The sequence below is a fragment of the Litoreibacter roseus genome (assembly GCF_009811795.1).
GTDB lineage: Bacteria > Pseudomonadota > Alphaproteobacteria > Rhodobacterales > Rhodobacteraceae > Litoreibacter > Litoreibacter roseus.
Genome location: NZ_BLJE01000003.1, coordinates 280,387 through 336,560, shown reverse-complemented (window position 1 = coordinate 336,560; position 56,174 = coordinate 280,387). Strand labels below are relative to the sequence as shown.

Here is a 56,174-nt window from a genome sequence, read left to right as displayed (position 1 = left end):
GTGCATCGCGTCGAAACACATGCGGAAACCACCCGAAAACAGCGCGCTGATGGCATCGAAGTCAAAAAGCTCCTGCATCAGTGTTTCATAATCTTCCACCGGGTCAATCACGTCGATCCGCGTATCTCCCATGGTGAAACGACCTATCTGGTTGATACCCGTAGGTGTCTCATCCGCAATCCTGTACTCGATGATGTCAAGGGTCTTCGCGTAGATCGCGTCAGTAAGCTTCTCCGGGGCCGGGCCGCCATTCGCTGCGTTGAACTTGACGCCGAAATCACCGGTCTCTCCCCCCGGGTTATGGCTGGCCGACAAGATAATGCCGCCATCGGTCTTGAACTTGCGGATCAGGTTGGACACGGCGGGCGTCGACAGGATACCGTCCTGGCCCACGATCAACCGGGCGACCCCATTTGCAGCGGCCATGCGAATGATGATCCCGATGGCCTCGGCGTTAAAGAACCTGCCATCCCCGCCAACCACGTATGTTTTCCCCTGGGCGCCCCCGGTCCCGTCGAACACGCATTGAACAAAGTTCTCAAGATAGCCGGGCTGACGAAAGACCGCTGTTTTCTTTCGCAAACCGGACGTGCCGGGTTTTTGCCCCTCAATGGGTTTGGTTTGAACAGTCTTGAAGCTCATGTTCCATCTCCCTTTTCTTGGGGTTCGACCGGTTCTCCGCCAGCATATCTGCCCCGAGCCGCGCAAAGGCTTTCGATGTCGAGATTTCGCTGAGTGAGAGCGGCGCCTTCAAACGCCAGTTCGGGTATTCATCTATCGTGCCGGGCAAATTTTGCTGTGATGTCCGCTCCGCAATGTCGTCAAGCTGTATAGCCACCATACTGGACCGCGCGCGCGCCAACTGCCGGTGAATTTCCAGAACAGGTTTTGATGTACCGAGGCTGCGTTGTGCAAGCGCGCGGTCTGCGCGGGTCTGATCCAGCGTTTGCTCGTTGATACTCCCGAGCCTATGTCTGACCTCAGCGTCTTCGGCGGCAAAAAATCCAGCGACAGTGGGCGTATCGTGGGTCGCAAATCCGCAAACCGCCAGTTCGCGGGTATCTGCCGTGTCGACAAACCCACCGGCTGGGGTGCGCATGTATTGCAGCACATCGAGGCCGTAGATCCCTGACAGGGCAAGCTGATCGCGCAGCCCCTCAGGAACAAGGCCCAGATCCTCGCCAACAACAATGGTCCCGTTTCGCGCGCTTTCGATGGCAACCACGGCCAGCAACGCGTCAAAAGGGTAGCTGACATAGGTGCCTTCATCGCTGCCTTCGGGTATCCAAAAGCTGCGCATCAGACCCAGAACGTGATCAATGCGGATCATGCCCGCGTGGCGCATAACGGCCCTCAAGAGGCGGGCAAACCCGGCATATCCCTGCGTGCGGCACTTCAGCGGTGATTGCGGCGCCAACCCCCAACTTTGACCGGATGGCCCCAACGGATCTGGCGGCGCACCGAGTGTGGCGCCGGTGATCAGCGATGTGCCCTTGACCCAAGTTTCTGCCCCACCGAGGCGCGGACCAACTGCGAGATCCAGGTAAATCCCGATGCGCATGCCCGCATCCGTCGCACGGGACTGCGCCCGAGACAGCTGGCGATCCGCCTCCCATTGCGCCCATTTGCGCTGGGTTATAACCCGCGCGTTGTAATGTTCGAACTTCGACAGAGCCTCGGCATCATGGTCGCGATAAAGCGCAGGCCACGCCCGCCAGTCAGGCCCAAACCGGGCGGACAGCGCCTCAAACACCGCGAATTCGTGGAGGGTTGCCCGTGCCGAGGCGACGTACGCCTCGTACGCTTGCCTGTCAGGCGCATCAGCAGGAAGCTGGGAAAACTCAACAAACTGAGAGGCCAGAGCTTGTTCGGTGTGATGCAACGCTGATGGGTAATCTATGAGGTCAGAGCCGAAATGCTTGGTCTGGCCTGCACCGGCGCAATGCCAAGTGTTCAGGAACGCGCGATGACTGGGCGAGTACGGGCTAATTACATCATCAGGCAGAGATTGCCCCATCGCGTGGATGGGATTGATCCCCAGAAAATCAGCGCCGTGTCCCGCGATGGTTTCCGCGTAGTGCCCTAGTAAAGCATACGTTCCAATTGGTGCGGATGGGCCGTCTGTCAGACCGTACAAAGCAGCCAGGACGCCCCAGATGTGAGGTTCAGCTATCCGGTCCTCCAGTCGAACAGCGTGATCCGGGCGAGCCAAGATCCACGTGGTGGTGTCGCCGGACTTTGCACTCAAGTGCAGCGAATGTATCCCGATAGGCAACGAAGGCAGCGAAATGTGGTCAACCGTGCTGCCCGTGGCCAAAACCTCACCCGTGCCCTCAGCTTCAAGCCTCCACTCGACGGCCTGCGTCAGTGAAATTTCCGAGGCCTGACCCGCTTGGACAATCACCTCGTGCGGCGCAGGACGACCGGCATCTTTCGATTGCATCTCCTGCAGCATTTCACGTGCATCCTCGTTGGAGGAAATGTTCAATTCCAACGCGCGCAGGACAGCGATGCGAGTGTCGCGCGCGACACGAACCGTTTGCCCTTCATATCCACGGTACTGGGACTGGACGCCCAAATGGCTGCAAAGCTCGGCCACCCAATCCGTCATATGTCGGCTCTTTTCCCGACGAACATTACAACCGAATGCGCTGAGATCGGCTGGGATTTGCGGCTTGTGATGCGGTGCGCCGGGTCATCCGGCGCCGCAGTGTCGAGCACCCGTTCCCAACAAAGATCCGGGCCCGGCTCGGACAAGACCAAACGCTTGTCATCGTCCCCGCCATTCACGACGATCAAGACCGTGCCGTCCTCGGATATGGTCTTTTCGGCGACGCCACGAATTTGCAGGCAGAAGCCATCGAGAGAAGAGTCGCGCCAATTAAGCGCGCCTCCCTCAAGGCTTGACCATGTGACGTCGGGCAGCCCATCCGCCCGAACCTGTCCGTGCAAGTATCGGTCCTGCCGCAACACCGCGTTGTCGCGGCGCAGGGCAATCAGCCGTCGCGCGAAGTCCAGCAAGTCAGTGTCAGCTTGCGCCCAATTGATCCAACTGGTCTCATTGTCCTGACAATATGTATTGTTATTGCCGCGCTGCGTCCGCCCCAACTCGTCACCGGCCAAAAGCATTGGTGTACCTTGCGACAGGAAAACGGTGGCCAGCAGATTGCGGACCCTCAGTGCCCGGCGTGCGAGAATGGCCTCGTTCTTGGTATCCCCTTCCGCACCGCAATTGTCCGACAGATTGTGCCCGTGGCCGTCCGCGTTGCTTTCACCGTTCGCCTCGTTGTGTCTTTCGCGGTAGCGGGTGACATCTGCCAGCGTGAAACCGTCATGGGCCGCTACAAAATTGATCGAGCTGAAAGGCTTACGGCCGGAGTGATCAAAGACCGAAGCCGTTCCCAAGAAATTACCCGCCAACTCCTGAGCCGCATGTGCGTCGCCACGCCAGAATTTTCGGGTCGAGTCGCGGAATTTGTCGTTCCATTCGCCCCAGTCCGCCGGAAACCCACCAAGTTGATAGCCCCCCGGGCCGATGTCCCATGGCTCAGCGATCAATTTGCACTGCCGTAAAACCGGATCCTGACGGATGGCGTCGAAGAATCCGCCATGCAGATCAAATCCGTGAGCCTCGCGCCCAAGTGTCGTTGCCAGATCGAACCGAAATCCGTCGATCCCCATGACCGTGACCCAATAGCGCAGAGAATCCAGAACCATCCGCAAGACGAACGGATGCCTGATGGCCACTGTGTTTCCGCAGCCCGTGTCATTGACGTAGTATCGTGCGTGGCTGGCCTGAAGGTTGTAATATGCCGCGTTGTCCAGCCCGCGAAACGACAGGGTCGGTCCGCGGTGGTCGCCCTCGGCGGTGTGATTGTAGACCACATCAAGTATGACCTCGATGCCCGCGGCGTGAAGCCTGTCAACCGCCTGCCGAAACCCCTCCGCGCCATTTGGCCCGAAGTAGCGCGGCTCCACAGCGAAGAAACCAAGGCTGTTGTAGCCCCAGTAGTTCGTCAACCCGCGCTCGACCAGAAAGCCGTCGTCAAGAAATGCGTGCACTGGAAGCAGCTCCAGTGCGGTCACGCCAAGGTCCTTCAGGTGCGCAATGATAGGTTCACTTCCAAGCGCTTCGTATGTCCCACGAAGCTCTTCTGGAACATCGGGATGCAGTTGCGTCAAACCCCTGACGTGCGCCTCGTAGATCACCGTTTCAGACCACGATCGACGCGGTGCAGGGGTCTTGTCCCAAGGCACCTCGATCTCTGGTACAATCGATTTCGGAACGAAGGGCGCGCTGTCTATCTGGCTGGGTTTCGCGTCGTGCTCTGGCGCGTCCGGGTCATATCCCAGCGTCTCCTTCGCAGACGTCCAGTCCCCGTGAAACGCGCGGGAATACGGATCGGCCAGCAGCTTCATTGGGTTGAACCTGTGGCCCCGGTCCGGCTCATAAGGTCCATAAGCGCGATACCCGTAGAGTGCACCGGGCTTCAGACCCGGAACGTATCCGTGCCAGACCGCACCGGTGCGATCCGGCAGTTCCAGCCGCACCGTTTCGCGTTGCCCGTCATGGCTGAACAGACACAACTCTATCTTCGTCGCGTTCTCTGAGAACACAGCGAAATTGACCCCCTGCCCGTCATAAGCGGCCCCGAGGGTGCTGTGGTCGCCCGCGACAATGCTCATAATAGGCGCGCTTGCTTGCATTTTGTTTTATCGCCTTTGTACGGCCTTGTAGATGTCGACTAAGCGCTTCGCCGAATGGTCCCAACCGACCGGGTGCTTCATCGCGTTGCGCTGCATTCTTTGCCACGCTTTTTTGTCACCGAAGACCTCCATTGCGCGGTCCAATGCCTCGCCTAGCCCATCAACGCTTGTGGGTGCAAACTGAAATCCGGTGGCACACTCTGCCGCAAGGGCCGCGGCGTTTGCGTCGATGACCGTGTCCGCCAGACCGCCGGTTCTGGACACAATCGGCAATGTTCCATACCGCATCGCGCACAGCTGCGTCAGGCCACATGGCTCAAATCGCGAAGGCACCAGGGTCGCATCTGCCCCCGCTTGAAATTGGTGGGCAAGCTTTTCGTCAAACCCGATCTCGACACCGACATGATCGGGATAGCGATGGGCAAGGTCTCTGAAGCCACCTTCAAGCTCCGGCGCGCCGGAGCCAAGCAACACAAACCGCGCTCCCTGGTCGAGGATCGCCGGAAGTGCCAGCAGCGCGAGGTCCAGACCTTTTTGTTCTGAAAGACGGCTGATCACCGAAAAGAGCGGCGCGGAAGGATCGGGCGCAAGACCGAAGCGATCCAGTAAAGCCCCTTTGTTGACCGCCTTTTTTGCAAGTGTGCGACTGGAGTAGGTTTGCGCCAATACCGGATCGGTCGCGGGATCCCAGACGGTGGTGTCGATACCGTTGAGAATACCAGAAAAATCTGTATGGCGCGCAGCGAGCACGCCCTCAAGCCCCATTCCAAAATCCGGTGTCAGCAACTCACGGGCATAGGTCGGACTGACGGTTGTGATCTGATCGGCCTGCACTAGCCCTCCTTTGAGAAAGCTGATCTGCCCGAAATACTCGAACCCGTCCTGTGTGAAGCCCTTCGGATCAAGACCAAGATCGCCCATGGTGGTTGCAGGAAAATTGCCCTGAAATGCGATGTTGTGAATTGTCAGAATAGAGGGCGGCGCGGCGTCTTCGTTTTGACGTGCATAAACAGGCGTCAGCCCGGCCTGCCAGTCATGGGCATGGATGACGTCCGGGCGCCATCCGTCGACTCCCAAACGACCGATCTCGGCCCCAAGCCAGCTTAAAAGGCCGAACCGCAAGTGATTGTCGGTCCAGTCTGCCCCGGCTTCGTTCAGATAAATCTGACCGGGACGGTCATAGAGATGCGGCGCGTCGATGAGCAGTAGATCAATCCCGCTTGCCTGTGTGGACAGAATGCGAACTGGCCCGCCGAACTTGGAACCGACGTCTCGAACCTCTTTCGCACCAGCTGATAGATGCGAGATTTGGCGGTAAAGCGGCAAGAGAACCCGACTTTCCACGTCGTGCTCTTTCAGAACATGCGCGAGTGCACCCACCACATCAGCGAGCCCGCCCGTCTTGACGAAAGGCGCGCATTCAGACGTGACGGAGAGTTGCCTGATGATCATGCCTCAAGTTTATCAATCATGTCTTGTGTGATGAGACACACCCCATTTTCCGACCGTCGGAAGCGCGCAGCGTCCTGCTTTGGATCCTCACCGACCACAAGACCTTCTGGAATGCGGACGGACCGATCAACAACCACGTTCTTCAGTCTCGCCCGGCGTCCGATCTGGACGTCTGGCAAGGCAACCACGCCCGTGAGTTCCGAGTAAGAATTCGCCCGCACACCCGTATGCATGAGGCACTGGCTCAATTGCGAACCTGAAATAATGCATCCACCTGCAATCATGGACGAGACCGCGATGCCCCTTCGATCTTCTTCGTCGTGGATGAACTTTGCCGGAGGCGTAAGCTCGGAATACGTCCAGATTGGCCATGTCTGATCATAGAGATCCAACTCGGGCTGGAAATCAGTCAGGTCGATATTGGCTTGCCAGAACGCATCGATTGTTCCCACGTCGCGCCAGTAGGGCTTCTGCTCTTCCGAACTGGTGACGCAGGAGCGGCTGAAAGGGTGCGCAAACGCATTGCCCGCTTTTACCAAGGCGGGAATGATATCCTTGCCGAAGTCATGCTCCGACGTCTCCGAATTGGCATCTTCTCGCAACAGCTTGATGAGCAGTTCGGTTTCGAAGACATAGATCCCCATGCTGGCCAAAGCTCGCGTTTCATCGCCCGGCATATGCGGGGGATTTTCCGGTTTCTCCACAAACTCCAGAATGCGGTCGCTGTCATCGACGGCCATTACACCGAAGGCACTGGCCTCTTGGCGGGGCACCTCGATACAACCGACCGTCACGTCTGCCCCGGACGCCACATGATGCTCTAGCAAGACGGAGTAGTCCTGCTTGTAAATATGGTCGCCCGCCAGAATGAGGATGTATTTCGGGGCGTATCCCTCAATGATATCAATGTTCTGTGTGACCGCATCGGCCGTGCCGAGATACCAATTGCGCTCGTTCACCCGCTGGGATGCGGGTAGAATATCAAGGGACTCATTCCGCTCAGCCCGAAAAAAGCTCCACCCTCGCTGCAAATGGCGGATCAGACTATGCGCCTTGTATTGAGTGGCAACCCCGATGCGCCGAATGCCTGAATTTACCGCGTTCGAAAGAGCAAAATCGATAATTCGCGTCTTCCCACCAAAATACACGGCGGGTTTCGCGCGAATATCCGTCAATTCTTTGAGCCGACTGCCCCGTCCCCCTGCGAGCACAAATGCCATCGTTTCGCGTGCAAGCCTGTGCGTTGAGACAGTCATTTCAATTTCCCCCCAATGTGGTGTCACCCTCGCGACGAATCGTTATTTCAATTGCATTGTTCTCTCAGCATCGTCATGCCCACTGTCTTGGCAATGGTCGATAATAAGACCAAGCAGATCTCCGCGCTCCTAAGATGCAATCACGACATTGATTTAATTCAGAAAAATGCGATCTCTCGTTCAGCACTTGATTGAATGGCTACACCGAGAATTCTGACACACCGCCCCAACGGCGGCACCCATGCGGCAGATAATCGCGTCAGAAAATCCGCTAAAAATGAACCTAAGCGGCCCGAAGCTTTCGCCTGTTGCCTAAGATTTTCGCGTCTGGTCGGCAGAGTGCAGCGGTCCCTGCCGCAATCAACGTATTTACTTGACGTCAAACTGATATCACTCATATCTTTTCCAAAATTATCGCGCGTTGCGTTAAGAGGCACCAAGTGTAAAAATGGGTCAACTAAAAATTCGCAATATGGAAGAATTCGCTGCGGTCAGCGGCATTTCTCGCCCCACTGTGTCGAAATATTTCAACGATCCGGAGAGCGTGCGCGCTTCAACCCGGAAGAAGATTGAAAGCGCACTCGAAAAGCACGACTACCATCCAAACGTATTCGCCATGAATCAAAATCGGCGAAAAACCAAGAATATCGGCGTCGTCGTTCCAAACTTGGCTGACCCGTTTTTCTCAGAGATTGGCAGGCGCGTCGAACTTGCTTGTATAGAGGCGGGTTATAGCCCGATCTTGCTCAGCTCGCACGGCAGCCCCACGATGGAACGTGACAATCTCAATTCCCTGAGATCCTTGAAGCCCGCAGGCGTCTTGCTGGCCCCGTTCGGTCGCATGTCAGACAAAGATGCCGTTCAGGCTTTCGGCGCTGATTTCCCCTTGGTCCTTTTTGACGCCAACATGAGCGACACCGGACAGGCATTTGTCGGAACAAATAACGCTCAAAGCGTTGATCTTATGGTGGAATATCTATGCAGGAGCGGCGAGCCCCCTTGCTTCTTCGAGATGAAGTCGCCCTCAAACCCCAACGCGAACAAACGCAGGCAGGCCTATCTGGAAAGCATGGAACGGCACAAACAGACGCCAAACATCTTTCAGGCGGACGGCGAAGGCTGGAACTTTGAGGAAATTGGCAGCGTAGAAGGCGGTCGCCTTCTGTTGGAAAAAGCCTTCAGCACCAACACCGTCTTGTGTAGCAACGACCGCCTTGCGATCGGCATGTTGTCTGCCGCCTACGGGCTTGATCTTCGGGTGGGTCATGGAGCGGATTGCCATCTTCGGATTGCTGGTCACGACGACCACCCGTTTTCAAGGTTCACGTGCCCGCCCCTGACGACAATCGCCCAAGACTACAACGCCATCGCGAATCGCGCAGTCAGCACGTTGTTCGGCTTACTTGAGACGGAAGAGCGTCCTTCCGATCGCGAAGAAACCCTCTTCGAGGGGCGCCTGATCATGAGGGACTCAGCTTAAACCATTGATAATACGCCTGCGTGATCTTATTTTTACGCGCGTTAATTTTTAATTGACTGTGCGTCACCGTGTTGGTTAGTGTCGAAGGCATCATCCAACGAGGAGGACCATGAGGATGTCATTCAGAAAATCACTATACGCAGCGACTGCCGTGACGCTTGTCACAGCAAGCGGCGCGTTTGCCGAAAACCTCACCATCGCCACCGTTAACAATGGCGACATGATCCGCATGCAGGGCCTGACCCAAGACTTCACCGACAAGACGGGGCACACCGTCGAGTGGGTCACATTGGAGGAGAACGTCCTGCGCCAGCGTGTCACGACGGATATCGCGGCCAAAGGCGGTTCTTTCGATATCATGACAATCGGCATGTACGAGACACCGATCTGGGCCGCAAATGGCTGGCTTGTCCCGCTTGATGATCTGTCAGAAGAGTATGATGCAGATGACATTCTGCCTGCAATGGCGGGTGGTCTGAGCTACGAGGGCACGCTTTATGCAGCACCCTTCTACGGCGAAAGCTCCATGATCATGTATCGCACGGACCTGATGGAGAAGGCCGGGCTCGAGATGCCAAAAGCACCCACATGGGAGTTTATTCGCGAAGCTGCTGCCGCAATGACCGACCGCGCCAATGATATCAACGGCATCTGCCTGCGTGGCAAAGCGGGCTGGGGTGAAGGCGGCGCATTCATCACCGCCATGTCGAACTCCTTCGGCGCCCGCTGGTTTGATGAAGACTGGAACGCCCAGTTCGACACGCAGCCTTGGGCTGACACGCTGAACTTCTACGTGGACATGATGTCGGAATCGGGTCCTGCAGGCTACGCGACAAACGGGTTCAATGAGAACCTGTCCCTGTTCCAGCAAGGCAAATGCGGGATGTGGATCGACGCAACGGTTGCGGCCTCCTTCGTAACCAACCCGAACGACTCGACTGTCGCCGACAGCGTTGGGTTTGCACTCGCACCTGACACCGGTCTTGGCAAACGCTCCAACTGGCTCTGGGCGTGGGCTCTGGCGATCCCAGCCGGAACGCAAAAAGAAGCCGCGGCGAAAGAGTTCCTCGAATGGGCGACATCGAAAAGCTACATTGAGTTGGTTGCCGAAAACGAAGGCTGGGCCAACGTACCCCCCGGCGCGCGGACGTCTCTGTACGAGAACCCAAACTATCAGTCGGTGCCTTTCGCACAGATGACGCTGGACTCAATCCTGTCAGCTGATCCGAAGAACCCGACCGTTGATCCGGTGCCTTACGTTGGCATCCAGTTCGCGGCGATCCCTGAGTTTGCGGGTATCGCGACCGAAGTCAGTCAGGAATTCTCGGCAGTTTATGCGGGTCAACAGACTGTAGAAGAGGCTTTGGCCAAAGCACAAGCCCTGACCAATGATGCAATGGAAGCCGCCGGCTACCGCTGAGTGCATCTCTAACCCGGGGCATGCTTCCCAGTTTTCCCCGGGTTTCTCTCTTTTTTCTAAATTGCGGCCCCGTTTCAGATAGCCTGTTGGCGATCAACAGAGGAGGTATGCCCAATGGCAACCCAACATTCCCGATCAGCGGCGCGCCTGATGATGGCACCAGCGGTCATCTTGCTTCTTGGCTGGATGCTCGTCCCCCTGATCATGACGCTGATGTTCTCCTTTAAGAAGTATCTGCCCCTCCGCGGTGGCGACCTCGGGTGGGTTGGTTTTGAAAACTACGTCCGGTTTGTAAGTTCCAGCTCATTTTGGCCTTCGGTTATGGCCACACTGATCATCGTGGGCGGTGTACTTCTGATAACGGTTGTCTTTGGCGTCCTTCTGGCTTTGCTCCTGAACCAGCCGATGTGGGGCCAGGGAATTGTTCGCATTCTGGTGATCGCCCCTTTCTTCGTCATGCCAACCGTTTCGGCGCTGGTCTGGAAGAACATGTTCATGGATCCGGTAAACGGTCTGTTTGCCCATCTTTGGAGGTTCTTTGGCGCGACACCCATTGAGTGGCTCAGTCAGGCATCCCTGCAATCCATTGTCATGATCGTATCCTGGCAGTGGTTGCCGTTCGCGACGCTGATCCTGCTGACGGCCATCCAGTCGCTCGACAGTGAACAGCTGGAGGCGGCTGAAATGGACGGCGCCCCACCCCTCAAGCGGTTCGGCTATATCATCTTGCCGCACCTTGGGCGGGCCATCACAGTTGTGGTTTTGATCCAAACCATCTTCCTGCTCGCCGTTTTCGCAGAGATCTTCGTGACGACGGGCGGTGCATTCGGAACCAGAACGCTCACCTATCTGATCTATCAGCGCGTACTCGAGAGCCAGAATGTCGGTCTCGGATCTGCCGGTGGTGTCTATGCAATCATTCTCGCCAACATCGTCGCCATCTTCCTGATGCGCGCGGTCGGCAAGAACCTGGACGAGTGAGGAGGAAACCATGGCCCGCGCAGTTACTCAAAAACGCAAGATCATCAACACGGTCGCCGCTTGGGGCATCGGTCTGCTGATCTTTTTTCCGATCCTCTGGACAATCCTGACCAGCTTCAAAACAGAGGCCCAAGCGATCTCAGACCCGCCGATCTTCCTGGCCTTTGACTGGACACTGGAAAACTATGGCGTTGTGCTGGAGCGCTCCAACTATATGCGCTTCCTGTGGAACTCGGTGATCATCGCCGGCGGCTCCACTATCCTCGGTATCATCATCGCCGTTCCCGCAGCGTGGTCGATGGCATTCGTGCCATCCAGACGCACCAAGGATATCCTGCTGTGGATGCTCTCGACTAAGATGCTTCCAGCGGTCGGTGTGCTCTATCCGATCTACCTGATCTTCATCAAGCTCGGCATCTTGGACTCCCGGATCGGTCTTGTGATTGTTCTGATGCTCATGAACCTGCCGATCATTGTCTGGATGCTCTACACTTACTTCCGAGAAATCCCGGGAGAAATCCTTGAGGCCGCACGTATGGACGGCGCATCGCTAAAGAACGAAATCCTGTACGTTCTCACGCCGATGGCAATTCCCGGCATCGCGTCAACCTTGCTGCTGAACTTCATTCTGGCCTGGAACGAGGCGTTCTGGACGTTGAACCTGACGGCCGCAAAGGCAGCGCCGCTCACGGCCTTCATCGCCAGCTATTCCAGCCCGGAAGGTTTGTTCTTCGCAAAACTCAGCGCGGCCTCGACCATGGCAATCGCGCCGATCCTCATCCTTGGCTGGTTCAGTCAGAAACAACTTGTCAGCGGCCTAACTTTTGGCGCCGTCAAATAGGAAAGATTAGACCAATGGGACAAATCAAACTCAACCAGGTGACCAAAAGCTTCGGTGATGTCGAAGTCATTCCGCCCCTTGATCTCACAATAGAAGATGGCGAATTCACGGTATTCGTCGGGCCTTCGGGCTGTGGTAAATCAACCTTGCTGCGGCTCATCGCAGGCCTCGAAGACATCTCGTCGGGGCATATCGACATCAATGGCTCGGATGCAACCAACGTGCCGCCCGCGAAGCGCGGTCTGGCCATGGTCTTTCAGTCCTATGCGCTCTATCCGCATATGTCTGTGCGCAAGAACATCGCATTTCCCATGAGAATGGCGGGAATTGACGAGGCAGAGCAAAACCGCCGGATCGAAGCCGCCGCAAAGGCCTTGAACCTCACGGATTATCTCGAGCGCCGTCCGGGTCAACTGTCTGGCGGCCAGCGGCAACGGGTCGCCATCGGACGCGCTATCGTCCGTGAACCGGCGGCGTTCCTGTTTGACGAGCCGTTGTCCAACCTTGATGCCGCCCTGCGCGTCGGGATGCGGCTTGAGATCAGCGAGCTTCACAAACGGCTTGAGACGACGATGATCTATGTGACGCACGATCAGGTTGAGGCCATGACCATGGCCGATAAGATCGTCGTTCTGCGGGCTGGCGTGATCGAACAGGTGGGCTCCCCTCTTGATCTTTACCACGCGCCACGCAACGAGTTCGTCGCGGGCTTCATCGGCTCGCCCAAGATGAACCTGATCAAGGGTGCTGAAGCGGAGAAACATGGCGCATCCACGATCGGTATTCGGCCAGAACACACCGATGTCAGCATGACGGACGGGATGTGGAAAGGACGCGTGGGCGTCGCAGAACATCTGGGCTCTGATACGTTCATCCACGTCCACGATACCGGGCTTGGCGACATGATCACAGTGCGGATCACCGGCGACATTCAGGCCAAGCACGGCGACACAATCTATCTCACGCCGCAATTGGACAAGCTGCACAAGTTCGACGCGAACGGTTTGAGAGCAGGTTGATGCAATTGTCTGGAAAGACAGCCCTTATCACAGGCGCCGCCCGAGGGATCGGGCGGGCCTTTGCGGAGGCCTATATCCGGGAAGGCGCCAAGGTCGCTATCGCCGACATCGACTTTGACAGGGCCAATCGCACGGTTGCTGATCTGGGCGATGCTGCACTGGCTGTAAGGCTAGACGTGACTGATCAGAACAGCATCGACAAAGTTGTGAACGAAACAGTCACGCGATTGGGCCAAATTGACATTTTGATCAACAACGCAGCGCTGTTTACAGCGGCCCCGATCGTAGAGATCGCACACAAGGACTTCGACCAGGTTTTTGCGATCAACGTCAAGGGGACGCTGTTTATGCTGCAGGCCGTGGCACGCCATATGATCGACCGCGGGCAAGGCGGAAAGATTATCAACATGGCCAGTCAAGCTGGGCGACGGGGGGAGCCCCTTGTTGCCGTCTATTGCGCCACGAAAGCTGCAGTCATCAGTTTAACCCAATCGGCTGGCCTCGATTTGATAAAGCACGGCATAAACGTGAATGCTATTTCCCCCGGTGTCGTCGATGGAGAACACTGGGATGGCGTCGACGCATTTTTCGCAAAGTACGAGAACAAAGCACCGGGGCAGAAAAAACAGGAAGTCGGGTCCGCCGTGCCATACGGACGTATGGGAACTGCGGATGATCTGACGGGTATGGCCGTCTTTCTGGCCAGCGATGCGGCGGATTACATCGTCGCACAAACCTACAACGTGGATGGTGGACAATGGATGAGCTGATCTCCCTTTCAGATGCGACACTTGATCAATTGACCGTCGAGCGTCCCCGCTATGATCGGAAATCGTTGACGCCAGGCATTGTTCATATCGGCGTCGGTAATTTCCATCGGGCCCATCAGGCATGGTTCCTGCACCGTCTGATGCAAGAAGGAAAGGCCCATGACTGGGCGATCCTTGGCGCGGGCGTCCGCCCCTATGACGCCGCCATGCGTGAAAAGCTCTTGGCGCAAGATTGCCTGACAACGCTCATCCAACTCGATCCCGGCAATGTCTCAGCCGAGGTCGTGGGATCAATGATCGACTATTTGCCGATCGAAGATGGCAACGCGCCGTTGATCCGTGCGATGGCGGATCCCGCGATCCGCATCGTCGCCATGACCGTGACGGAAAGCGGATACTATGTTGATCCGGTCAGTAAGGGATTCGATGGCAACCATCCTGATCTTGTTCACGACGCCGCCCACCCTGACACCCCCAGTACCGCATTTGGCGCGATCGTGGCAGCCCTTCGACTGCGCCGGGCTGCGGGCCACGGCCCGTTCACGGCGCTGAGTTGCGATAACCTGCAGGGCAACGGGGATATCCTGCGTCAGACCGTGGTCTCGCTGGCGCACATGTCCGATCCTGATTTAGCCGATTGGATCGATGCGAACGCAACATTCCCAAACTCCATGGTCGATTGCATCGCACCGGCCACCGGCCCGACCGAGCTGGCTCTGGCCACGGATTTCGGCATTCGGGACGCGGCTGTCGTCACCCACGAAGCGTTTCGCCAATGGGTGATCGAGGACGCTTTCTGCGCCGGGCGTCCTAACTGGAACGAGGTTGGCGCAACGTTCTCGGACGACGTCCATGCGTTTGAAACCATGAAAATTCGTATTCTCAATGCGGGTCATCAGGTTCTGGCGAATGCCGGTGAGATTTTGGGGGTCGAAAGTATCGCGCAATGTATGGCACATCCCGCAATTCGTGCGTTCTTCAGCAAGGTGCAGCGCACGGAAATCGCGCCCACCGTTGCGCCCGTTCCGGGTAAGACACCCGCAGAGTACATCGCGCTGATCGAAGACCGATTTGCCAACCCCCGCATTGTCGACACCACGCGCCGGGTCGCTTTCGACGGATCCGCGCGTCATACCGGGTTCGTGTTACCAATCCTGCGAGATCAGCTTGCCGCCGGACGCGCTGTCGAGGGGCTTGCCCTTGTCGAGGCTCTGTGGGCCCGAATGTGTGCAGGTATTCGCGAAGATGGCAGTGTGATCGAACCAAACGATCCGATTTGGATCGAACTGGCTAACGTTGCCCACGCCGCCAAAGCAGACCCGGCAAAATGGTTGGCCCAAAGCAGGATCTACGGTGACCTACAAGACGCCAAGCCATTCGCTGATGCGTTCTGCCGATGGCTCGCACTGGCCTGGGACCAAGGCTGTGAAGCCGCGCTCGTCGAGTATACCCAAGGAAGCGACCGCGCCGTTGGCTCTGTTTCCGGTTAAGAAAACACAATGAGACGTCTTCCGCCAACCATGTGAACCGGCAATTTCTCTGCCGCTGACACAGCCGATAACTTGAGGCTCCGCAGAGGCCTTCCCGAATACCTGCAAGCGACCAAAGCCTGGGCTACGCTCAAACCCGGACCGCGCGCGCTCTACATCGAACGGAAACGCCGCTACACCGGCAGCAACAACGGCCGCATCGTTTTGAGCCATTGCACCGCCGCTGAGGCCATCAACGTGAGCCGTAACACCGTAGGCGCCTATTTCGATGACCTCGCAGAACGCGGCCTAACAGCGATGACCCGCGCGCCGACTCTCTGACCCTCTGGCTTTGGACAGGCAAGTCTCTGGACGTTACAGGAGCTTCCCACGGCAGACGACAAGTCAGCTTTGCAACGCTTTTTAAAGTGGAGGAAAAAAGAAAAGCCCCACGCAAAAACCGTGCGTGCCCGGCACAATGATTGGGCCTCCGATACAGGACGGTACGACAACAAGGGCGCGACTGTCACAAAAATTTGCACGCTAGGGTGATTTTCTCTTTGTCGCCGATGCCCAAAAACCGTGACACATATATATCTAGCCATGGGCAGGAAGCTCCAAAGCAAGACTAAGAGCTGAGAAAGGAGGTTCAGTGTTGAGATTTACTGTTTGCGAGCGCCCAAGACTGTCCCGGTTGTTTGGGCGAGTCGAGTCGCCTACCGTGGGCATTCTCCTGAATAAAGGTTGATTTCAACATGCAAAAATCCGGTTTTCTTACAATTGGAGCGGTTGCCATTTTCGCGCTCTCTGCCTGCATGAACGAAAGCATCTACACAAATTATTATGGCGAGCCGGAAATCGTTGGACGAACCAAACAGACGGTCCAAGTACGGGCGGGTTTTAACGTGAATCCTGCACCAGCAGCCGAGGCTGCGTGTAACGGCCCGGTTGCCCTCGAAAAATCAGAGGCAACCGATCTGCAAGGATACTATTCCATCTATTACTTCCAATGCACATAGCGTGCACTCCGCTTTTGATTTCGACAAAATCTGGAGGTTTACATGGGCGGCATCGGCAGCGGTCGGCACTGGCATTGGAGTGCGAAAAACACGGTTGCGGATTATCGCAGCATCGACGTGCGTCGCTGGGCGCGCCGACACAATCAGGCGAAAGATAGGCTGGGAAGAAGGTTGGGACGATTGGGGAAGCAAGCCGAAGGGAATGCACTGGCGAACCTATCATCACCTTGTCGCGGAAATTGAGGCTTGGGAGCACCGCAGCAACGTAGGCTTGACTGCTTTTGCCTTGGAAAAGTTCGGCAGCTTGGACAAGCTATGACGCGCGCAAAGGTGGATATTTGGGTGGATAAGTGGGCAGTTAAAGCCAGTTTATCCACGAAAATCAACGGCTTATCTGCATAAACTGGTGCCCCCACACGGACTCGAACCGCGGACCTACTGATTACAAATCAGTTGCTCTACCAGCTGAGCTATAGGGGCACACGGGCGCTGTCCTAATGCAAGCGCGTTGCGCTGGCAAGATGGAATAGATCATTTACGTTACGCCAAACCCGTTTGCCTGTGCGGGCCTGCGACGGTAAGGAAAACCAGCTCACTATCAGGCGATCGTTGGTCTTATGAAAATCGTGCTCCATCTGGGCGTCCACGCGACGGACGAAGACAAACTGCTGTCCTGCCTTCTGCAAAACCGCGACGGTCTTTTGCAGAAAGGGGTGATCGTCCCGCCCCCCCTTCTCTATCGTCAAATGTTGCGGGAAACCGTGCAGCTGATGAAGGAAGAAGACGCCGATCACGACATTCTAGACGCCACCCTTGAGGTCCTTCTGGAAGACCAGACAGGCCGGCGTATCGTTCTGAGTCACGCGGGGTTCCTTGGCCCGCCGGGGCGCGCTGTTGAGGCTCAGATGTTCTACCCGTATGCAGCTGAGCGCGTATCGGACTTGCGCGCTCTGTTTCCGGATCATGAGTTGGAGCTTTTCATTGGCTTGCGTGATCCTGCGACCTTCCTGCCCACACTTTTCGAGAAAAGTCCGGAAAGCGACTTCGACGAATTCTCAGATGGCTGCGATCCGGAAAACCTGACGTGGTCTGACATGATCATCCGACTGAAAGAGGCGCTGCCCGACGTTCCGATAACGCTCTGGTGCAACGAGGACACGCCGATTATCTGGCCGGAAATCCTGAATGCGTTGTGCGGCCTACCAACTGAGACCGAACTGGATGGCACAACTGATTTTCTGGCCAGCCTGATGAGCCCGCAGGGCTTTGCCCGGATGAAAGGCTACATTGCGAGCAAACCGATTACTTCGGTTTCCCAGCGGCGCCGGGTCACGGCGGCGTTTCTCGAGAAATTCGCGCTGGACGAAGCCCTTATGCAGGAAATCGACCTTCCGAACTGGTCGGATGAGTTTATTGACGGCCTGTCCACGGCTTATGATGCAGATGTTGCCAAGATCAGCCAAATGGATGGCGTCACCTTGCTGCATCAATAGGCGCTACATTCCAAGCGCTTCCTTATAGAGATCGAGCACAGCCTCTTCTTCGGAGATGTCTTGCGGGTCGCGCTTGCGCAATGCCACAACCTTACGCATGACTTTCGTGTCGTAGCCACGCGCCTTGGCCTCGGACATCACCTCTTTCTGCTGATCAGCGAGGTCTTTCTTCTCCATTTCCAGGCGCTCAAACCGCTCGATGAATTGCCGCAACTCGTCTGCGGTGACGCGGTATGTGGTGTCTGTGGCGGACGTATCGGACATGGGCGAAAGGCTCCTTTGGCGCGGTCAGACGTTCGAGATACAAAGCTCGTGGACCGGGTGCAAGGGGCAGACGCTTGTCACCGATACTCAATCAAGATAGGTCGCCAGACAACAGCGCGGAGAACACCATGGATCTGTTGATAACGATTGGCGCACTTGTCACGCTAGCGGGTCTCGGCGGCCTGATTTGGTGCATCATCAAAGTGACGCGCGCAAAGAAATCTGGGCTGGATGACGCCGCCCTTCGAGACGTGATGCAGTCGACAGTTGCTTTAAATCTGGCGGCCCTGTTCATGTCTGCGATCGGGCTTGCGATGGTCGTGACGGGCATCGTGCTCAGCTAAACGACAGACATCACATCGCCTTCTACACGCCAGCCCGTAGCCTCAAACAAGGGGACAAATTCTGCAGGCACAAACAGGCGATCTTCTAGATTTTCGACTTCGAAATAGCGCTGCGGGGATAACAGAACGCGGTCATTGCCAGACAGGTCAATCACCCATCTGGACGGCACCGTGCGGCGGGCCAGAGACCGCAGCTCGAACGCTTGGAACAGGATCGGGCGATCTGGATCGTGAATGCCCAGCCCCGCTTCCCGCGCAGTGGCGACGGCATCCCGCGCCGCCCGCAAACTGGGCGCCGCCTCAAGGATCGTCTTTGGATCGTCCGCCATGGCAGCCGCAGACACCGGCGAGCCGCGCGCGCGGAACGGGTCCACATTTGGGAAAATGAAATAAGGCGCCGCGAGGCCTGTCCCGAGCATGCGCATGTTGTAACTCTCGCGGCGATCAGCCGGTGCACTATCTGGCTGATCGGGATGAACGTAAGCCAGAAGCCGGCCAAAGAAATCCAGAGCATCGTAGGCAAAGGCCAGGAAAAAACTATCGGTGCCGATCTCATCCCGGTCCTGCAAGATCAACATCTCAAGCGCGTCCTCGGCATCCTTTGCGTATGCGTGATGACGGGTCGCCGCATCAGGATCAGCCAGCCCGAGAAGTCTGTTTCGTAGATCAGACGTCAAATCGGTGATGGGCGGAAACTCTGCAGCGAAAGGGTTCGCAAGGAGCCGCTGGAACACGTCGTTGTCGGTCGATGTGAAAGTTGTGCCGCCGGGTGGAAAAAGACGGCTCTCCGGCATATCGATCCCCAGAAATCGAATTGGAAAATTGTTCTCGCTCGAGACATTTATCGTATCGCCATCCGCAACAATCTGGCGGGTGCTTCCGGTTTGCCCGACCTCGCGCGTTGTCCCGTCCGAAAGCTCTAGTGTTTTCCTGCCAAAAAATCCGAATTGAAACGTGCCGGCGAGAAACCCGTTTCCCCGGTTGGTTCTGAAAATCGTGCGCGCCATCACTGTTCCTCACATCATAACACGAATAAATCTCGCTTGGTTCACACCCCAACCATACCACGTTAACCGGACAAATCGTGGCATGTTACTGGGCGATGACTGGAACGATGTCTCGGCGGGATCCGGCAGGTCAAAGAAGGTCTGGCAAACGTTTTTTCGCGCGTGCTGTGCCCCGGATAATCAAGCCTGAGGTAAAAAAAAGCCACTCGATCATGCGCACGGGGGAGGACCGGCTTGATCGAGCGGCTTTTATCACTCATTCCCACATCAAGGGAGACCAGGCTGGACTGCATCCGCTCAGCCTTACGTAAAGACAACCGGAAATCGCGCCCTCGTGCCAGACAAAAATCGACAATTTTGGGCGAAAGTACGTAATCTCATACCTAATTCAACGGCACATGCTCATAATTTAAGCGCCGCCTGCTGCCCCAGCCGGTTTGACATGTTGTTAACCAGCGTCGACTGATTTCCATGTGCCCGGTGCGATGTCGTCAACTGACCACGGCCCGATATTCGTGCGCACCAGCCTTAGTGTGGGATGCCCCACCGCAGCAGTCATCCGCCTCACCTGCCTGTTCCGCCCCTCTCTTAGGGTAAGCCTGAGCCAGCAATCGGGAACAGTTTTACGAAATCTGACGGGTGGTGTTCGCGGCCAAAGCCAGTCAGGGGTGTCGACAGATTGAACGTCCGCAGGCTTGGTGAGGCCATCATTAAGCGCAACACCTGTCGCCAGTTGGTCCAGCCCATCTTTTTCTGGAATGCCCTCGACTTGAACCAGATAAGTCTTTGCCATCTTGTGCCTAGGATGAGTAATCTGCGCCTGCAATCGCCCATCATCCGTCAATAGAAGCAGCCCTTCGCTGTCCTTGTCGAGCCGACCAGCCGGATACACCCCCTTCACATCGATATAATCGGATAACGTCGGGCGCGGACTGTCACCCATGCTGCGATCGGTAAATTGCGGAAGAACCCCGTAAGGCTTGTTGAACAAAATGAGTGTGGACATGACAAAAACTGTTGCCCGATCCCTGCTTGGATCACAACGGAAGAAATGGCAGTTGGTCGCACGTGACTTTGTCGCTGCGATTGCCTAACTGTTGTTACACAATTGTGACCCGGATTCGGAGCTGCCCCTTATGTCGCAAGCGGATACCCAATTGGCACCAAGCCAATGGCGCGCCGACCCTTTCGATGACGACAAGCTTAAGGAAGAATGTGGGATATTCGGCGTGGTTGGCACGTCTGAAGCTGCAAATTTTGTTGCGCTTGGTCTGCACGCCCTGCAGCACCGCGGCCAAGAGGCCGGCGGGATCGTGGCCTATGAGCCGGATCTGGGCTTCAACTCGGCCCGGCGCTTCGGATATGTGCGCGACAACTTCACATCGCAGAAATTGATGGAGACATTGCCCGGCTCACTTGCCATAGGCCATGTGCGCTACTCAACGGCTGGCTCCAAGGGTCAGACGGCGATCCGGGACGTGCAACCCTTTTTCGGTGAGTTTTCCATGGGCGGGGCTGCGATTGCCCACAATGGGAACATCACGAATGCGGACGCGCTGCGCCGCGAGCTGATCGAGCGCGGCTCTATCTTCCAAAGCTCTTCCGACAGCGAATGTATCATCCATCTCATGGCCCGGTCGATGGGGCGCAGCATCCCGGACCGGATGGAAGAGGCACTGCGCAAGGTCGAGGGTGCGTTTTCCGTCGTGGCCATGACTCGCACCAAACTGATTGGCGTCCGCGATCCGCTGGGTGTGCGCCCACTGGTTTTGGGCAAGATCGGCAGTGGCTGGGCGCTGAGCTCTGAAACCTGTGCGCTCGACATCATCGGGGCAGAGTTCGTGAGGGAGATCGAGCCAGGCGAAATGGTGGTCATTACACCCGCCGGTGTCGAAAGCCACTTCCCTTTCCGTCCTGCAAAATCACGGTTCTGCATTTTCGAGCATGTCTATTTTTCTCGTCCTGACAGCATTCTTGGCGGGCGCAGCGTCTACGAAACACGCGAGGCGATTGGGCGCGAACTGGCAAAAGAGGCCCCGGTCGAGGCGGATCTCGTTTGTCCGGTACCGGACAGCGGAACCCCTGCGGCCATCGGGTACTCGCTGGAAAGCGGCATTCCTTATGCGATGGGCATCATCCGCAACCAGTACATGGGCCGTACTTTCATTGAGCCAACCGAACAGATCCGCAATATGGGCGTCCGGCTGAAGCTGAACGTCAACCGCGCGCTCATCAAAGGCAAACGGGTCATTCTGGTCGATGACAGTGTTGTGCGCGGCACGACATCGCGGAAGATCAAGGAGATGATCCTCGATGCTGGCGCCGCGGAGGTTCATTTCCGCATCGCCTCTCCGCCGACCGCGTGGCCCTGCTTTTACGGCGTCGACACCCCGCAACGGGAAAAACTCTTGGCCGCAACCATGAGCGAGGACGAAATGCGCGATCATCTGGGCGTCGACAGCCTGCGCTTCATCTCACTCGACGGGCTCTATCGGGCGGTGGGCGAGGCGCACGGGCGTGACAGTGACAGCCCGCAATATTGCGATGCCTGCTTCTCCGGGGAGTACCCGGTGGCACCCTCCGATCAGTTGGAAAAGGGGTTCGCCCTGAAGGCGGCAGAGTAGCCTAAGCGCGCTTGCGTTTGGGCTGGGACACGATGCCACCGCCGACGGATGCCGCAACCCCGGTTGTGGACGGTGCAGATGTGGGCAGGCCACGGGCGACGCGCACAGCCAGATACCCGAATGCTTGCGCCTCCAACATGTCGCCGTCCAGCCTGCGTTCGTCGATGGACACGGTTCGAGCCGCCACACGCGCCTGTATCGCCTCCATCAGAACCGGGTTCTTGCGCCCACCCCCCGTCACAAGAACCTCAGCGGGGCGCTTGGGTAACATCTCGACCGCCCGGGCCACGCCAGCAGCACTGCAGGCCAGCAGCGTCGCCAATGCGTCAGCGTCCGAAAGACCCAAAACCAGATCAGCCAAGTAAGGAAAATCGTTTCGATCCAGAGACTTGGGTGGAACCTTTGAGAAATAAGGGTCGCGCATGAACTGATCGACCCTGGCTTGATCTGGCGCCCCTTGTGCTGCAATGGCACCATCCGCGTCGTAGGATTTGCCTTGGCGGGACTGTATCAGGTCGTTGGATGGTGCGTTGGCGGGGCCAGTGTCAAAGGCAAGCAAAGCGCCTCGATCCTCTGGCGCGGCAAAGCCAGGATCCACGTAGGTGATATTTCCCACCCCACCCATGTTCAGAAACGCGACCGGATGCTTCGCCCCAAGGTACTTGGCACATGCAAAATGGTAGAACGGTGCCAAAGGTGCACCCTGCCCGCCCAGCCCGACATCGGCGGTGCGAAAATCCCATGCGACCGGTGCTCCGATCTGTTCGGCGAGAAATATTCCGTCACCCGCCTGATGGGTGCCGCGCCCGCCGGGCTCATGGGCCAGGGTCTGGCCGTGGAAACCGACGATTTCAAATCCGCTGAACCCAAAAATGACCTCGGCGTGGGCTGTCTCAATGATCTCGGCCGCGTCCGGAACAATCAGGGCGTCATGCCATTTGCCAAGGGCGGACCGCAAAACTGCACGCTCGGCATCGGAATAGGGCCTGTAGGCTGTCGGACCAAATTCGAAGATGGACACGCCGTCCGTTAGGATCATCGCAGCATCTACACCGTCCAAAGAGGTGCCGGACATCGTTCCCAATGCCCAGATTGGCCCATCACCCTTCATACTCTTCCCCTTCTCCCGCGTCGTCAGTATAGAAGCCAAAACAGCGAGTAAAAGAGCCATGACCTACCACCCCAAATCAGAGTTCCTCAGCGTGATGATCGACCGCGGCTTTCTGGCCGACTGCACCGATTATCAGGGCTTGGATGAGGCTTTGGCGAAAGGCGTGGTGCCGGGCTACATCGGGTTCGATGCGACTGCGTCATCGCTTCACGTTGGCTCCCTTATTCAGATCATGATGCTGCGTTGGCTGCAGAAGACTGGACACAAACCCATCGTCCTGATGGGCGGCGGTACAACCAAAGTTGGTGACCCCAGCTTTCGCGCAGATGAGCGCCCCCTGCTGAGCCCTGAAAAGATCGACGAGAATATAGCCGGAATCCGTCAGGTATTTTCCCACTATGTCGAGTTTGGCGAGGCCGCCTCGGACGCGATCATTCTCAACAATGCCGAGTGGCTGGATGGTCTGAATTACCTCGATTTCCTGCGCGACGTGGGACGGCATTTCAGCGTGAACCGGATGCTGGCATTTGAAAGCGTGAAATCGCGGCTGGACCGGGAACAGTCCCTGTCCTTCCTCGAATTCAACTACATGATCCTGCAGGCCTATGACTTTCTGGAATTGCACCGCCGCTACGGCTGTCTGCTTCAGATGGGCGGCAGCGACCAATGGGGCAACATCGTCAACGGGATTGACCTGACCCGCCGCATTTTGGACGGGCAGATCTTTGGCTTAACCTCCCCACTGCTGACCACCTCGGACGGCAAGAAGATGGGCAAAAGCCAGGACGGTGCGGTCTGGTTGAACAAGGATCTGCTGAGCGCTTACGAATTCTGGCAGTTCTGGCGTAACACAACTGACGCGGATGTGGGGCGGTTCCTCAAGCTTTACACAGAGTTGGCCATCGAAGACTGCGACCGTCTCGGCGCGCTGGAAGGGTCTGAGATCAACGAAGCCAAGATCACGTTAGCCAATGAGGTCACCACTCTGCTGCACGGCGCAGACGCCGCGAAAGCTGCTGAGACGACGGCGCGCGAGGTGTTCGAAAAAGGCGGCACCGGGGAAGACCTACCGACCCTGTCGCTGAGCGCATCGGAACTGGGTGACGGCATTTCAGTGGTGCAATTGATCGTACGCAGCGGTCTTGCCGGATCGGGCAAAGAGGCAAAGCGGCTGATCGCAGAAGGGGGCGCAAAGGTCGATGACGCGCAGCTCACCGATGCGGGGATGCTCGTGACGGCAGACCAACTGGCAGAGCCCCTGAAATTGAGTGCGGGCAAAAAACGACACGCGTTGGTCCGGCTAGAGGGCTAACCCCGCCTAGCGTGACAGTTGCCACACCCCGTCCGGGAAAAACGCGTGAAACGCGAAAGCGAACATGACGTCGTGGGGCATGTCACGTCCAGATGCGTCTCGAACTCGAACCGAGTTGACCGCCCGCCCCTGTCCTATCCGCGCGGTATCCAGCGCCGAAGCTTGGGTGCCTTCCCATGTCAGGATCACACCGGCCTCAACAATGCGCTTTTCGCGGTCAAGTCGACTGAGTGGCCAAGCCAAACTGCCAACCCGAACGACCCGTGCCATCGGATCAATCCCGCCGGGCGGCAATGTGCCGTCATACAGAAACGGACGATCCGAACTGTCATATTTGACATACGGGTTTCTGCCATAAGATACACCCGCGAGCGGCGCATCCATCACCAGGCCATCGGGATTACGAGCGGCGAAATCCGCCCAACTTTCCATCCATGACGGCACCTGTTTCAACCGTTTGCCGGAATACTGACCGACAATCCCTCTGCCCACCGCCTGCTGCCACCAGCTTTCCGTCTGCCGGTCATACATCACCATATCCGAGTGGCGGAGCTTGCCCGTCACGCCGAAATCAAGCGTTTGACCGTTTACCCTTCGGTCGAACACCATACCGGAATTACAAAGCGGACAGAACGTGACGGCAACAGGCACACTGCCAACGGTATCGTTTACGATCTCGTGCACCATGAAATAACGGATCGGGTAGGCTCGAGGGATCTGGCCAGATATCTCCAGAGTCAGGACCGGCTCGTTTGGCGCTAACCGTTTCTCCTGACGAGCGTTCATGAAACGCGGATCATCGACAGCAGGAATGCCATCTTTGGCAGGTCCCCCGGATCGGATCTCATCAAGATCAACCGACGCTTTTGAAAAGTCAGTGCGGGGCCATTCGGACTGCCAGTTGGCCGGACCACCAAAAGTCTGACCAAGAGACGGCAGAGTGAGCGCCCACATCACGCAACCGGCAATCATAAGAATTCTGTACATCGGCCCCTCCGTAACGCTGATACCAGCATCGCGTAGAGGCCCTGCGGAAAACTACCCCCGCTCACACACAGGTGATTGCGCGTCAGTTGGTGACGCGCACATCCGTCATTACGTCCGGCTCACCGATAACGGCGCCGTTTGGCCCGTCGCCGCGTTTGATCTGGTCAATAACGTCCATTCCGTCTGTCACCTCACCCACCACAGTGTACTGACCATTCAAGAAGGTGCCTTCATCGAACATGATGAAGAACTGGCTGTTGGCCGAGTTTGGGTTTTGCGCACGTGCCATGCCGACAATGCCCCGCTCAAAAGACCGGTCGGAGAACTCGGCGGGCAAATCAGGTTTGTCGGAGCCGCCTGTCCCAGCCCGACGCATATCCGCACCGACTTTCCCGTGCTCGACATCGCCAGTTTGAGCCATGAAGCCCTCGATCACGCGATGGAACACCACTTCGTTATAGGCGCCCTCTTCCGCCAACGCGGTGATCTGCGCGACGTGTTTCGGTGCGACATTCTCAAACAGATCAATCGTCACGGTGCCATTGGCTTGTCCAGCGATGTCCACCTGAAGCCCCGCACCAAAGGCCGGAACAGTCATAAGAATGAGGGCGAAAAAACTGTTACGCATCTGCGGCGACCTTGACGCTGATCATTCGGTCAGGCTGCGCAGGCGGCTCCCCCCGCGTGATCGCATCCACATGCTCCATCCCTTCGATCACGCGGCCATAGACCGTGTACTGGCCATTCAGAAAGCTGTTGTCTGAGAAATTGATGAAGAACTGGCTGTTCGCGCTGTCAGGGTTCTGGGAGCGTGCTGCACCTAGCGTTCCGCGATCATGGGGCAGTTTCGAAAACTCTGCGGGCAGGTCCGGCATGTCTGATCCGCCTGTCCCGGCGCGCGACAGATTGAAATCTTTTTCCATGTTGCCGTTCGCGACATCACCCGTTTGCGCCATGAACCCGTCGATCACCCGGTGAAACGCGACATTGTCGTAGTCGCCGTTGCGCGCCAACGTTTTCATCCGCTCTGCATGCTGCGGGGCCACATCCGGCAACAGCTCAATCGTGACGGTGCCACCTTTGAGTTCCATCAGGATCGTGTTCTCGGGATCTTTGATCTCGGCCATGGTCTGGGCCTCCTTTGTTCTATCGCGTTGACGTGTACCTAAAGCGCATTGACCGGAAGGGAAACACCTTCCTGTTTCGATGTCGGCGAGATCAAGACAGCTTGGCGTTCAGTTGCGTGAGGACCGAAGGCGTTACAAAGTTGGAGACATCTCCCTCAAGCCGCGCGATCTCTTTAACCAGCTTCGAAGCAATGGCCTGATGCTCAGCCTCTGCCATCAAGAAAACCGTCTCGATGCTGTTATCCATCGCCCGGTTCATACCGACCATCTGATACTCATATTCAAAGTCCGCCACGGCCCGAAGACCACGGATGATCACGGCGGCCCCAACATCTCTGGCGCAATTTATCAGAAGATTTTCAAAGGGATGAACGGTGATCTTCGTGTTGGTCTCTTCGGCCAGTCCGGCACATTCCGCCTCGATCATACTGACGCGTTCTTCGAGGGAAAAAAGCGGGCCTTTGTCACGGTTGATGGCCACACCGATGACAAGGTGATCCACCAAGGAACAAGCCCGCCTAATGATATCGATATGCCCCAGAGTGATGGGATCAAACGTGCCTGGGTAAAGGCCTGTGCGCATGGCGAACCTCGCTTTTACGCCTGAGCCTTTGGACGCCCACGCTTTTTCGCCCGTGCACGCAACAATATTGCGCGAGCGAAATCAACACCAAAGCGCATTCATCTTGGTCGTCGTGGGTCTAGTGCCCCATGATCATGCCTTCGAGCGCATCTTTTTCCATGGACAACTCGCTCAAACGGGCTTTAACGACATCACCCAGCGTAATCAGCCCAACCATTTGTCCGGCTTCTTCGACCGGCATGTGGCGGAAGCGGCCCTCGGTCATACGCGCCAGAATGGCGTCGGCCTTGTCGTCACAGGCGCATGTCTGAACAGAGCGGGTCATCATCTGTGACACCTGCTCACTCAGGCAAGCCGGTCCGCGCTTCCCGATCTCGCGAACGATGTCACGTTCGGACAAAATACCGTCTGCGTTTTTCCCGTCAGTCGAAACAACGACGGATCCAATCCGACGTGCAGACAGCAACTGCGCGGCATCTGACACGGTGGCGTCTGGTGCGATCGTCACAACCCCATCATCGTTCTTTGACTTCAAAATCTGGCGGACAAGCATCATTTCCTCCCTTTTTCATCCGGAATTTCACAAGTGTGTGACGCGGATGCGCGCTACGTCAAGTACGGCATACCTCTCCGGCCAATTGATGCCGCATGGGCGCGGGGCTGAATGTGGCTTGCCGTTCCTGAAACGCGGCATGTAGGGTCCGCCCAACACATGAGAGGGAGGATCACGATGCAAGAACTGACGCATTACATCGACGGCGCACATGTCAAAGGCACATCTGGCCGGTTTGCCGATGTCTTCAACCCGGCAACAGGTGAGGTGCAAACCAGGGTTCCCCTCGCGGGCACAGATGAGATGGAACGCGCGGTCGAAGTCGCCCGCAAGGCGCAACCGGGCTGGGCCGCGACCAATCCGCAGCGGCGCGCCCGCGTGATGATGAAATTCGTACAGCTTCTAAACCGCGATATGGACAAACTCGCAGAGGCCCTCAGCCGCGAGCACGGCAAGACCCTGCCCGATGCGGCAGGCGACGTGCAGCGCGGTCTTGAAGTGGTGGAGTTCTGCATCGGCGCACCGCATCACCTGAAGGGCGAGTTCACTGACAGCGCCGGGCCGGGCATCGACATGTATTCCATGAAGCAACCGCTCGGTGTGACGGCCGGTATCACCCCCTTCAACTTTCCGGCGATGATCCCAATGTGGATGTTTGCGCCCGCCATCGTGTGTGGCAATGCCTTCATCCTGAAACCATCGGAACGAGACCCGTCGGTGCCGCTGATGCTGGCGGAGCTGATGGAAGAAGCAGGCCTGCCCAAGGGAATCCTGCAAGTGGTGAATGGCGACAAGGAAGCGGTCGACGCCATCCTCCACAACGAGGTAGTCCAGTCGGTGGGCTTTGTCGGCTCCACCCCGATCGCTGAGTACATCTACGCTACGGGCTGTGCGAACGGCAAACGGGTCCAATGCTTTGGCGGCGCGAAGAACCATATGATCATCATGCCTGATGCGGACATGGATCAGGCCGCAGATGCGCTGGTCGGCGCTGGATACGGGGCGGCGGGCGAACGGTGTATGGCGATTTCGGTCGCCGTCCCTGTTGGCGATGACACGGCAGACCGTCTGATCGAGAAGCTCGCGCCGCGCGTCGAGGCGTTGAAAGTGGGGCCGTATACCTCAGGAAACGACGTGGATTACGGACCCGTGGTGACAGCAGCAGCAAAGGGCAACATCGAGCGCCTTGTCCAAAGTGGAATCGACCAAGGTGCAAAGCTGGTCGTAGATGGGCGGAATTTTTCCCTTCAGGGCTATGAGGATGGCTTCTTCGTCGGTGCGCATCTGTTCGATAACGTCACTACGGACATGGAGATTTATCGAAAAGAGATCTTCGGCCCCGTTCTCAGCACCGTGCGCGCGCAAACCTATGAAGAGGCGCTTGGCATGGCGATGGACCATGAATACGGCAATGGTACCGCGATCTTTACCCGCGACGGGGACACGGCCCGCGATTTCGCGAGTCGTGTGAACGTCGGCATGGTTGGCGTCAACGTCCCGATCCCCGTTCCGTTGGCCTACCACACCTTCGGCGGATGGAAGAAATCGATGTTCGGCGATCTGAACCAACACGGGCCGGACAGCTTTAAGTTTTACACGCGGACGAAGACCATCACATCACGCTGGCCCTCCGGCATCAAGGAAGGCGGGGAGTTCTCGATCCCTGTCATGGAGTAGACCGCCCTTGCTTTGGCCCTCGGTCGGCGTAAAATAGAACAAGCGTTCAATTCCGCTGGCGGGGAGGCCTTGCGATGGATTTTGCACTGACCGAGGAACAATCCGCCATTTTCGATATGGCCAAGGCGTTCGGAGATGAACACATCGCGCCCTACGCCCAAGCTTGGGAAAAGGACGGCGACATTCCGAAAAATCTTTGGCCGAAGCTGGCGGAACTTGGGTTTGGCGGGCTTTATGTCTCAGAGGACGCTGGCGGGTCCGGGCTGTCCCGGCTGGATGCGACATTGGTGTTCGAGGCATTGTCGATGGCCTGCCCATCGGTGGCCGCCTTCCTGTCGATCCACAATATGTGCGCCGCGATGATCGATAAGTTCGGCTCGGACGACCTGAAGGCCCGCTATCTGGATCGTGCGATCGGGATGGAGACGTTCTTTTCATACTGTTTGACCGAGCCTGGCTCAGGCTCCGACGCGGCCGCGCTCAAAACCCGCGCAGAACGAACCAATGCCGGCTTCGATGTCACGGGAACAAAGGCCTTCATTTCAGGCGGAGGCTATTCGGACGCATATATCGTGATGGTTCGGACCGGCGATGATGGACCGAAAGGCATCTCGACGCTTGTGATCGACGATGGCGCAGACGGGCTGTCGTTTGGCGGCCTTGAGGACAAGATGGGGTGGCGATCCCAGCCGACACGGCAGGTTCAGTTGGACGCGTGCAAGGTCCCTGCTGAAAACCTGCTGGGCGAAGAAAGCAAAGGCTTTTCCTATGCGATGCAGGGGCTTGATGGCGGACGGTTGAACATCGCCGCCTGCTCCCTTGGGGCGGCTCAGACCGCGCTGAATAAGACGCTGGATTATATGGCGGAACGCAAAGCCTTCGGTAAATCCATCGACCAGTTTCAAGCGCTGCAATTCCGACTTGCGGATATGGAGATCGAGTTGCAGGCCGCGCGGGTGTTTCTACGGCAGGCCGCGTGGAAACTTGATACAGGCGCGCCCGATGCCGTGAAATACTGCGCCATGGCCAAGAAGTTCGTGACAGAAACGGGGTCGAAGGTCGCCAATGACTGCCTGCAACTTCATGGCGGCTATGGTTATCTCGCGGATTACGGGATCGAGAAAATCGTACGTGATCTTCGCGTTCATCAAATCCTTGAGGGCACGAACGAAATCATGCGGATGATTGTGTCCCGCCAGATGATCGCCGCATGAGCGACATTCATATTCGCGTCGAGGGCCGCGCCGGTCGCATCACGCTGAACCGTCCGGACGCTCTGAATGCACTGACCTACGACATGGTTCGGCAGATCGAAGCGACGCTGGACGACTGGCGCAGTGCTGACATTGACCTTGTTCTCATGGATGCTAAGGGCAATCGTGCCTTTTGCTCGGGCGGCGATATCTCCGAGATGTATGCAGCGGGCACGGCGGGAGATTTCGAATACGGTCAACGGTTCTGGCGGGATGAATACCGGCTGAACGCGAAGATCTTCGAGTACCCCAAGCCGGTTGTGAGTTTCCTGCAGGGTTACACAATGGGCGGCGGCGTGGGTGTCGGCTGTCATGGGTCACATCGCATCGTCGGAGAAAGCTCCCAGATTGCCATGCCAGAATGCGGCATCGGGCTTGTTCCCGATGTCGGCGGGTCCCTGATGCTGGCCTTGGCCCCGGGTCATCTGGGCGAATACCTTGGCACCACGGGGTTTCGCATGGGCACAGCCGATGCAATTTACGCAGGCTTTGCTGATCACTTCGTGCCAGAAGCAGATTGGGCGGACACAAAGGCGGCCCTGGTCAACACAGGCAAGGTTGAAATGATTAAACCTGTCGTGCCGGACACTGGCAAACTGGTGGAAAGACAGCGCGATATCGACAGCTTTTTTTCGGGTGAGGCATTGGGTGATATTGTCCGTGCGCTTAAAGCGTCAAACAGTGATTTCGCCACCAATACGCTCAAGTCGCTGCATCGGAACGCCCCTTTGGCAATGGCGTGCTGCGTTCAGATTGTACGGCGCTTGCGGTCGGCAACCTCTATCCGGCAAGCGCTCGATCAAGAGTACCGCTATACACACCGTTCCATGGCACAAGGCGATTTCATTGAAGGCATCCGTGCTGCAATCATTGACAAGGATAGAAATCCAAAATGGGCACATTCTGCGCCAGACAAAGTCCCTGATATAGAGGTCACGAACATGCTGCTGCCTTTGGGAGAAGACAGCCTGAGTTGGGAGGAGATGCCATGAAAATCGGGTTTATCGGATTGGGCAATATGGGCGCCCCCATGGCCCGCAATCTGGCGGTGGCTGGGTATAATGTGACGGGCTACGACACGGTAGCGCCCTGCCCCGACGGCGTAATGCAGGCAGAAAGCGCGCGGGACGCAGCAACTGGCCAAGACGTCGTCATCACGATGCTGCCGAACGGTGACATATTACGGGCCGTTGCGGCTGATATTTATCCTGCCATGTCCGCCGGTGCGTTGCATCTCGATTGCTCAACGGTCGATGTGGCAAGCGCGCGGGACGTCGCCGATCAGGCGCAGAACGCGGGGCTTTTGGCCGTCGATGCGCCGGTCTCAGGTGGCGTTGGTGGCGCTGATGCGGGCACCCTTACATTCATGGCGGGTGGCACGGACGCGGCGTTTGCGAAAGCCCAGCCACTTTTTGAGGTAATGGGCCAAAAAGCGGTTCATTGCGGGGCTGCAGGCAACGGTCAGGCCGCAAAAATTTGCAACAATATGATCCTGGGCATCACGATGATCGGCACATGTGAGGCCTTCGCTTTGGCCGACAAGTTGGGCCTAGATCGACAAAAGATGTTTGACGTCGTCAGCACATCGTCTGGCTACAGTTGGTCGATGAACGCGTATTGCCCTGCACCGGGGGTCGGCCCTCAGAGCCCTGCGGACAATGACTATAAGCCTGGCTTCGCGGCGGATCTAATGCTGAAAGACCTGCGCCTCAGCCAGCAGGCGGCCAAAGATGCGGACGCAGATACCCCGATAGGCCGGCATGCGACGGACCTTTATGCGACATTCGTCGAGAAAGAAGATGGGCACGGCAAGGATTTCAGCGCGATGCTTCCCCGGTTCGCGTCCCGCCGTCGGAGCTAAGCCCAACGTTGGCGCCGCCTCCGATATCAGTGGCCCAAAGATTGACCGGCAAGATCAGCTGTCGCAGAAAGACGGCATACTGATTTGACGACAGGCGGATGTTGCCATGGATGCAGTTCTTTTCATCGGGTTTCTCACAACAACGCTTCTGTTCGTAGCGGTGCCTGGTCCATCCGTTGCCTTTGCCACGGCGCAGGCCGTTCGCTACGGCCCACGCGCGGCCTACGTCACGGTGGCGGGCGACGCGCTTGGCACAATCGTTCACATCGTTGTCGCGGTCAGCAGTCTGACGGTTCTGTTGTCCCTGTCTGCGATGGTTCTGCCATTTCTTCAGATTGCAGGTGGGCTTTTTATTCTGGGCATGGCTTATCAGGCCATTTTTCGCACGAAAAAACTTGAAGACGCCTCTGTTTCGATATCAGGCAAAGTAACTTTTTGGGCAGGCTTTTTCGCGTGCGTCGCCAATCCGAAAGCCATCGTCTTTTTCGTTGCCTTGTTCCCAGCCTTCATCTCGCCAGAGCACAGCATCTTCTGGCAGAGCATCGTTTACGGCGCGGTTTTTCTAGTTCTGGATGCTATCTCCATCCTTGGATACGCGTTAGCGACCATGCACGCGGTCAAGCGAACAACATCCCGCTGGCTCAACCCCGAATTGTTGAGCGGTCTTGGACTTCTCGGTGTTGGCATGGCGATGATCGTGAAAGGCTACAGAGCAATCCCTCACAACTAGCGGTCTTTATCCAGCGTTGTGGTCCGGCGCACGATTGGACAATTGCGCATGTAGAGCATGAATTTCGCGGCTCGCAGTCTTCTGGCAGAGACCGGGAACCACGGCGTGAACAAAAGCGGCGCCGGACGCCCTCAACAGCCGAAAGGCAAATCGGAGCGCAAAGACCTGATGCTGCAGGTATGTCTCCCCGACACTTTGGGGATGACTTGTGAACAGACTTGCAAAGGATGTCCCTGCCGCTGTGTTAGCTGTCTGAGTTGAGGTGCGTTCTTGCATAACGATCTCCGCTTTGATGTTGGAAGCAGTTTGTCATTTTGAACGCGGGAGAATGTCCCAATTTTCTGCTTGATTAGAAATTTCTTGGGATGTTATCCCAACTTATGGCAGAAAATATTGACAAAATGGATCGCAATATCCTGAAGCTTCTGCAACAGGACGCATCGATCAGCATGGACGCCCTCGCGGAGCGCGTTCACCTGTCCCGCAATGCCTGTTGGCGGCGTATCCGCCAGATGGAAGACGCAGGCGTCATCAGGTCTCGGGTCGCCCTTATTGATCCTGCGGCTCTTGGTTTGGGACTGACCGTTTTCGTGATGATCCGCACCAACATGCACCAGTCCGATTGGCTCGAAACCTTTGCGCGGGTGGTTCGGGATACGCCTGAAATCATCGGCGCGCACCGGATGAGCGGCGATCTGGATTACGTACTGCGCGTGAAAGTCCCGGACGTCGACGGGTATGATCGGTTCTATCAGCGGTTGATCCGGCAGATCCCGATCGCGGATATCTCGGCCAGCTTCGTGATGGACGACATCAAGGACACCACAGCCTTGCCCACGGATCTGGCGACCTGATGCGAGTGAGGTTCAACATGCCCTCCCCCTTTGCTGTTTCTTTATGCTAGCGTCGCGAAAACAGGGTTAAACGATGTCGAGCGAGCTTCCAGATTTCTATTTCCGCGTCCGAGAAAACGGCGCCACCGTATTTCGTGTCGACACGGAAAATCGCCAGCGACGGATCGAAATGCAGGAAATTGCAGTCGTCAACGTGCGCAACGGCCAGATCAAGCCGCATGGCAGCCACACGTTAAGCGACGAGGAGCTGGTCGTCATCAAGGACTGGATGGATGAGCGCGTTGCCGTGTTGGCCACCCGCGATATCGATGACATTTACCGCGCCGTCGATTACCTGAACCTGACGACCCATTGGGCACAAACCAAGGCAGAGCAGGATCAGCTGGAAGAGGTCACAGATGCGTTGCTACTGGCGATGCATGATCTGCGCAGCGTACTTGTGCGCAAGAAGGCGGATCGACTGCTCAAAGGCTCGGACTGAGGGCCGGTGACGACATCGCGCGAAACCGTTGCACGAAGCGCCACCACAACAGCGCACTCGCCATAAAGAGCCCCGCCACCAAGCCCAGCCAGACACCAACGGGTCCAATCTGCAAAACGATCCCCAGAAAATACGCAGTCGGCAGACCGACCAACCAATAGGCGATGGCGGCCATGATCATTGGCACGCGCGTATCCTGGATGCCGCGTAGCATGCTCAGGGCCATTACCTGACCCGCGTCAACCAGCTGGAACAGTCCCGCCACGGCAAGAAGTGTCGTTCCCATGGCAAGGATCGCTCCGCGCGCCGGTTCATCAGGATCGATAAAACCTGAAATCAAAAGCTCCGGTACGGTTAGAAATGCGATCATGGTCAGTGCGACCACAAACATCGACAGGCTGACCGCTGCGGAGCCCCCGCGCCACATACCCTCGAAGTCCCGCCGTCCCAACGCACGCCCCGCCCGCACCGTTGCAGCCTGCCCTAAAGCCAGATGTATCATGAAGGTGCCAGACGCGATCTGAATTGCGATACCATGGGCCGCCAGCGGAACTGTCCCGATCAATCCAATGATCAGGGCTGAAGCCGAAAACAGGCTGCTCTCGGCAAGGTTCGTTAGCCCGATGGGCCAACCCAAACGAAAGACACGGCCAAAAACCTCGGGATCAGGGCGCCAGATACGCTGAAACATCACTTGCGCACGCGTACCGGGCGCTTTTGCGACATAGAGTGCGAGGGCCAAAACAGCCACGAGATGAGTTGTGGCAGATGCAATGGCCGCCCCTTTTAGACCCATCTCCGGAACACCCAGGTTACCGAAGATCAGGACCCAGTTCCCAAACGCATTTACCGCAACGGCGAGGAGCGTGATCCACAGCACAACCTGTGTCCGCTCCAACGCAGCGAGATAGCTTTTCAAGACCATGATAAGCAGCGCAGGAAACAAGCCAAACCCGGCAATCCGCAGATAATCCTGTGCCATTTGGCTGAGGCCGGGATCCTGCCCGAACGCCAGAAAGACAGATTTCGACCAGATCATCAGGGGGAGAAACAGGGCAGCATATATCACCGACAGCCACATCCCCATTCGGGTCACGCGGCGCACAGTTGTATCGTCGTCCCCCGAGGACGCCTCAGCCACCATTGGCATGACAGCAAAAGCAAATCCCGCCCCCATAATGAAGATCACGAAAAAGAAGGAGTTGGCCAAAACCGAAGCCGCCAGTTCAGTGACACCGTACCAGCCAAGCATGATCGTATCGAACAGCCCGATGGCAAACTGCGCCAAATGGCTGCCAATCAAAGGCAGGCCCAGAACGAGGACCGCGCGAAGATGCTGTGAGAAGGTCATAACCCTCGATACGCCGCCGCATACCCGACGACAACACTCAGCAGACGCCAAAGAACAGCGCAGGCAAGTGCAGTCGCGCCAATCGAGCTGGCGGGCGACTTTGTGGCCAAGCGCCGGTGAAAATTTTGGGTGCGCTGAGATTATGCCTGCGTCAGATACGCCTTCCGGCGCGTGGCACCTGCGCCGACATCACTCTGGGGACGGGGTTGCCGGACGTCGCAACGTCGAAAAGGAAGGCCTATGCCACCCACCTCGCAAGAGCCAAAAGTCCGATTCGAGCAGCGCTTAACCTTTGACGCGCGCCGCCGCCAAGACGGTTGGCGCCGAAACAAGATTAAACGGATCGCGCAACGCAAATCCCGCGCCGCCGGTCTTTATGATTGCGAACTGGCTGTCCGGCAACGCAATGATAGGGTCCCCCATAAGCTCTGCGATGTAGATGGCAGTCGGGAACACCAGTGTTGGTTCGTGTGCCTCTCCGTGTTGCCAGATGTTCTGTACGAAGTCGTCACCCCACATTACGCCGCCCTGCCGCAGCTTAGGGTAAAATTTTAGCAGATCGATCAGCACGCCGCGCAGAGTGTGATCTCCGTCGATATAGGCAAAATCGAGATCACCTTCAGGTATTTCATGCGCCACTTCCAGAGTGGTTCCTCGCATCACATGGCGCTTTTCCACCGCATGCGCTGTCGCAGCCATTGCCGTCTGATAGTCCCGCTCCAGTGCGGCGTCTTTCTTATTTAAGGGTTTATCCCATTGAGCCAGATGGCGCCATGGATCGACCATGACGTAGTGCTCAAGATCGGGACACGAGCGCAACAAAAGATCAGAAAATTCACCTCGCCAAACGCCGACCTCTGCCATGCGTGTGACGTTGAGCGCATCCACAACTGCTGGGACCAGTGATGTTCGGCCGCGGTAGGAAGTCGCCAAGTCAATGATGCGCGTTTCTACGAGGTCGTATTGCATGCTCAGATATCCGGAAAAGTTCATCTAAAAGTACCATACCGAAGCAAAAAAGCCAGGCGCGCACTATGCCATCTCTCTCAAGACCGCCATTGGCGAAGTGGCTTCCGGAGGTTCGGCACGGGCGATGGCCGGTGTTTCTCTAACGTGGCTTCCGTCCGTGATGCACCTGAGAATGAAATGTGCGAGGTCCGCGTGGCGCGTGCGGATCAGTTTTGGCGGGATGACGTTGTCCGTCACGGTGTAGTCTTCGGTCAGATCGCCGTCCATCAGCCATCCCGGGCGAACGGCGGTCCAGTCAATGTCATCAGTGACCCGCAATATCCGCTCCATGTCTCCCATTTGGGTAAACACCCGGTGAAGCGACAGCATCGCTGGGATCCGGAAATGCAGCGGCCCGCGATCCTTTGCTTCGACAAAGCTGGCCGAAATCACCACGAGGCGCCGCACATCCACAGCTTTCATACCCTGGACGATCCGCAACGTACCTTCGGTATAGAGCGGCGGCGGATTAATCAGCGTGGGTAGATCATTGCCTACGCCCAGAGCGGACACGACAGCATCGGTACCGTCAATCAGATTCGACAGATCATCTTTCAGGACGTCAGCGGTGTGATGCGTGACAAGGTCGGTGTCCGGCGCTTTTTGGGGCCAACTGTGTTCGATCGCGCGTACTTTATGACCAGCGGCGGCGGCTTGCGTGACCAGCTTGGCTCCGGTTGCGCCCGCTGCGCCGAAAATCGCGATGGTGAGAGTGGATTGCGGCATGGGGTAAGTCCTTATTTTTCAGACGCTCAACCCCGAGCTTGCCCGACCTGTTCCACGCCCCAGCCTGCGACATCGCGGCGCTTCGCACTGAAGTCTTGCCAAGCGGCAACTGGAAACACACATAAAAGTCATGGAGCACGACGTGATCATAGGGAATGTCACTGCGAAGCTTTCGAACGTGCCGTCGCTGCAGGCGCTTTTCATGGCCGGTAGCCATGGCAAAGGAACCGCTGACGCCTATAGTGATCTCGACTTTGTTGCGGTTGCGGACACAGAAAACGCTAACGCGCTGACGGGTTCGTTCAAGAATGCGCTCGAAGATCTGCAACCGGTCATCTATTGGAGCGCGCGACACGGGATCACAAGTCTTGCAAATGCTGTGCTGCACGACTGGGTGCGTTGCGATTTGTTTATCACCAGTTCGGACAAGCTCACACACCGCGCACAAGACAGCGTTACCCCTCTGTTCGATCCGTCTCGTATCTATGAAACCCTGCCGGCCACCTTGCCAGAGGCCACCCCAAACCCGCAGCGCATCAATTACATCATCAATGAATTTATCCGCGTTTTGGGGTTAACCCATGTCGGACTTGGGCGCGGTGAGCTCGTGATGCTTACCAAAGGTTGTGCGATCCTGCGGGATCTGACCTGTGATCTGCTCCTGGAGACGTGTACCTTGCCCGACCGGGGCGGCGTGCTGCACTTGAAACGGCTGCTGACGCCCGATCAAATGGCCATTCTCGAGGCCCTGCCATATCCGGGACCGAACCGCACAGAGTTGATCGACGCAGTTGTCGAAACATCCCGCGTGTTCTTTCCCTTGGCCCGCGACATGGCCGAACGCGCGCAAATTGACTGGCCCGAGGCTTTTCAAGCCGCAACCTTGCGGCACCTCTCTGACAATCAAAACATCACCATTTCGCCCCGCTAAGGTCCCTTCCCCCACGCGGCACGCTCTGGCATAGTCGCGCCAAGCAACAAAAAAGAGCAGCGGTATGAATGATCTTCTCTCCGGGGCAGCCTCCGACGGCTATGATGCCTCCTCTATTCAGGTCTTGGAGGACATGGAGCATGTCCGGTTGCGACCGGGCATGTATATCGGCGGCAAGGATGACCGGGCGCTGCATCACATGGTGGCCGAGATCATCGACAACTCCATGGACGAGGCCGTTGCGGGCCACGCTACATGGATCGAGGTCGAACTGCACGAAAACGGTCATGTCTCCGTGCGGGACAACGGCCGCGGCATTCCCACAGGACCGCACCCAACGGACCCGACCAAATCGGCGCTAGAAATCATTTTCTGCACCCTGAACGCGGGCGGCAAGTTTTCGGGCGATAGCTATCAGACCTCCGGCGGGCTACATGGGGTGGGCTCGTCCGTCGTCAACGCGCTGTCGGATCACTTGCGCGTCGAGGTTGCGCGCAACAAGGAACTGTTCGCGATGGAGTTCTCGCGCGGCGTCCCTCAGGACAAGCTGAGCAAAATTGGCGCGGCTCCAAACCGGCGCGGCACCGCCGTCACCTTCCACCCGGACGCCGAAATCTTCGGCACTTTGAAACTGAAGCCCGCCCGCCTGTTCAAAATGGCGCGTTCTAAGGCCTATCTGTTCTCCGGCGTCGAGATCCGATGGAAGACGGCCATCAATGACGGTGAAACCCCACTGGAAGCCACGTTCCGCTTTCCCGGCGGTCTGGCCGACTACCTGCAGGAAACACTGGGGACTGCGACGACCTACTCGGAGAAACCTTTTGCCGGGTCCGTGTCCTTCGACAAATTCGGCGTGCCGGGCAAGGTGGATTGGGCAATCAATTGGACGCCATCACGGGATGGGTTCATCCAGTCCTATTGCAACACGGTGCCCACGCCCGAAGGCGGCACCCACGAGGCCGGCTTCTGGGCGGCAATCCTCAAAGGCATCAAGGCCTATGGTGAACTGGTCAGCAACAAAAAGGCCGGCACCATCACCCGGGAAGACCTGACAACGGGCGCGGGCGCGCTTGTGTCTTGCTTCATCCGGGACCCGGAATTCGTGGGCCAGACCAAGGACCGGCTGGCGACGGTCGAGGCGCAGCGGATGGTCGAGAACTCCGTCCGAGATCATTTTGACAACTGGCTGGCGGCTGATACTAAATCCGCAGGCGCAATCCTCGATTTTCTCGTGCTACGCGCCGAAGAGCGCCTGCGCCGCCGTCAGGAGAAGGAGACCGCGCGCAAATCTGCCACCAAGAAACTGCGCCTGCCCGGCAAGCTGGTCGATTGCTCCGCCACGAACCGCGATGGGACGGAGCTATTCATCGTGGAGGGCGACAGCGCGGGCGGCTCGGCCAAGATGGCCCGCAACCGGGTCAACCAGGCACTTCTGCCGCTTCGGGGCAAGATACTGAACGTACTTGGGGCGGCCTCCTCAAAGCTGGGCTCAAACGCCGAAATCTCCGACCTCTGTCAGGCTCTTGGGGTCGGCATGGGGACGAAGTTCAACGTGGATGATCTGCGTTATGACAAGATCATCATCATGACGGACGCGGATGTGGACGGGGCGCATATCGCCTCACTGCTTATGACGTTTTTCTTCACCCAGATGCGTCCAATGATCGACCAAGGTCACCTCTACCTGGCCTGCCCGCCGCTCTACCGTCTGACACAAGGGGCCAAGCGGGTTTACTGTCTGGACGAGGCGGAGCGTGATGCGTGGCTCGCCAAGGGTCTGGGCGGGAAGGCAAAGATCGACGTCAGCCGATTCAAGGGCTTGGGCGAGATGGACGCAAAGGACTTGAAAGACACCACGATGAACCCGGAAACCCGCAAGCTGATCCGGGTGACCATAGACGAGGACATGCCCGGCGAAACCGGAGACCTCGTAGAGCGCCTCATGGGCAAAAAACCGGAATTGCGTTTCGAATACATCCAAGAGAACGCGCGGTTTGTGGAGGACGTGGATGTTTAGTCTAGTTCTCCAACTTCCTGCGAAATATCGGCAGCCTCATTAGGTTCAACACTCACTTTGGGTGGTTTCTTTACATATGCTGTTAGGTTCTGCCCAATACTTTCGTAAAATGCCGGTACTATTCGCTCGAGCGCTTCGATAAACGCAGCCTGCTGGCCAAATTTTGCGCCGAGCTTCACTAGCTTGAATATCTCAAACGAGTGAACTGCAAGATGTTCTCTTCCTTCCGAGATAAGATCGGGCTTTTCTCGTAATTCAGAAAGTGCCGCCAATGTAGGATCACTTCTGCCAGGCCAGTTGAACCGAACGTAGGTATCACTTAAAGATTCAGTCTTTACTTGCCGAAGCAGCCAATTCAGCCTAGCCCGTGATGATTTTTTATCATCTGGAGCACGCAAACGCATACCAACGGAAATTGATCGTCCTTTAAGATCAGCGCACACTTCGAAAGGTGAAGCCGCGTCCGGTATATCCAGTACCATAGATAGCGAATTGCTCTCAGAAAGTTGGTTTATGGTTGCTTTCATCTTCTCCAAGGAAGAGTTTGCGAGCTTACGAGGCAACCTTTCTGTGACAATTGCATTGAGTTTTCTAGTCAAAATTAGACAAAGATCTTTCGTCTCTTGATGCCAAGCATCGACAACAACTTTTGTATCAGCTGAACTTTTAGATATCTTACCATCCGCAACCACCAGCTTAGATAGTGTGGACCATTCCTTTGGCATTTTGTTAAAACCTTCAACGCCGGCACTTTCATGAGAGAGGAAGAGTGATAGCTCCTTCAATAAGATCGCCTGATCTCTATCAACGACTTTCTCGTTACTGAGTAAGTAATCGACCATAGTACGAACTAGCATCCATGACCAATGAAAAACTGGAATCGTATTACGCCTATTGAGCTCTGCACTTAGCGGATGGAATTGAGGAGAGGTTGCGAATTGATTCGATATAGTGATCACACAATCAATTTTATGTAATCTCGCAAGATCGCGATATCTTTCTATCTGCTCCAAGCTCAGGGTCGCTTTTCCAATTTTCGTTTCTATGAGTGCACGCCACTGACGCTGGCCCGTATTTATAATAATCAAACCGTCAGGGCGATCATTCTTCACATTCTTCTCTGATTTGAAAACAATTTCGGTAAATGCGTGAACGCTCGAACGCTTACCCAATCTCAAACCTATAGTTTCGAACAATGCTGAGGCGAATTCATCCACGATCCTCATCGAAGCCAAGACTATTGATGTTGTTCTACCTTCTTTCGAGACCGTCGAAAGAACTGGAAACAGCCTTGCTGGAGCACCATCACTTAAATAATCTGGACGTTCCATAAAGTCTCCTAACAAAATAAATGCAACTCTAGAGAACTACTATTCCCTCCATGAAGCAAGAATTCTGAGATAAATGCATTTCGCTATACGAAATGAGGGACTGGCACCACTTCGCTGACCTGACTTGACACATTCCAGCGCAAGAACATCATGTCAGGCGTTCGCCAAGCCTCGCAGGATGTCTTTTGTGCAGAATATTAATGCTATTCTTTGCCTCTTTCTGATGCTCTCCGCTTGCTCGCGGGTTGTGTCACTGGTGCCTATGCCCGATCTGGCACCGGCGCGGGACAGGGTTGTGCAGCATGTCTTGATAACGACATCTCGGGTACCCGCCGAAGGTGGGCCGTTTGTGTTCTCAGACGCGCGCTCGCCGCAGCTCAACTTCGCGGATATCGACGTCTCTATTCCCGAAAACCGCGAAGCGGGTACGCTGCCGTTACCCCGACGGCGTGTGGATGCAAGCCGGGACTTCACAGCGACATCGATTGAGCCGTTGGACACCGGGCAGGATTTTATCGACCGCGTGAACGAAAGAATAGCCGCCGACCCCGAGGCTCAGGGCCGCATCCTGATCTTCATCCATGGCTACAACATCAGCTTTCCCCGCGCTGTGTATCGCACCGCGCAACTGCGTCATGACTTCGACTTTGAGGCCATCGCGGTCGGTTATTCGTGGCCATCAGCCGGGCGGACGTTGCAATATGTCTATGATCGCGACAGTGCCAGTTTCGGACGCTCGGGCCTGGTGGAGACACTGGATCTTCTGGCGCAATCGAATGCGCGCGAGATCCGGCTGGTCGCCCATTCGATGGGCTCACAGGTGGCTTTCGATGCCTTGCTGGAATTGGCGGCGCGTCGTCGCAAGGACGTTCTGGAGATGTTTGAAGCCGTTGTCTTCGCCTCCCCTGACATCGACGTGGATGTGTTTATGCAGGACATCCAGATATTGGAGCCGCTGCGGTTTCCGATGGTGGTCCTGACGAACCCTCAGGACCGCGCGCTTAATCTGTCGCGTGCATTGCGGGGCGGCCATGCGCGGGTGGGTCAGGTGGAAAGCGTTGATGCGTTGCTGGAAAAGGGAATTATCGTGTTTGAAGTTGCGGGGCGGCGACGCGGGATAGATCCCTTCGGCCATTTGGGCTTCGCGACGTCGCCCGCGCTGATTGAGTTGATCTCAAACACGTCGACCGATGATCTGCTGGCCCTGTCGCAGCAGGGAAAGAAGACCGAACTGCGCAGCAATGTGAAGAACGCTCAAGGTCAGACAGATCTTGTGCTCTATCTGCCTCGTGCGGAGGATGTGCCCGACCGCCCGCCGATTTCGCCCTTCTTCCAAGAGCTTTCGGACGGCGATTAAGCGTGCTGCACCTTAGTTCTGGATGCTTTCCAGCCATTCCACGAGGTCAACGACGGGCTGGCTGGTCATAACCAGTTCCCCGCCCTCGTCGCGCATTGTGACCCCCCGTCCCTCGAAGTAGTCGCCATATACCGGCATCGGGCTGCCATGGGCCAACAGGGGATCCCGTCCGTCGATGCGGGCGATCACAAAGGCTCGCGGAAAGGTTCCGCCGTTCTGTCGGGCGAGATCGGTCAGATCAGGCGGTGTCAGAACCAACATGGATGCCATGGGGCCATCTCCCCGCGCCTCGATCCCATGGCAGGTCGCGCAGTATGTGAAAAACGTCTCGCGACCTTCGCTGAGGTCAACTTCAACATCCTGTGCGATGGCCCCCGACCCTATGGCCGCCACTCCAATCATAATGCTCAAAATCCGACGCATGACGTCTCCCTTTTTGCTGCCCCACTAACAATATGCAGCGCGTTTGCCAGTGCAGCGTTGATCTAAATCAGACGGGAGCAGCTGGTTCGGGATGCAATATCCATACTCAGAATCATCATGCTTTTGACGGGCAGCACCCTGCGCGGTCTTGACGCTTGCCTCTGCGCAGGAAGCCAAGCAAAGTCGACCGAATGCGACTCTGGATTGTGCTTCTTCTTTTCTTGTGTGTGGGCTGCGGACGACCGCTGACGCCCACGGAACAAAACTACCTCCAGGGCATTCATGGTCCGTCTCTGGACACGTCAAAGGTGCGATTGGTTCGTATCCCGCCCCTGCGGTCGTTTTCTCTGGCAATCCCCAAACGCCCGCGCGTGACGTGTCAGGATCGGATCTTCCCGCCACCGACCGAAGAGATCGTGACAGGTGCGCCTGCGGCAACAGTGATCTTCAATCGGATTTTTGTGAACCGTGACTATTATCTACCGAATTACATTCCCGGATATCCCAATGAAATGTATCTCTATGAGGCGATGCTGCTGGCCCACGAGATGACCCATATCTGGCAATGGCAGAACCGGGACATTACCGGGTATCACCCATTCAAGGCAGTAGCGGAACATCGGGCAAGCGCGGACCCTTATCTTTTTGATCTGGGCGACAGCGACGCGCAGTTTTCCGATTTCGGTTATGAGCAACAGGGGGCCATCGTTGAAGAGTTTGTCTGCTGTCGGGCGCTTGATCCCGACGGCGCCCGAACGGCGCGTTTGCGAGAATTGCTTGAGGCCGCCTTCGGAAATCCGAGCCTCGTCGCCCGCCTGCCGAACACCAACGTGATCAAACCATGGGACGGCGCGGACGTCGAAGCCGTCTGCAGTTGAACAACCGGCTTCCTGTCCGAAAATGAACTACTTTTCTCAACTCCAAGACAGAAACACGAAAAAGGGGGAAAGTGGCGCGGTTGACGGGGCTCGAACCCGCGACCCCCGGCGTGACAGGCCGGTACTCTAACCAACTGAGCTACAACCGCGCAGGTCGGACCTTGCGGTCCTTATGTCAGGCAGTGATGGCGCGGTTGACGGGGCTCGAACCCGCGACCCCCGGCGTGACAGGCCGGTACTCTAACCAACTGAGCTACAACCGCTCACTGCAGCCCGATCTCTCAGGCGTGCCGCAGGGTTTATGATCCACGCCACGCCCCGTCAAGCGGCGATCCTGCATTGATGTCACTTTTCACCCGATCCACCCAATTGTGCGAGGGCGCGGAGGTCAGTCCAATGCACCGGACAACTTACGACGGCCTGTCCAAACATCTCATCGGGACCGGGCGGCCCCTCCTTGCCCCCAAGCCGGGAATAAAGCGCCCTGGCGCGAATATTGGTGTCAAGCACCGTCAACCAAGCCGCATCATGGCCCATCTCTGACAGCCTTGCCGCAGCATAGGACATCAGCCGCGTCGCAAGCCCCTGCCCCCATGCATCCCGACGGATATGAAGATTGTCGATGTAGGGCGCGGGTTCGATCAGCTTTATTGCGATAAAGCCCGACAAATCACCTGCCGGATCAAAGGCGCCCAGGACAAGATCCGTTTCCGTGAGACCCTTGGCCCAGCGGGCCGCGATGTCGCGTTGCATCGGACCTGAAAGGTAGTCTGGTGGTAGAACATTGGCGTAGTTTTCCCCCCAACTGTTCGTCTGCAACTTGGCGACAGCGGCCAGATCCGCTGTGTTTAGGGGTCTGAGGACGGTCATCGGTCCGGTAGTGGGATATGTTCGCTGTCATCGCCCGGCGGCAACTGGAAACGACCATGGGCCCAATCTTCCGCCCGCCAAGCTTCTTTAGCGGCCTCGATCCGCTCTTTCGATGATGCGACGAAGTTCCACCAGATATATCTGGGCCCTTCCAGTGTGGCACCGCCCAAAAGCATGATCCGTGCGCCGTGTTCCCCGGCCGTGAGACTGATTTTGTCGCCCGGGCGAAACACCATCATCCGGCCTGCCTCAAATACATCGCCACCCACAGAAATTGATCCATCGACCACGTAGACGCCCCGGTCTTCATGATTGTCAGGCAAGGGAATAGCCGCATTCGCTTCAAGTATGGCATCTGCGTAGAACATCTCGGACGGGGTCTCTACGGGCGCGCGTGCGCCATAGGCGTCGCCGAGGATCAGCCGGACATGCTTCCCTTCGGCCTCGATTACCGGAAGCGTATCTTTCCCGGCATGCTCGAATGCTGCTGCATCATCTTCACGATCAGCGGGCATGGCGACCCACGTCTGGATGCCGAAAAGATCGTGGGGTCGGTTTCTTATCTCGCCATCCGTCCGCTCGGAATGCGTAATGCCGTGCCCCGCAACCATCCAGTTGACTGCACCCGGCTCGATCCATTGATCGGTACCAAGGGAATCCCGGTGATGAATTTTACCCTTATAGAGGTACGTCACCGTCGCGAGGCCAATGTGGGGATGAGGGCGAACATCGATTCCCTGTCCGGTGATGAACTCCGCGGGCCCCATTTGATCAAAAAAGATGAACGGGCCAACCATCTGCCGCTTCGGGGCGGGAAGCGCACGACGCACTTCAAATCCGCCAAGATCCCGTGCCCTTGGCACGATAACGGTTTCGATGGCATCCACTTCGTTGCCCGTAGGACAATGGGGGTCGAGTGCGGGGTTCCAACTCATATGTGCGCCTCCGTTGCAGCTAATCGGAGGGTAACGCAGGGGCGCGCCAATACAAGCCAGCCCAAGCAGATGGTCTCAGCCTTGAGCGGAACTTTCCCGAAGGATGGATTGCCTTTCTGATGTCAAAGCCTCGGTCATGCGGGCAAGTCGCGCAGAGATCAGGAAAAGTTCAGTGATGTCGCGCTTTTCATCAAGCTGCGCCAAAGCGAATGCACATGCTTCCGCCATATCCGATGCGCTTTGCATCAAAACCGCACTGACCTCTTCCTGGTATCCCTCGGCCTGCAGTGATTTTGCGCGTTCCAGCACGACGCGAAAATCTTCACCGAGAGATAGAAGTTGGTCACCGTCCATCGTCCACCCCGTTTTTCATACCGCTTTGACTGTAGCAACCTTATGAAATAATTCACCAGATTTTCAGTCACGCGATCACGCTACGTCAGCGCATACATAGGTCAGTAAGGGTGTCGGATTATCGCTATTCTGCGAGAAAACAGGCCACGCGAGACGCGCCCTTGCGTTCAAGCGACGGACGTTCCCGGCTGCAGCGGTCCACCGCGATCGGACAGCGCGGATGATAAGCGCAGCCCGAAGGCAGGTTAATCGGGTCCGGGATTTCGCCTTCAGGCGGTTCGATCTCACGCCCGAACCCGTCCATCCGCGGTGCCGCATCCAGAAGCATGCGCGTGTAGGGGTGTTTAGGATTGGCAAATAGATCCTCAGGCGCGGCTTCTTCGACCAGCCGTCCAAGATAAAGCACGCCGATCTTGTCCGCCATATGCTGCACGACGGTCAGGTCATGACTGATAAAGAGGTAAGTCAGCCCGAACTCGTCTTTCAGATCGCTCATCAGGTTCAGAACTTGCGCCTGAACAGACACATCAAGCGCGCTCGTCGGCTCGTCACACACGATAAGCTTCGGTTCTGAGGCCAAGGCGCGCGCGATGCAAATCCGCTGGCGTTGTCCACCGGAAAACTGATGCGGGAACCTGTCGGCGTCATTGGCGCTCAGGCCCACTTGCTCCAGCAATTTCTCGGCCACGCCATCCGCTGGTTTACCCCGCGCCACAAGTGGTTCGATGACGATATCGCGCACTTTCCAGCGGGGGTTGAGTGAGGCATATGGATCCTGAAAGATCATCTGGATATCACTGCGCACACTGTCGATTTTTTCCGCATCCGTCTCACGAAACAGATCAATTCCGTTGATCTCGACATGACCTTCACTGGGTCTCAGCAAGCCGACGATCATTTTGCCTATAGTCGATTTGCCAGACCCGCTTTCGCCGACAAGCGCATAAACCGAGCGTTCCTCGATCTCGAAACTGGCGTCGGACACGGCAGTCAGCTTTCGCTTGGGCAGCCGCTCGATAATCCTGTTCAACAAAGGCTTTGAAACATCAAAGATGCGCGTCAGGTTGCGGACGGAAACAAGCCCGCTCATGATGCTTGCTCCACATCAGCACCGCGCAGAGGATACCAACAGGCCGCTCTGGGGTCCGCGCCGCCAAGTCTGGGTGTCGGATCAACGCGGCATTTGTCCTGCACGTAAGTGCAGCGCGGGTGGAAGGCGCAGCCGTTCGGCATCGCCGTCAGCCGAGGCATGTTGCCGGGGATCTGACGTAACCGCGCCTGTCCCTTGGAAGCGATAGGTGTCGAGCCCATCAGACCGTCCGTGTAGGGATGGTGCGGCTCGGTCACGACATCGCGGACCGGGCCAAGCTCGGCCAGACGGCCTGCATACATCACCGCAACCCTGTCGGCTGTTTCGGCAATCACACCCATGTCGTGGGTCACAAGCATCACCGCCATCCCACGTTCCCTGCAAAGACGTTTCAGCAGAGCCGTGATCTGGGCCTGCACCGAGACATCAAGCGCAGTCGTGGGTTCATCCGCAATCACAAGCGAGGGCTCTGCACAAAGGGCCAGCGCAATGACCACCCGTTGCCGCATACCCCCCGAGAACTCATGGGGGAAACTGTCGATCCGTTCTGCTGCGGCAGGAATACCGACCTCCTCCAACCCGCGTATGGCGCGGGCGCGGGCCTCGGGCTTTGATACATCCAGATGCTCGCTGATCGTCTCGGCCAATTGCTCGCCGACCGGGAGCAAGGGATTGAGCGAGGTCAGCGGGTCCTGAAACACCATGCCGATCTCTTTGCCGCGCTTCTTGCGCAGCTGCGAAATCGGAAGATCATCCACCCGCGCGCCATTGACGTGTATCTCGCCGCTGGTGATCCGCGCGGGGCGGTCCAGAAGGCCGATCACAGCGTTGCCGGTCATGGACTTTCCGGCACCGGATTCGCCAACGACACCAAGAATCTCGCCAGCAGCAATGTCATAGCTCACATTGTCGACGGGGCGCAGAATGCCTTCGCGTGTGGGAATTTCCACGACCAGATCGCGGACGGATAGAACAGGTGTTGTCACGGGGTCTCTTACTGTTGGAGTTCGGCCTGCACGCGCTGCATCACTTGGCTTTGCATCGCCTGCAGTTCGGGCTGAAGTGTGCCCATCGTGCTTTGCATGAAAGGTGTCATCTTCGACATGGCAGACGCCCCCAAAGGGGATGAATAGAAGGCCGTCAGCGCTTCGATTTCTTCCAGTGAGAAGGTCGTTGCAGCGCCCTGGATCATCGCCTGCTCCATGGCGGGACGGATGCGGTTAACCTCTTCGGAGACGATGTTCGTGATGATCTCCAACTGTTCCGTCGGCACTTGCTGCAGTGCAGGTCCCATTTGCGCCATGATCATCTCCGGCGACAGCATGTCGGTCATCAACTTTTGCTGCACGTCGCTTTCAACGTAAGCGCGCGCGGCTTCCAAACGTTCTTCATCCTGCGCAAAGAGCGGAGTTGCACATAGGAGTGCTGCGGCGAGCGTGGTTGTGAACTTCATGGTGATATCCTTTGTGTCGGCTATGTGGGTGTCAGCGCAGTCGTGGGTTGAGCGCGTCCCGCAACCAGTCGCCCAAAAGATTGACCGACAACGCAAGCGCAAGAAGTGTGACGGCGGGGAAAAACAAAATCCACCATTCGCCGGAGAAAAGGTAATCCTGCCCGATCCGAATGAGCGTGCCGAGTGACGGTTGGGTGGGCGGCGCACCGACCCCCAGAAAGCTCAGCGTGGCTTCGGCAATGATTGCCAGCGCCAGCGAAATCGTGGCGATCACCAAAACAGGGCTCAAAACGTTGGGCAGAATGTGACGCACCATGATTGCGGGGCCAGATCGCCCGATCAGACGTGCCGCCTGCACGTATTCCTTGTTGCGCTCAACCAGTGTGGCTCCGCGCACGACACGGGCGAATTGCACCCAGTCCGACAAACCAATCGCGACGATCAGCACGACAATCGCAAGTTGATCGCGGTATTCAACTGGCGTGAAACCTTTGGCGACGCCCGTGATCAGCATGGCCACGAGAATAGACGGGAACGTCAGTTGAACATCAGCGATCCGCATGATCAATGTCTCTGTCCAGCCGCCGACGTAACCCGCGATTAAGCCAAGCGTGACACCCAAAACAAGGGCGAACAGAACTGCAGCGAAGCCCACAAAAAGTGAAATCCGCATGCCGTAGAGAATGGTGGAAAACACGTCGCGTCCCTGATCGTCAGTGCCCATGAGGAAGCTGTCACCTGTGAACGCATTGGCCTCAGACGGCGGCGTGAACCCGTTCATCAGGTTGAGAGATGCGGGATCGAATGGGTTAAAGGGGGCAATGAGGGGCGCAAACACCGCCGCCGCCATCAGCAGGAACACCATCGTCGCAGAGATGATCGCGACAGGCGATTTCCGGAATGCATAGGCAAAATCGCTGTCCCACGCGGTTTTGAAGCGAGACGGTCGTTTGGTTGCCGAGGGTAGCGGAAAATCGGTCATCAGTGTCTCCCGTCGATGCGAAGCCGTGGGTCGATCGCGAAGTACAGCAGGTCGACGATAAGGTTGATGCCGACAAACATCACCGAGATCAGCATCAGGTACGCCGCCATAACCGGGATATCGACAAACTGAATGGCATTGATGAAGAGCAAGCCGACACCGGGCCACTGGAACACCGTTTCGGTAATGATCGCGAATGCAATGATCGCGCCCAGTTGAAGTCCCGTCACCGTAATGACAGGAACCAATGTGTTTTTCAGCGCATGTCTAAAGTTCACGGATTTTTCTCGAAGGCCGCGGGCGCGCGCGAACCGAATATAATCTTGACGTAAGACCTCAAGCATCTCGGATCGGACCAGTCGCATGATTAGTGTCATCTGGTAGAGCCCCAGTGTAATCGCCGGTAAAATCAAAGCCTTGAGACCCGAAGGTGTCAGAAATCCGGTGGTCCACCCACCGACAGCCACCGTTTCCCCCCGCCCGAAAGACGGGAGCCAATCAAGCTCCACCGAGAACACGTAGATAAGCAATATCCCGATCAGAAATGTCGGCAAAGACACCCCGACCAGTGACAGACTCATGATCAAATTCGAGGCAATTCCGTCTCGCCTGATCGCAGTAAACACCCCCAAACCGATGCCAAGCCCAAGCGCGAAGAGCCCGGAGACCGCCGCCAGTTCCAGCGTTGCAGGTGCCCGTTCGGCAATGATTTCGGACACTGGGCGGCTTTGCCGATAGGATATCCCGAAGTTGCCCTGAACGGCCTGTTCCAGAAATTTATAGTACTGGACGGGAAAGGGCTGATCGAGACCCAGTTGCGTCCGAAGACGCTCTACATCCGCCTGCGTGCGTTCCTGACCCAGCATGTTGTCGATCGGATCGCCGACAAACCGGAACATGGAAAAGGCCACGAGGCCCACCACAAGAAGGACAACGAGGGACTGAAAGACACGGCGGATGATATAGGCAAGCATTGTGAGAGTAAGTCCACGAGCGTTCTGGAACGTCAAGCGTTACCCGGGGAAATCCCCTCACAATCTATCGTTTGGTTGGTGTGCCTAGTTGACGGTCACCCACCGCAGAATGAAGAAATCATCGGGCCGCTGAGTCAGTTCTATGTTTTCCTGCGCGCCCCAGACAAGCGGTTGGACATAGAGCGGCACATAGGCTGTTTCTTCTTGCAGAATCTGCGTCACCTCATCCAGCATGCCTTGGCGTTTGGCATCGTCGATTTCGGACTGGATCATCGGCAGAAGCTCGTCAACCCTTGCGTTCGAGTAGTCGCCGAAGTTCCAGCTGCCCAGCTTCTTTTCTTCATTGGGCGTGCTGGCCAAGAAGCGGATGGGATGCTCGGCGTCAAAGGTTCCCGGGGACCATCCCAAGAGATACATGTCGAAATTATCTTCGCGCAATTCCGGCCAGTAGTTGCGGACAGGCATGGCGTCGAGTTCCGCCTTCAGGCCAATCTGCGCGAGCATACCGGTGATTGCCTGACACACGGCCTCATCATTCAAGTACCTGTCATTTGGGCATTTCAGACCGAAAGAGAACCCATCTGCATATCCGGCCTCCGCCAGCAGCGCCTTCGCACCTTCCACGTCATAGGCGGGACGCTCGGCCAGACCGCTTGAATATCCACGCATGGCTGGACTGACCAGCTGGCTGGCGGCCTCTGCGTTGCCGCGCATTATCGTTTGCAGGATTGCGGGGACGTTGACGGCGTGGGCCACCGCCTGCCGGACCTTGGCGTCTGCGAATGGATTCGGCTGTCCCGCATCGGCACCGTATTTCAACTCAGCCGCTTGATGCGGAAAGCCCAGCATAATCACCCGCGCCTCGATCCCCTGAATAACCTTTACACCATCGCGGCTGGCGATCCGTCCGGCATCCTGAATGGGGACCGGATTGATCATGTCCACATCGCCCGAAAGCAGCGCAGCAACAGCGGTCGCGGAGTTCTGGATCGGCGTGAACTCCGTCCTGGTGATGTTGTGTTCGGCGTCGCCCCACCATTCGGCAAATGGTTCGAGAACTGTTTTCAGGCCGGGCTGACGTTCCACCAGTTGAAATGCGGCCGTGCCATTGGCATTCAGGGTTGCATAATTCTCGGCATCCTTTGCAGGCCGCTCCGCGCCATTTTCGGCGGCCCATCCGGCATCCATAATCATCCAGTTTGCGATGCTATCGGGAAAGATCGGATTGGGTGCGGTGGTCAAAATATCGACGGTATAATCGTCAACCATGTTCACCTCAGAGACTGGAGCAAACCAACTTGATGTGTCTGCCTGCTCGCTGGAGGCCCGCTCGTAGGAGAAGATCACATCCTCTGCGGTGAATTCTTGTCCGCCATGGAATTTAACGCCTTGGCGCAATATGAAACGCCACCCTTCACCGTCGCCGATAGGTTCCCAACTTGTGGCGAGCGCAGGCTCGATGGTCATATCCTTCCCGCGCCGCACCAAGCCTTCGTAGACATTGTTCAGAAAACCAAGAACAGGTGCCGAGTTGACCGCATGGGGGTCCATCGTTTGGGGGTCAGTGTTGCCCGCCCAGGTGAAGGTTTCCGCATGAGCCGCCGTGGCTATGAGGGTGGCGGCAATCGCAAGCGTGGTACGCATCAAAATTCTCCAGTCTATCGCGGGTATCGTATTGGGGACGTGGTGCGACAGGTTGTCAAATCAAATTCCCGCTTCGGTCCTTGGCTAGACCTTCTCTGTGAAGGGGTCTGGGTGCGTATGCAGCCGCATGTGCCGCATGAACGCCCGCGCAATTCGCGGGACCGGTCGTTGATCGGACGTCAGAAAGTAGGTGGTGTAGCGGATGGGGGAAACGAAGGGCACAAACACGATCTCTTCCGAGCGGTATTGATAGAGCGGGAACGGATTGATCACTGCGATGCCTAGTCCCTCCTTAACAAGATCAGCGGCGGCAAAAGACGTTGTGACCTCTGCCACGATGTTTGGCCGCGTCCGGGTTTCTTGAAACATACGATCCAATTGAGCACGGCGGGCATGTCGGTGGCTAAGCGCAATCAGGTTCTGACCTTCAAAATCCTTTGGCTCTATCTGCGCCCGGCTTGCAAGGGCGTGCATTTTGGGCAGAACGCAAACGGCCAACGATCGACGGAAGGGCGCCAGTTTTAGGCCCGCCCGTGAAAGATCGACGCCGATCAGACCCAGATCGAACCGGTCCTCCAGTATGCCGCGGATCACACCGTCGGAGGTGTTTACCTCCAGACTGACGAAGAAATGCGGGTTGGCCTTCAAAAAGCCTGCCACCTGCGACACGAGAAACCGGTGAGAATAGGTCGGTGGCGCGATCAAACGCATGGTCTCCTGCACTGGCTCGTCTGGACCTTCGATCCGGTTCAGGGCGTCAAACAACGGGTCGAGGCGAAAGTTCAGCCTCACGGCCTCTTGCGTCGGACGCAGTCGCCCGCCATCCCGCTCAAAGAGCATCTTTCCGATCCGCCCTTCCAGATTAGCTATCGAGCGACTGATCGCAGACTGGGAGAGCCCAAGCTGTGCCGCGGCCCCGGTCGTGGTTCCGGACTGCATGACAGCGCGTAGGGCCTGATATTCCGGGATCGAATGCCAACTTTTCGATTTGCTCATTTTTTGACCTATCGCCCAAATGCTTAACTCTATGAGTAATACTCATTCTATTTTCGGTAGGACATGACAGAGTTATGGTTAACCTGTCCAGATCGTCTTGGGGGATGATTTGGGTTCTAAAACTTTAAAAATTTTCGACGGACACAACGATGTTCTGTCTAAACTTTACCGGTCTGGCGGCGTCCCAGCGGCAGACACGTTCAAGACGGGACGCCAAGGCGCAATCGATCTTGAAAAGTCTAAAACCGGCGGTTTCGCGGGTGGGTTTTTCGCAGTTTACATCCCCTCGCCGATCGACCTTGACTTCAAGTTTAAGGAAATGACCAAACCGTCCTACGATCTGCCCCTGCCCCAGCAAATTGAGGTGGACGATGCGTTGCCTGTCGCGCTGGCGCAGATGGCCATTTTGTTCGAGTTGGAACGGCAGGGCGTATTGTTGGTCTGCCGCAGCGCCTCGGATATCCGGAGTGCAATGCAGGACAACAAGATCGCGGCCATCTTCCATATCGAAGGTGCCGAGTCGATTGACCCGGATTTGCATGCACTGGACGTCTTCTATGAGGCCGGCCTTCGATCGCTTGGACCAGTGTGGAGCAGACCTACGATCTACGGCCATGGGGTGCCCTTCCGTTTCCCCAGTGATCCGGACATCGGCGATGGGCTAACTGATCTGGGCATCAAGCTCATCAAGAAATGCAATGCGCTCGGCATCATGGTCGACCTGTCCCATCTCAACGCGAAGGGCTTCTGGGACGTCGCGCGTCATTCAGAAAAACCGCTGGTTGCGACCCATTCGAATGCACACGCCATATGCCCGCACGCCCGCAATCTGACTGACGCGCAACTGGATGCAATTCGGGAAAGTGACGGCATGGTTGGCCTGAACTTTGCGGTGGCTTTCCTGAGGGACGACGGCCGGATGCTGGCCGATGTGCCGATCACGCAGATGCTGCGCCACATAGATCATCTTATCGAAAAACTGGGCGAAGACCGCGTCGGGCTTGGATCCGACTATGATGGGGCGATTGTTCCGAAAGACCTGACCACCGCGGCTGATCTTCCGAAACTCACACAGGCAATGAAAGAGCACGGATACGGTGAGCCACTCATCGAAAAACTGTGCCACGCCAACTGGTTGCGCGTTCTGGAAAAAACCTGGGGTTCCTAGACATCCAGCTGGACAACCATTCACGACACACAACAGGAGAGAAAAAATGAATGCCTTTAACAGATTACTGACCAGCGCAGCCATCGGGCTTGCGGTTGCGGTCAGCGCGGGCTCCGCGACATTTGCGGAAACGCCCGCCAACATGCTGGTGATCGCTCACCGCATTGATGACATCACCACGTTGGACCCGGCCGAGAGCTTTGAGTTCGCAGGCTCTGATGTCAGCCGCAACATTTACCAAAAGCTGGTGAATTTCGATCCCAACGATCTGGAGGCCGGCTACCAGCCCGAGATCGCAGAAAGCTGGGACGTGGGCGAAGACGGTGCCACGATCACCTTCACGATCCGCGACGATCTGACCTTTCACTCCGGCAACCCTGTCCGCCCAGAAGACGTTGTATTTTCTCTCCGTCGGGCCGTAATCCTGAACAAGACACCGTCGTTCATTCTGACGCAATTCGGGTTTACCGCTGAGAATGTCGAAGAGACCATCACATCGGACGGAAACACCGTCACGATCACGACAGACAAGCCCTATGCAACGTCCTTCGTGCTGAACTGCCTCACCGCTACAATTGGCGGTATCGTCGATATGGAAACCGTCATGGCCAACGAGGTTGATGGCGATATGGGCAATACGTGGCTCAAGACGAACTCCGCCGGGTCTGGGGCTTACAAGCTGGTCAACTGGCGGCCCAATGAAAGCGTGACGCTGGAAAGCAATCCCGACTTCTACCTGGGCGCTCCTGCTATGGAGCGGGTCGTGGTCCGGCATGTGATCGAAAGCGCGTCCCAGCGGTTGCTGCTGGAACGGGGCGACATCGACATTGCCCGGAACCTAAATCCCGAGGACGTGGCGGGTGCAAGTTCGGTGGACGGTGTCAAGATCGTCGACGAGTTGAAGGGCCGTCTGATGTACGTGTCCCTCAACCAGAAACACCCGGAGTTATCGAAGCCAGAAGTACGGCAGGCTTTCAAATATCTGGTCGATTACGAGGGCATGAAAAACAG

General features: G+C 56.9%; 56 protein-coding genes and 3 tRNA genes (2 of these 59 only partly in view). 26 read left to right on the top strand and 33 right to left on the bottom strand.

The window, feature by feature from the left end; genetic code table 11:
- The 5 genes in view from KIN_RS15545 to glgC are tightly spaced (at most 27 nt apart) and all read right to left on the bottom strand, a layout consistent with a single transcriptional unit that may run on beyond the window.
- A protein-coding gene (locus KIN_RS15545; protein WP_159808708.1) for an alpha-D-glucose phosphate-specific phosphoglucomutase crosses the window boundary here: on the bottom strand, window positions 1–642 show its 5' end (the start). It extends 990 nt beyond the left edge of the window; 642 of the gene's 1,632 nt are visible here — the first part of the coding sequence; its start codon is at window positions 640–642; its stop codon lies off the left edge, out of view.
- Window positions 608–2,611, bottom strand: coding sequence for a 4-alpha-glucanotransferase (gene malQ / locus KIN_RS15540; RefSeq protein WP_159808706.1), 2,004 nt, complete (start codon window positions 2,609–2,611; stop codon window positions 608–610). Before malQ ends, KIN_RS15545 begins: the two co-directional genes overlap by 35 nt.
- Entirely contained in the window at window positions 2,608–4,686 is a 2,079-nt protein-coding gene (gene glgX / locus KIN_RS15535) for a glycogen debranching protein GlgX (protein WP_159808704.1), read from the bottom strand. Before glgX ends, malQ begins: the two co-directional genes overlap by 4 nt.
- A 27-nt stretch (window positions 4,687–4,713) precedes the next feature.
- The gene (gene glgA, locus KIN_RS15530) at window positions 4,714–6,153 is read right to left on the bottom strand and encodes a glycogen synthase GlgA (protein ID WP_159808950.1); all 1,440 of its coding nucleotides are present in this window, start codon (window positions 6,151–6,153) and stop codon (window positions 4,714–4,716) included.
- Between the two features lie 2 nt (window positions 6,154–6,155).
- Window positions 6,156–7,415, bottom strand: a complete 1,260-nt coding sequence (gene glgC / locus KIN_RS15525) for a glucose-1-phosphate adenylyltransferase (RefSeq protein WP_159808702.1) — start codon at window positions 7,413–7,415, stop codon at window positions 6,156–6,158.
- 448 nt (window positions 7,416–7,863) lie between these two features.
- On the opposite strand from glgC, the gene KIN_RS15520 reads away from it, so the two are divergent.
- The 9 genes from KIN_RS15520 (at window position 7,864) to KIN_RS15480 (ending at window position 16,414) form a co-directional block, all read left to right on the top strand.
- Window positions 7,864–8,895, top strand: a complete 1,032-nt coding sequence (locus KIN_RS15520) for a LacI family DNA-binding transcriptional regulator (protein WP_159808700.1) — start codon at window positions 7,864–7,866, stop codon at window positions 8,893–8,895.
- A gap of 115 nt (window positions 8,896–9,010) precedes the next feature.
- Window positions 9,011–10,315 (top strand): ABC transporter substrate-binding protein, encoded by a 1,305-nt coding sequence (locus KIN_RS15515; protein ID WP_159808698.1) that lies wholly within the window; start codon window positions 9,011–9,013, stop codon window positions 10,313–10,315.
- Between the two features lie 114 nt (window positions 10,316–10,429).
- Window positions 10,430–11,296, top strand: coding sequence for a carbohydrate ABC transporter permease (locus tag KIN_RS15510; RefSeq protein WP_159808696.1), 867 nt, complete (start codon window positions 10,430–10,432; stop codon window positions 11,294–11,296).
- Window positions 11,297–11,306: 10 nt separating this feature from the next.
- Window positions 11,307–12,137, top strand: coding sequence for a carbohydrate ABC transporter permease (locus tag KIN_RS15505; RefSeq protein WP_159808694.1), 831 nt, complete (start codon window positions 11,307–11,309; stop codon window positions 12,135–12,137).
- 14 nt (window positions 12,138–12,151) lie between these two features.
- Window positions 12,152–13,156: an ABC transporter ATP-binding protein gene (locus KIN_RS15500; RefSeq protein ID WP_159808692.1), complete on the top strand. Its 1,005-nt coding sequence runs from the start codon at window positions 12,152–12,154 to the stop codon at window positions 13,154–13,156.
- The gene (locus KIN_RS15495; protein WP_279285275.1) at window positions 13,153–13,926 is read left to right on the top strand and encodes an L-iditol 2-dehydrogenase; all 774 of its coding nucleotides are present in this window, start codon (window positions 13,153–13,155) and stop codon (window positions 13,924–13,926) included. Before KIN_RS15500 ends, KIN_RS15495 begins: the two co-directional genes overlap by 4 nt.
- On the top strand, window positions 13,914–15,416 hold the full coding sequence (locus tag KIN_RS15490; RefSeq protein WP_159808688.1) for a mannitol dehydrogenase family protein: 1,503 nt from the start codon (window positions 13,914–13,916) through the stop codon (window positions 15,414–15,416). The genes KIN_RS15495 and KIN_RS15490 overlap by 13 nt, the downstream gene beginning before the upstream one ends.
- A 72-nt stretch (window positions 15,417–15,488) precedes the next feature.
- Window positions 15,489–15,737 (top strand): hypothetical protein, encoded by a 249-nt coding sequence (locus tag KIN_RS15485; protein WP_159808686.1) that lies wholly within the window; start codon window positions 15,489–15,491, stop codon window positions 15,735–15,737.
- 413 nt (window positions 15,738–16,150) lie between these two features.
- A complete protein-coding gene (locus tag KIN_RS15480) occupies window positions 16,151–16,414 on the top strand; it encodes a hypothetical protein (protein ID WP_159808684.1) in 264 nt (87 codons plus the stop codon).
- A 404-nt stretch (window positions 16,415–16,818) separates the two neighbouring features.
- Here the strand turns inward: KIN_RS15480 and KIN_RS15475 are convergent.
- A tRNA-Thr gene (locus KIN_RS15475) sits at window positions 16,819–16,894 on the bottom strand.
- Window positions 16,895–17,031: 137 nt separating this feature from the next.
- Here KIN_RS15475 and KIN_RS15470 point away from each other — a divergent pair.
- Window positions 17,032–17,907, top strand: coding sequence for a hypothetical protein (locus tag KIN_RS15470; RefSeq protein WP_159808682.1), 876 nt, complete (start codon window positions 17,032–17,034; stop codon window positions 17,905–17,907).
- Window positions 17,908–17,910: 3 nt separating this feature from the next.
- Here KIN_RS15470 and KIN_RS15465 read toward each other — a convergent pair whose 3' ends face one another.
- The gene (locus KIN_RS15465; RefSeq protein ID WP_159808680.1) at window positions 17,911–18,171 is read right to left on the bottom strand and encodes a DUF2312 domain-containing protein; all 261 of its coding nucleotides are present in this window, start codon (window positions 18,169–18,171) and stop codon (window positions 17,911–17,913) included.
- A 128-nt stretch (window positions 18,172–18,299) separates the two neighbouring features.
- Here KIN_RS15465 and KIN_RS15460 point away from each other — a divergent pair, with 128 nt between their 5' ends.
- The gene (locus KIN_RS15460; RefSeq protein WP_159808678.1) at window positions 18,300–18,515 is read left to right on the top strand and encodes a hypothetical protein; all 216 of its coding nucleotides are present in this window, start codon (window positions 18,300–18,302) and stop codon (window positions 18,513–18,515) included.
- On the opposite strand, the gene KIN_RS15455 is transcribed toward KIN_RS15460, so the two are convergent.
- Window positions 18,512–19,522 (bottom strand): hypothetical protein, encoded by a 1,011-nt coding sequence (locus KIN_RS15455; RefSeq protein ID WP_159808676.1) that lies wholly within the window; start codon window positions 19,520–19,522, stop codon window positions 18,512–18,514. The two genes, KIN_RS15460 and KIN_RS15455, sit on opposite strands and share 4 nt — an antisense overlap.
- A 448-nt stretch (window positions 19,523–19,970) precedes the next feature.
- Window positions 19,971–20,528 carry a pseudouridine synthase gene (locus tag KIN_RS15450; RefSeq protein WP_159808674.1) on the bottom strand — a complete coding sequence of 186 codons (558 nt, stop codon included), beginning with the start codon at window positions 20,526–20,528 and terminating at the stop codon, window positions 19,971–19,973.
- Between the two features lie 130 nt (window positions 20,529–20,658).
- Between KIN_RS15450 and purF the strand changes: the two genes are divergently transcribed.
- Window positions 20,659–22,146, top strand: a complete 1,488-nt coding sequence (gene purF, locus KIN_RS15445) for an amidophosphoribosyltransferase (RefSeq protein ID WP_159808672.1) — start codon at window positions 20,659–20,661, stop codon at window positions 22,144–22,146.
- Between the two features lies 1 nt (window position 22,147).
- Here purF and KIN_RS15440 read toward each other — a convergent pair whose 3' ends face one another.
- Window positions 22,148–23,257 (bottom strand): anhydro-N-acetylmuramic acid kinase, encoded by a 1,110-nt coding sequence (locus tag KIN_RS15440; RefSeq protein WP_159808948.1) that lies wholly within the window; start codon window positions 23,255–23,257, stop codon window positions 22,148–22,150.
- Window positions 23,258–23,315: 58 nt separating this feature from the next.
- On the opposite strand from KIN_RS15440, the gene tyrS reads away from it, so the two are divergent.
- Entirely contained in the window at window positions 23,316–24,569 is a 1,254-nt protein-coding gene (tyrS, locus tag KIN_RS15435; RefSeq protein WP_159808670.1) for a tyrosine--tRNA ligase, read from the top strand.
- Between the two features lie 6 nt (window positions 24,570–24,575).
- Here tyrS and KIN_RS15430 read toward each other — a convergent pair whose 3' ends face one another.
- The 5 genes from KIN_RS15430 to KIN_RS15410 all read right to left on the bottom strand — a co-directional run bounded on the left by KIN_RS15430 (window position 24,576) and on the right by KIN_RS15410 (window position 27,819).
- Window positions 24,576–25,523, bottom strand: a complete 948-nt coding sequence (locus tag KIN_RS15430; RefSeq protein ID WP_159808946.1) for a DUF3179 domain-containing protein — start codon at window positions 25,521–25,523, stop codon at window positions 24,576–24,578.
- 115 nt (window positions 25,524–25,638) lie between these two features.
- Window positions 25,639–26,184, bottom strand: a complete 546-nt coding sequence (locus tag KIN_RS15425; protein WP_159808668.1) for a peptidylprolyl isomerase — start codon at window positions 26,182–26,184, stop codon at window positions 25,639–25,641.
- Entirely contained in the window at window positions 26,177–26,683 is a 507-nt protein-coding gene (locus tag KIN_RS15420) for a peptidylprolyl isomerase (RefSeq protein ID WP_159808666.1), read from the bottom strand. Before KIN_RS15420 ends, KIN_RS15425 begins: the two co-directional genes overlap by 8 nt.
- Before the next feature lie 91 nt (window positions 26,684–26,774).
- On the bottom strand, window positions 26,775–27,266 hold the full coding sequence (gene coaD / locus KIN_RS15415) for a pantetheine-phosphate adenylyltransferase (RefSeq protein ID WP_159808664.1): 492 nt from the start codon (window positions 27,264–27,266) through the stop codon (window positions 26,775–26,777).
- Between the two features lie 118 nt (window positions 27,267–27,384).
- The gene (locus tag KIN_RS15410) at window positions 27,385–27,819 is read right to left on the bottom strand and encodes a CBS domain-containing protein (RefSeq protein ID WP_159808662.1); all 435 of its coding nucleotides are present in this window, start codon (window positions 27,817–27,819) and stop codon (window positions 27,385–27,387) included.
- 177 nt (window positions 27,820–27,996) lie between these two features.
- Between KIN_RS15410 and KIN_RS15405 the strand changes: the two genes are divergently transcribed.
- The 5 genes from KIN_RS15405 to KIN_RS15385 all read left to right on the top strand — a co-directional run bounded on the left by KIN_RS15405 (window position 27,997) and on the right by KIN_RS15385 (window position 33,340).
- Complete coding sequence (locus KIN_RS15405; protein WP_159808660.1) at window positions 27,997–29,496, top strand: CoA-acylating methylmalonate-semialdehyde dehydrogenase; 1,500 nt, start codon at window positions 27,997–27,999, stop codon at window positions 29,494–29,496.
- 74 nt (window positions 29,497–29,570) lie between these two features.
- Entirely contained in the window at window positions 29,571–30,710 is a 1,140-nt protein-coding gene (locus KIN_RS15400; RefSeq protein WP_159808658.1) for an acyl-CoA dehydrogenase family protein, read from the top strand.
- Window positions 30,707–31,741: an enoyl-CoA hydratase/isomerase family protein gene (locus KIN_RS15395; protein ID WP_159808656.1), complete on the top strand. Its 1,035-nt coding sequence runs from the start codon at window positions 30,707–30,709 to the stop codon at window positions 31,739–31,741. The genes KIN_RS15400 and KIN_RS15395 overlap by 4 nt, the downstream gene beginning before the upstream one ends.
- Window positions 31,738–32,610: a 3-hydroxyisobutyrate dehydrogenase gene (mmsB, locus tag KIN_RS15390; RefSeq protein WP_159808654.1), complete on the top strand. Its 873-nt coding sequence runs from the start codon at window positions 31,738–31,740 to the stop codon at window positions 32,608–32,610. The genes KIN_RS15395 and mmsB overlap by 4 nt, the downstream gene beginning before the upstream one ends.
- Before the next feature lie 106 nt (window positions 32,611–32,716).
- Window positions 32,717–33,340, top strand: coding sequence for a LysE family translocator (locus tag KIN_RS15385; protein WP_159808652.1), 624 nt, complete (start codon window positions 32,717–32,719; stop codon window positions 33,338–33,340).
- A gap of 6 nt (window positions 33,341–33,346) precedes the next feature.
- Here KIN_RS15385 and KIN_RS22455 read toward each other — a convergent pair whose 3' ends face one another.
- Window positions 33,347–33,616 carry a DUF6356 family protein gene (locus KIN_RS22455; protein WP_243144942.1) on the bottom strand — a complete coding sequence of 90 codons (270 nt, stop codon included), beginning with the start codon at window positions 33,614–33,616 and terminating at the stop codon, window positions 33,347–33,349.
- 104 nt (window positions 33,617–33,720) lie between these two features.
- Here KIN_RS22455 and KIN_RS15380 point away from each other — a divergent pair, with 104 nt between their 5' ends.
- Together KIN_RS15380 and KIN_RS15375 are read left to right on the top strand one after the other, a co-directional pair.
- Window positions 33,721–34,194: an Lrp/AsnC family transcriptional regulator gene (locus tag KIN_RS15380; RefSeq protein ID WP_159808650.1), complete on the top strand. Its 474-nt coding sequence runs from the start codon at window positions 33,721–33,723 to the stop codon at window positions 34,192–34,194.
- A gap of 73 nt (window positions 34,195–34,267) precedes the next feature.
- Window positions 34,268–34,675 (top strand): hypothetical protein, encoded by a 408-nt coding sequence (locus KIN_RS15375; RefSeq protein WP_159808648.1) that lies wholly within the window; start codon window positions 34,268–34,270, stop codon window positions 34,673–34,675.
- Here KIN_RS15375 and KIN_RS15370 read toward each other — a convergent pair.
- The 3 genes from KIN_RS15370 to KIN_RS15360 form a co-directional block, all read right to left on the bottom strand.
- Window positions 34,659–36,026, bottom strand: coding sequence for an MATE family efflux transporter (locus KIN_RS15370; protein WP_159808646.1), 1,368 nt, complete (start codon window positions 36,024–36,026; stop codon window positions 34,659–34,661). The genes KIN_RS15375 and KIN_RS15370 overlap by 17 nt on opposite strands.
- A gap of 285 nt (window positions 36,027–36,311) precedes the next feature.
- Window positions 36,312–36,995 carry a class I SAM-dependent methyltransferase gene (locus KIN_RS15365; RefSeq protein WP_159808644.1) on the bottom strand — a complete coding sequence of 228 codons (684 nt, stop codon included), beginning with the start codon at window positions 36,993–36,995 and terminating at the stop codon, window positions 36,312–36,314.
- A 63-nt stretch (window positions 36,996–37,058) separates the two neighbouring features.
- Window positions 37,059–37,760 carry an NAD(P)-dependent oxidoreductase gene (locus KIN_RS15360; protein ID WP_243144941.1) on the bottom strand — a complete coding sequence of 234 codons (702 nt, stop codon included), beginning with the start codon at window positions 37,758–37,760 and terminating at the stop codon, window positions 37,059–37,061.
- Between the two features lie 142 nt (window positions 37,761–37,902).
- On the opposite strand from KIN_RS15360, the gene KIN_RS15355 reads away from it, so the two are divergent.
- Window positions 37,903–38,691 carry an aminoglycoside 6-adenylyltransferase gene (locus tag KIN_RS15355; RefSeq protein ID WP_159808642.1) on the top strand — a complete coding sequence of 263 codons (789 nt, stop codon included), beginning with the start codon at window positions 37,903–37,905 and terminating at the stop codon, window positions 38,689–38,691.
- A gap of 64 nt (window positions 38,692–38,755) precedes the next feature.
- On the top strand, window positions 38,756–40,708 hold the full coding sequence (locus KIN_RS15350; RefSeq protein ID WP_159808640.1) for a DNA gyrase/topoisomerase IV subunit B: 1,953 nt from the start codon (window positions 38,756–38,758) through the stop codon (window positions 40,706–40,708).
- Here the strand turns inward: KIN_RS15350 and KIN_RS15345 are convergent.
- The gene (locus KIN_RS15345; protein ID WP_159808638.1) at window positions 40,705–42,039 is read right to left on the bottom strand and encodes a hypothetical protein; all 1,335 of its coding nucleotides are present in this window, start codon (window positions 42,037–42,039) and stop codon (window positions 40,705–40,707) included. The two genes, KIN_RS15350 and KIN_RS15345, sit on opposite strands and share 4 nt — an antisense overlap.
- A 187-nt stretch (window positions 42,040–42,226) precedes the next feature.
- Here KIN_RS15345 and KIN_RS15340 point away from each other — a divergent pair, with 187 nt between their 5' ends.
- Window positions 42,227–43,396 (top strand): alpha/beta hydrolase, encoded by a 1,170-nt coding sequence (locus tag KIN_RS15340; protein ID WP_159808636.1) that lies wholly within the window; start codon window positions 42,227–42,229, stop codon window positions 43,394–43,396.
- A gap of 12 nt (window positions 43,397–43,408) precedes the next feature.
- Here the strand turns inward: KIN_RS15340 and KIN_RS15335 are convergent, their stop codons facing one another.
- Window positions 43,409–43,819 (bottom strand): c-type cytochrome, encoded by a 411-nt coding sequence (locus tag KIN_RS15335; RefSeq protein WP_174239128.1) that lies wholly within the window; start codon window positions 43,817–43,819, stop codon window positions 43,409–43,411.
- Window positions 43,820–44,010: 191 nt separating this feature from the next.
- On the opposite strand from KIN_RS15335, the gene KIN_RS15330 reads away from it, so the two are divergent.
- Window positions 44,011–44,697 carry a hypothetical protein gene (locus tag KIN_RS15330; RefSeq protein ID WP_159808634.1) on the top strand — a complete coding sequence of 229 codons (687 nt, stop codon included), beginning with the start codon at window positions 44,011–44,013 and terminating at the stop codon, window positions 44,695–44,697.
- Window positions 44,698–44,769: 72 nt separating this feature from the next.
- On the opposite strand, the gene KIN_RS15325 is transcribed toward KIN_RS15330, so the two are convergent.
- The 12 genes from KIN_RS15325 to KIN_RS15270 form a co-directional block, all read right to left on the bottom strand.
- A tRNA-Asp gene (locus KIN_RS15325) sits at window positions 44,770–44,846 on the bottom strand.
- A gap of 37 nt (window positions 44,847–44,883) precedes the next feature.
- Window positions 44,884–44,960, bottom strand: a tRNA-Asp gene (locus KIN_RS15320).
- A gap of 82 nt (window positions 44,961–45,042) precedes the next feature.
- On the bottom strand, window positions 45,043–45,567 hold the full coding sequence (locus KIN_RS15315) for a GNAT family N-acetyltransferase (protein ID WP_159808632.1): 525 nt from the start codon (window positions 45,565–45,567) through the stop codon (window positions 45,043–45,045).
- Complete coding sequence (locus KIN_RS15310) at window positions 45,564–46,502, bottom strand: pirin family protein (protein ID WP_159808630.1); 939 nt, start codon at window positions 46,500–46,502, stop codon at window positions 45,564–45,566. The genes KIN_RS15315 and KIN_RS15310 overlap by 4 nt, the downstream gene beginning before the upstream one ends.
- Window positions 46,503–46,577: 75 nt before the next feature.
- Entirely contained in the window at window positions 46,578–46,856 is a 279-nt protein-coding gene (locus KIN_RS15305) for a hypothetical protein (protein WP_159808628.1), read from the bottom strand.
- 124 nt (window positions 46,857–46,980) lie between these two features.
- Window positions 46,981–47,946 carry an ABC transporter ATP-binding protein gene (locus KIN_RS15300; RefSeq protein WP_159808626.1) on the bottom strand — a complete coding sequence of 322 codons (966 nt, stop codon included), beginning with the start codon at window positions 47,944–47,946 and terminating at the stop codon, window positions 46,981–46,983.
- Window positions 47,943–48,932 (bottom strand): ABC transporter ATP-binding protein, encoded by a 990-nt coding sequence (locus KIN_RS15295; RefSeq protein WP_159808624.1) that lies wholly within the window; start codon window positions 48,930–48,932, stop codon window positions 47,943–47,945. The genes KIN_RS15300 and KIN_RS15295 overlap by 4 nt, the downstream gene beginning before the upstream one ends.
- A gap of 8 nt (window positions 48,933–48,940) precedes the next feature.
- Entirely contained in the window at window positions 48,941–49,399 is a 459-nt protein-coding gene (locus KIN_RS15290) for a DUF2059 domain-containing protein (protein WP_159808622.1), read from the bottom strand.
- Window positions 49,400–49,430: 31 nt separating this feature from the next.
- Window positions 49,431–50,381, bottom strand: coding sequence for an ABC transporter permease (locus tag KIN_RS15285; protein WP_159808621.1), 951 nt, complete (start codon window positions 50,379–50,381; stop codon window positions 49,431–49,433).
- Window positions 50,381–51,355 (bottom strand): ABC transporter permease, encoded by a 975-nt coding sequence (locus KIN_RS15280; protein WP_159808619.1) that lies wholly within the window; start codon window positions 51,353–51,355, stop codon window positions 50,381–50,383. The genes KIN_RS15285 and KIN_RS15280 overlap by 1 nt, the downstream gene beginning before the upstream one ends.
- Before the next feature lie 84 nt (window positions 51,356–51,439).
- Window positions 51,440–52,999, bottom strand: coding sequence for an ABC transporter substrate-binding protein (locus tag KIN_RS15275; protein ID WP_159808617.1), 1,560 nt, complete (start codon window positions 52,997–52,999; stop codon window positions 51,440–51,442).
- Between the two features lie 84 nt (window positions 53,000–53,083).
- Window positions 53,084–53,995, bottom strand: a complete 912-nt coding sequence (locus KIN_RS15270; protein WP_159808615.1) for a LysR family transcriptional regulator — start codon at window positions 53,993–53,995, stop codon at window positions 53,084–53,086.
- Between the two features lie 109 nt (window positions 53,996–54,104).
- Between KIN_RS15270 and KIN_RS15265 the strand changes: the two genes are divergently transcribed.
- Window positions 54,105–55,163 carry a dipeptidase gene (locus KIN_RS15265; protein WP_159808613.1) on the top strand — a complete coding sequence of 353 codons (1,059 nt, stop codon included), beginning with the start codon at window positions 54,105–54,107 and terminating at the stop codon, window positions 55,161–55,163.
- A gap of 46 nt (window positions 55,164–55,209) precedes the next feature.
- A protein-coding gene (locus KIN_RS15260) for an ABC transporter substrate-binding protein (RefSeq protein ID WP_159808611.1) crosses the window boundary here: on the top strand, window positions 55,210–56,174 show its 5' portion. It continues 634 nt past the right edge of the window; the window shows 965 of its 1,599 coding nt (coding positions 1–965); it begins with the start codon at window positions 55,210–55,212; its stop codon lies off the right edge, out of view.

What these genes read in the sequence shown, in the direction of transcription:
- KIN_RS15305 (WP_159808628.1), bottom strand. Translation starts at nt 46,856, where the DNA reads ATGGACGGTGACCAACTTCTATCTCTCGGTGAAGATTTTCGCGTCGTG.
- KIN_RS15470 (WP_159808682.1), top strand. Translation starts at nt 17,032, where the DNA reads ATGAAAATCGTGCTCCATCTGGGCGTCCACGCGACGGACGAAGACAAA.
- KIN_RS15275 (WP_159808617.1), bottom strand. Translation starts at nt 52,999, where the DNA reads ATGCGTACCACGCTTGCGATTGCCGCCACCCTCATAGCCACGGCGGCT.
- KIN_RS15285 (WP_159808621.1), bottom strand. Translation starts at nt 50,381, where the DNA reads ATGACCGATTTTCCGCTACCCTCGGCAACCAAACGACCGTCTCGCTTC.
- KIN_RS15330 (WP_159808634.1), top strand. Translation starts at nt 44,011, where the DNA reads ATGCGACTCTGGATTGTGCTTCTTCTTTTCTTGTGTGTGGGCTGCGGA.
- coaD (WP_159808664.1), bottom strand. Translation starts at nt 27,266, where the DNA reads ATGCGCACAGGCCTTTACCCAGGCACGTTTGATCCCATCACTCTGGGG.
- KIN_RS15280 (WP_159808619.1), bottom strand. Translation starts at nt 51,355, where the DNA reads ATGCTTGCCTATATCATCCGCCGTGTCTTTCAGTCCCTCGTTGTCCTT.
- KIN_RS15480 (WP_159808684.1), top strand. Translation starts at nt 16,151, where the DNA reads ATGCAAAAATCCGGTTTTCTTACAATTGGAGCGGTTGCCATTTTCGCG.
- KIN_RS15405 (WP_159808660.1), top strand. Translation starts at nt 27,997, where the DNA reads ATGCAAGAACTGACGCATTACATCGACGGCGCACATGTCAAAGGCACA.
- glgX (WP_159808704.1), bottom strand. Translation starts at nt 4,686, where the DNA reads ATGAGCATTGTCGCGGGCGACCACAGCACCCTCGGGGCCGCTTATGAC.
- KIN_RS15365 (WP_159808644.1), bottom strand. Translation starts at nt 36,995, where the DNA reads ATGCAATACGACCTCGTAGAAACGCGCATCATTGACTTGGCGACTTCC.
- malQ (WP_159808706.1), bottom strand. Translation starts at nt 2,611, where the DNA reads ATGACGGATTGGGTGGCCGAGCTTTGCAGCCATTTGGGCGTCCAGTCC.
- KIN_RS15410 (WP_159808662.1), bottom strand. Translation starts at nt 27,819, where the DNA reads ATGCTTGTCCGCCAGATTTTGAAGTCAAAGAACGATGATGGGGTTGTG.
- KIN_RS15315 (WP_159808632.1), bottom strand. Translation starts at nt 45,567, where the DNA reads ATGACCGTCCTCAGACCCCTAAACACAGCGGATCTGGCCGCTGTCGCC.
- KIN_RS15500 (WP_159808692.1), top strand. Translation starts at nt 12,152, where the DNA reads ATGGGACAAATCAAACTCAACCAGGTGACCAAAAGCTTCGGTGATGTC.
- KIN_RS15455 (WP_159808676.1), bottom strand. Translation starts at nt 19,522, where the DNA reads ATGGCGCGCACGATTTTCAGAACCAACCGGGGAAACGGGTTTCTCGCC.
- KIN_RS22455 (WP_243144942.1), bottom strand. Translation starts at nt 33,616, where the DNA reads ATGCAAGAACGCACCTCAACTCAGACAGCTAACACAGCGGCAGGGACA.
- KIN_RS15300 (WP_159808626.1), bottom strand. Translation starts at nt 47,946, where the DNA reads ATGAGCGGGCTTGTTTCCGTCCGCAACCTGACGCGCATCTTTGATGTT.
- KIN_RS15400 (WP_159808658.1), top strand. Translation starts at nt 29,571, where the DNA reads ATGGATTTTGCACTGACCGAGGAACAATCCGCCATTTTCGATATGGCC.
- KIN_RS15460 (WP_159808678.1), top strand. Translation starts at nt 18,300, where the DNA reads ATGGATCTGTTGATAACGATTGGCGCACTTGTCACGCTAGCGGGTCTC.
- KIN_RS15290 (WP_159808622.1), bottom strand. Translation starts at nt 49,399, where the DNA reads ATGAAGTTCACAACCACGCTCGCCGCAGCACTCCTATGTGCAACTCCG.
- KIN_RS15360 (WP_243144941.1), bottom strand. Translation starts at nt 37,760, where the DNA reads ATGCCGCAATCCACTCTCACCATCGCGATTTTCGGCGCAGCGGGCGCA.
- KIN_RS15520 (WP_159808700.1), top strand. Translation starts at nt 7,864, where the DNA reads ATGGGTCAACTAAAAATTCGCAATATGGAAGAATTCGCTGCGGTCAGC.
- KIN_RS15380 (WP_159808650.1), top strand. Translation starts at nt 33,721, where the DNA reads ATGGCAGAAAATATTGACAAAATGGATCGCAATATCCTGAAGCTTCTG.
- KIN_RS15350 (WP_159808640.1), top strand. Translation starts at nt 38,756, where the DNA reads ATGAATGATCTTCTCTCCGGGGCAGCCTCCGACGGCTATGATGCCTCC.
- purF (WP_159808672.1), top strand. Translation starts at nt 20,659, where the DNA reads ATGTCGCAAGCGGATACCCAATTGGCACCAAGCCAATGGCGCGCCGAC.
- KIN_RS15310 (WP_159808630.1), bottom strand. Translation starts at nt 46,502, where the DNA reads ATGAGTTGGAACCCCGCACTCGACCCCCATTGTCCTACGGGCAACGAA.
- KIN_RS15420 (WP_159808666.1), bottom strand. Translation starts at nt 26,683, where the DNA reads ATGGCCGAGATCAAAGATCCCGAGAACACGATCCTGATGGAACTCAAA.
- KIN_RS15270 (WP_159808615.1), bottom strand. Translation starts at nt 53,995, where the DNA reads ATGAGCAAATCGAAAAGTTGGCATTCGATCCCGGAATATCAGGCCCTA.
- KIN_RS15490 (WP_159808688.1), top strand. Translation starts at nt 13,914, where the DNA reads ATGGATGAGCTGATCTCCCTTTCAGATGCGACACTTGATCAATTGACC.
- KIN_RS15395 (WP_159808656.1), top strand. Translation starts at nt 30,707, where the DNA reads ATGAGCGACATTCATATTCGCGTCGAGGGCCGCGCCGGTCGCATCACG.
- KIN_RS15450 (WP_159808674.1), bottom strand. Translation starts at nt 20,528, where the DNA reads ATGTCCACACTCATTTTGTTCAACAAGCCTTACGGGGTTCTTCCGCAA.
- KIN_RS15345 (WP_159808638.1), bottom strand. Translation starts at nt 42,039, where the DNA reads ATGGAACGTCCAGATTATTTAAGTGATGGTGCTCCAGCAAGGCTGTTT.
- tyrS (WP_159808670.1), top strand. Translation starts at nt 23,316, where the DNA reads ATGACCTACCACCCCAAATCAGAGTTCCTCAGCGTGATGATCGACCGC.
- KIN_RS15425 (WP_159808668.1), bottom strand. Translation starts at nt 26,184, where the DNA reads ATGCGTAACAGTTTTTTCGCCCTCATTCTTATGACTGTTCCGGCCTTT.
- KIN_RS15510 (WP_159808696.1), top strand. Translation starts at nt 10,430, where the DNA reads ATGGCAACCCAACATTCCCGATCAGCGGCGCGCCTGATGATGGCACCA.
- KIN_RS15370 (WP_159808646.1), bottom strand. Translation starts at nt 36,026, where the DNA reads ATGACCTTCTCACAGCATCTTCGCGCGGTCCTCGTTCTGGGCCTGCCT.
- KIN_RS15385 (WP_159808652.1), top strand. Translation starts at nt 32,717, where the DNA reads ATGGATGCAGTTCTTTTCATCGGGTTTCTCACAACAACGCTTCTGTTC.
- KIN_RS15335 (WP_174239128.1), bottom strand. Translation starts at nt 43,819, where the DNA reads ATGCGTCGGATTTTGAGCATTATGATTGGAGTGGCGGCCATAGGGTCG.
- KIN_RS15465 (WP_159808680.1), bottom strand. Translation starts at nt 18,171, where the DNA reads ATGTCCGATACGTCCGCCACAGACACCACATACCGCGTCACCGCAGAC.
- KIN_RS15440 (WP_159808948.1), bottom strand. Translation starts at nt 23,257, where the DNA reads ATGAAGGGTGATGGGCCAATCTGGGCATTGGGAACGATGTCCGGCACC.
- glgC (WP_159808702.1), bottom strand. Translation starts at nt 7,415, where the DNA reads ATGACTGTCTCAACGCACAGGCTTGCACGCGAAACGATGGCATTTGTG.
- KIN_RS15375 (WP_159808648.1), top strand. Translation starts at nt 34,268, where the DNA reads ATGTCGAGCGAGCTTCCAGATTTCTATTTCCGCGTCCGAGAAAACGGC.
- KIN_RS15515 (WP_159808698.1), top strand. Translation starts at nt 9,011, where the DNA reads ATGTCATTCAGAAAATCACTATACGCAGCGACTGCCGTGACGCTTGTC.
- mmsB (WP_159808654.1), top strand. Translation starts at nt 31,738, where the DNA reads ATGAAAATCGGGTTTATCGGATTGGGCAATATGGGCGCCCCCATGGCC.
- KIN_RS15505 (WP_159808694.1), top strand. Translation starts at nt 11,307, where the DNA reads ATGGCCCGCGCAGTTACTCAAAAACGCAAGATCATCAACACGGTCGCC.
- KIN_RS15430 (WP_159808946.1), bottom strand. Translation starts at nt 25,523, where the DNA reads ATGTGGGCGCTCACTCTGCCGTCTCTTGGTCAGACTTTTGGTGGTCCG.